Annotated in this window: 39 protein-coding genes (2 of these 39 only partly in view); 8 read left to right on the plus strand and 31 right to left on the minus strand. The window is 42.6% G+C overall.

The window, feature by feature from the left end; genetic code table 11:
* Together ACLCDV_RS18115 and ACLCDV_RS18120 are read right to left on the minus strand one after the other, a co-directional pair.
* On the minus strand, window positions 1-1,184 hold the 5' portion of the coding sequence (locus tag ACLCDV_RS18115) for a hypothetical protein (protein ID WP_411971845.1). The gene continues 1,264 nt to the left of window position 1, outside the view; 1,184 of the gene's 2,448 nt are visible here — the first part of the coding sequence; it begins with the start codon at window positions 1,182-1,184; its stop codon lies off the left edge, out of view.
* A gap of 10 nt (window positions 1,185-1,194) precedes the next feature.
* Window positions 1,195-3,240 (minus strand): DUF5054 domain-containing protein, encoded by a 2,046-nt coding sequence (locus ACLCDV_RS18120; RefSeq protein ID WP_411971846.1) that lies wholly within the window; start codon window positions 3,238-3,240, stop codon window positions 1,195-1,197.
* Between the two features lie 628 nt (window positions 3,241-3,868).
* Here ACLCDV_RS18120 and ACLCDV_RS18125 point away from each other — a divergent pair.
* Both ACLCDV_RS18125 and ACLCDV_RS18130 read left to right on the plus strand, forming a co-directional pair.
* On the plus strand, window positions 3,869-4,444 hold the full coding sequence (locus ACLCDV_RS18125) for a Crp/Fnr family transcriptional regulator (protein ID WP_411971847.1): 576 nt from the start codon (window positions 3,869-3,871) through the stop codon (window positions 4,442-4,444).
* A gap of 132 nt (window positions 4,445-4,576) precedes the next feature.
* Window positions 4,577-5,275 carry a type 1 glutamine amidotransferase domain-containing protein gene (locus tag ACLCDV_RS18130; protein WP_411971848.1) on the plus strand — a complete coding sequence of 233 codons (699 nt, stop codon included), beginning with the start codon at window positions 4,577-4,579 and terminating at the stop codon, window positions 5,273-5,275.
* A 145-nt stretch (window positions 5,276-5,420) separates the two neighbouring features.
* Here the strand turns inward: ACLCDV_RS18130 and ACLCDV_RS18135 are convergent, their stop codons facing one another.
* The 7 genes from ACLCDV_RS18135 to ACLCDV_RS18165 all read right to left on the minus strand — a co-directional run bounded on the left by ACLCDV_RS18135 (window position 5,421) and on the right by ACLCDV_RS18165 (window position 15,053).
* Window positions 5,421-5,621, minus strand: coding sequence for a helix-turn-helix transcriptional regulator (locus ACLCDV_RS18135; protein ID WP_046675319.1), 201 nt, complete (start codon window positions 5,619-5,621; stop codon window positions 5,421-5,423).
* On the minus strand, window positions 5,611-6,090 hold the full coding sequence (locus ACLCDV_RS18140) for a hypothetical protein (RefSeq protein ID WP_120332486.1): 480 nt from the start codon (window positions 6,088-6,090) through the stop codon (window positions 5,611-5,613). Before ACLCDV_RS18140 ends, ACLCDV_RS18135 begins: the two co-directional genes overlap by 11 nt.
* A gap of 203 nt (window positions 6,091-6,293) precedes the next feature.
* Window positions 6,294-7,169, minus strand: a complete 876-nt coding sequence (locus tag ACLCDV_RS18145; RefSeq protein WP_411971849.1) for a hypothetical protein — start codon at window positions 7,167-7,169, stop codon at window positions 6,294-6,296.
* Window positions 7,169-8,359, minus strand: coding sequence for a copper amine oxidase (locus ACLCDV_RS18150; protein WP_411971850.1), 1,191 nt, complete (start codon window positions 8,357-8,359; stop codon window positions 7,169-7,171). Before ACLCDV_RS18150 ends, ACLCDV_RS18145 begins: the two co-directional genes overlap by 1 nt.
* Before the next feature lie 71 nt (window positions 8,360-8,430).
* Complete coding sequence (locus ACLCDV_RS18155) at window positions 8,431-10,098, minus strand: DUF5018 domain-containing protein (RefSeq protein WP_411971851.1); 1,668 nt, start codon at window positions 10,096-10,098, stop codon at window positions 8,431-8,433.
* Between the two features lie 18 nt (window positions 10,099-10,116).
* Complete coding sequence (locus ACLCDV_RS18160) at window positions 10,117-11,820, minus strand: RagB/SusD family nutrient uptake outer membrane protein (RefSeq protein ID WP_411971852.1); 1,704 nt, start codon at window positions 11,818-11,820, stop codon at window positions 10,117-10,119.
* Between the two features lie 23 nt (window positions 11,821-11,843).
* Window positions 11,844-15,053, minus strand: coding sequence for a SusC/RagA family TonB-linked outer membrane protein (locus tag ACLCDV_RS18165; protein WP_411971853.1), 3,210 nt, complete (start codon window positions 15,051-15,053; stop codon window positions 11,844-11,846).
* A gap of 25 nt (window positions 15,054-15,078) precedes the next feature.
* Between ACLCDV_RS18165 and ACLCDV_RS18170 the strand changes: the two genes are divergently transcribed.
* Window positions 15,079-15,201, plus strand: a complete 123-nt coding sequence (locus tag ACLCDV_RS18170; RefSeq protein ID WP_262896106.1) for a hypothetical protein — start codon at window positions 15,079-15,081, stop codon at window positions 15,199-15,201.
* Window positions 15,202-15,365: 164 nt separating this feature from the next.
* Window positions 15,366-16,595 (plus strand): ROK family protein, encoded by a 1,230-nt coding sequence (locus ACLCDV_RS18175; RefSeq protein WP_182331128.1) that lies wholly within the window; start codon window positions 15,366-15,368, stop codon window positions 16,593-16,595.
* Between the two features lie 37 nt (window positions 16,596-16,632).
* On the opposite strand, the gene ACLCDV_RS18180 is transcribed toward ACLCDV_RS18175, so the two are convergent.
* From ACLCDV_RS18180 to ACLCDV_RS18250, 15 genes are all read right to left on the minus strand, one after another.
* Window positions 16,633-18,474 carry a carbon starvation protein A gene (locus tag ACLCDV_RS18180; RefSeq protein ID WP_411971854.1) on the minus strand — a complete coding sequence of 614 codons (1,842 nt, stop codon included), beginning with the start codon at window positions 18,472-18,474 and terminating at the stop codon, window positions 16,633-16,635.
* Window positions 18,475-18,484: 10 nt separating this feature from the next.
* Window positions 18,485-19,651 carry an AGE family epimerase/isomerase gene (locus ACLCDV_RS18185; RefSeq protein WP_411971855.1) on the minus strand — a complete coding sequence of 389 codons (1,167 nt, stop codon included), beginning with the start codon at window positions 19,649-19,651 and terminating at the stop codon, window positions 18,485-18,487.
* A gap of 135 nt (window positions 19,652-19,786) precedes the next feature.
* Entirely contained in the window at window positions 19,787-20,725 is a 939-nt protein-coding gene (locus ACLCDV_RS18190) for a DUF4434 domain-containing protein (RefSeq protein WP_286771158.1), read from the minus strand.
* Window positions 20,722-21,441 (minus strand): GDSL-type esterase/lipase family protein, encoded by a 720-nt coding sequence (locus ACLCDV_RS18195; protein ID WP_411971856.1) that lies wholly within the window; start codon window positions 21,439-21,441, stop codon window positions 20,722-20,724. The genes ACLCDV_RS18190 and ACLCDV_RS18195 overlap by 4 nt, the downstream gene beginning before the upstream one ends.
* Window positions 21,438-22,127 (minus strand): GDSL-type esterase/lipase family protein, encoded by a 690-nt coding sequence (locus tag ACLCDV_RS18200; RefSeq protein WP_294182870.1) that lies wholly within the window; start codon window positions 22,125-22,127, stop codon window positions 21,438-21,440. Before ACLCDV_RS18200 ends, ACLCDV_RS18195 begins: the two co-directional genes overlap by 4 nt.
* A gap of 5 nt (window positions 22,128-22,132) precedes the next feature.
* A complete protein-coding gene (locus tag ACLCDV_RS18205) occupies window positions 22,133-23,449 on the minus strand; it encodes an MFS transporter (RefSeq protein ID WP_201667666.1) in 1,317 nt (438 codons plus the stop codon).
* A gap of 1 nt (window position 23,450) precedes the next feature.
* Window positions 23,451-24,878 carry a DUF5009 domain-containing protein gene (locus ACLCDV_RS18210; RefSeq protein ID WP_411971857.1) on the minus strand — a complete coding sequence of 476 codons (1,428 nt, stop codon included), beginning with the start codon at window positions 24,876-24,878 and terminating at the stop codon, window positions 23,451-23,453.
* A gap of 24 nt (window positions 24,879-24,902) precedes the next feature.
* Window positions 24,903-26,753, minus strand: a complete 1,851-nt coding sequence (locus tag ACLCDV_RS18215) for an FAD-dependent oxidoreductase (protein ID WP_411971858.1) — start codon at window positions 26,751-26,753, stop codon at window positions 24,903-24,905.
* Window positions 26,754-26,880: 127 nt separating this feature from the next.
* Window positions 26,881-27,672, minus strand: a complete 792-nt coding sequence (locus ACLCDV_RS18220; protein WP_411971859.1) for an alpha/beta hydrolase — start codon at window positions 27,670-27,672, stop codon at window positions 26,881-26,883.
* 248 nt (window positions 27,673-27,920) lie between these two features.
* Window positions 27,921-30,419, minus strand: a complete 2,499-nt coding sequence (locus ACLCDV_RS18225; RefSeq protein ID WP_411971860.1) for a sugar-binding domain-containing protein — start codon at window positions 30,417-30,419, stop codon at window positions 27,921-27,923.
* A gap of 27 nt (window positions 30,420-30,446) precedes the next feature.
* On the minus strand, window positions 30,447-32,360 hold the full coding sequence (locus ACLCDV_RS18230) for a family 43 glycosylhydrolase (RefSeq protein ID WP_411971861.1): 1,914 nt from the start codon (window positions 32,358-32,360) through the stop codon (window positions 30,447-30,449).
* Window positions 32,361-32,468: 108 nt separating this feature from the next.
* On the minus strand, window positions 32,469-33,146 hold the full coding sequence (locus ACLCDV_RS18235; protein WP_205400835.1) for a DUF3823 domain-containing protein: 678 nt from the start codon (window positions 33,144-33,146) through the stop codon (window positions 32,469-32,471).
* Window positions 33,147-33,158: 12 nt separating this feature from the next.
* Entirely contained in the window at window positions 33,159-35,009 is a 1,851-nt protein-coding gene (locus ACLCDV_RS18240) for a RagB/SusD family nutrient uptake outer membrane protein (protein WP_411971862.1), read from the minus strand.
* A 1-nt stretch (window position 35,010) separates the two neighbouring features.
* On the minus strand, window positions 35,011-38,133 hold the full coding sequence (locus tag ACLCDV_RS18245; RefSeq protein WP_411971863.1) for a SusC/RagA family TonB-linked outer membrane protein: 3,123 nt from the start codon (window positions 38,131-38,133) through the stop codon (window positions 35,011-35,013).
* Between the two features lie 362 nt (window positions 38,134-38,495).
* Window positions 38,496-42,572, minus strand: coding sequence for a two-component regulator propeller domain-containing protein (locus tag ACLCDV_RS18250; protein WP_411971864.1), 4,077 nt, complete (start codon window positions 42,570-42,572; stop codon window positions 38,496-38,498).
* A 293-nt stretch (window positions 42,573-42,865) separates the two neighbouring features.
* Here ACLCDV_RS18250 and ACLCDV_RS18255 point away from each other — a divergent pair, with 293 nt between their 5' ends.
* The gene (locus tag ACLCDV_RS18255; RefSeq protein WP_411971865.1) at window positions 42,866-45,157 is read left to right on the plus strand and encodes a family 20 glycosylhydrolase; all 2,292 of its coding nucleotides are present in this window, start codon (window positions 42,866-42,868) and stop codon (window positions 45,155-45,157) included.
* 85 nt (window positions 45,158-45,242) lie between these two features.
* Here ACLCDV_RS18255 and ACLCDV_RS18260 read toward each other — a convergent pair whose 3' ends face one another.
* Window positions 45,243-47,687 carry a PIG-L family deacetylase gene (locus tag ACLCDV_RS18260; protein WP_411971866.1) on the minus strand — a complete coding sequence of 815 codons (2,445 nt, stop codon included), beginning with the start codon at window positions 47,685-47,687 and terminating at the stop codon, window positions 45,243-45,245.
* A 180-nt stretch (window positions 47,688-47,867) separates the two neighbouring features.
* Here ACLCDV_RS18260 and ACLCDV_RS18265 point away from each other — a divergent pair, with 180 nt between their 5' ends.
* Together ACLCDV_RS18265 and ACLCDV_RS18270 are read left to right on the plus strand one after the other, a co-directional pair.
* Window positions 47,868-48,065, plus strand: coding sequence for a hypothetical protein (locus tag ACLCDV_RS18265; protein ID WP_411971867.1), 198 nt, complete (start codon window positions 47,868-47,870; stop codon window positions 48,063-48,065).
* Between the two features lie 161 nt (window positions 48,066-48,226).
* Window positions 48,227-48,466, plus strand: coding sequence for a hypothetical protein (locus ACLCDV_RS18270; RefSeq protein WP_411971868.1), 240 nt, complete (start codon window positions 48,227-48,229; stop codon window positions 48,464-48,466).
* Between the two features lie 13 nt (window positions 48,467-48,479).
* Here the strand turns inward: ACLCDV_RS18270 and ACLCDV_RS18275 are convergent, their stop codons facing one another.
* Together ACLCDV_RS18275 and ACLCDV_RS18280 are read right to left on the minus strand one after the other, a co-directional pair.
* Window positions 48,480-49,193, minus strand: coding sequence for a LytTR family DNA-binding domain-containing protein (locus ACLCDV_RS18275; protein WP_317665113.1), 714 nt, complete (start codon window positions 49,191-49,193; stop codon window positions 48,480-48,482).
* The gene (locus ACLCDV_RS18280) at window positions 49,190-50,251 is read right to left on the minus strand and encodes a sensor histidine kinase (RefSeq protein WP_070568077.1); all 1,062 of its coding nucleotides are present in this window, start codon (window positions 50,249-50,251) and stop codon (window positions 49,190-49,192) included. The genes ACLCDV_RS18275 and ACLCDV_RS18280 overlap by 4 nt, the downstream gene beginning before the upstream one ends.
* A gap of 233 nt (window positions 50,252-50,484) precedes the next feature.
* Here ACLCDV_RS18280 and ACLCDV_RS18285 point away from each other — a divergent pair, with 233 nt between their 5' ends.
* Window positions 50,485-51,462: a hypothetical protein gene (locus ACLCDV_RS18285; protein ID WP_411971869.1), complete on the plus strand. Its 978-nt coding sequence runs from the start codon at window positions 50,485-50,487 to the stop codon at window positions 51,460-51,462.
* On the opposite strand, the gene ACLCDV_RS18290 is transcribed toward ACLCDV_RS18285, so the two are convergent.
* From ACLCDV_RS18290 to ACLCDV_RS18305, 4 genes are all read right to left on the minus strand, one after another.
* The gene (locus ACLCDV_RS18290; protein ID WP_411971870.1) at window positions 51,446-52,132 is read right to left on the minus strand and encodes a class I SAM-dependent methyltransferase; all 687 of its coding nucleotides are present in this window, start codon (window positions 52,130-52,132) and stop codon (window positions 51,446-51,448) included. The two genes, ACLCDV_RS18285 and ACLCDV_RS18290, sit on opposite strands and share 17 nt — an antisense overlap.
* A 706-nt stretch (window positions 52,133-52,838) precedes the next feature.
* Window positions 52,839-54,050 (minus strand): GTP-binding protein, encoded by a 1,212-nt coding sequence (locus tag ACLCDV_RS18295; protein ID WP_411971871.1) that lies wholly within the window; start codon window positions 54,048-54,050, stop codon window positions 52,839-52,841.
* Window positions 54,051-54,397: 347 nt separating this feature from the next.
* On the minus strand, window positions 54,398-57,112 hold the full coding sequence (locus tag ACLCDV_RS18300) for a GH116 family glycosyl hydrolase (RefSeq protein ID WP_411971872.1): 2,715 nt from the start codon (window positions 57,110-57,112) through the stop codon (window positions 54,398-54,400).
* A 217-nt stretch (window positions 57,113-57,329) separates the two neighbouring features.
* Window positions 57,330-57,671: the 3' portion of an outer membrane beta-barrel protein gene (locus ACLCDV_RS18305; protein WP_411971873.1), read on the minus strand. It continues 264 nt past the right edge of the window; 342 of the gene's 606 nt are visible here — the last part of the coding sequence; its start codon lies beyond the right edge, outside the window; it ends in the stop codon at window positions 57,330-57,332.

Below are 57,671 nucleotides of genomic sequence, written 5' to 3' on the forward strand. Positions count from 1 at the left end.
TGTTGGCTATCGTCCAGTGCGGTAGTAAGTTTCAATTCACCTTGTTTTAACAAATGCTTACTTGGGACTGGTGTCACATAAGGATCGTTTGTTGTCGTAAAATTGGAAAGCGTATGTATGCCAATATTGATCCCCTGTTGCGCAGCCCTATCGACTAACTTCTTCATACCCGCATCGGATTCTGTACTCAATTCCTTCCGCCATTCAAAATGCCCCCAGTTCAGGAAGGGATCGGGATGGTAGAGATATTTAAATCCCGCACGTTTTGTTTTTTCCAGTGCAAAATCCAGATTGGCCGCAGAGAAATTGGTGATCAGATAGGAGCCCATCGCATTACGAGATACCTTAGCCCATTCCCCCGCAATCATTGGATGGGGTAAGCCCTGTTCTACTTCAACTTTTCCTATCCGTGACAATATCTGACTTTTTTTATCTCCGAAAAGTGCAACTTTGGCCCCTGTGATTAAACCATCGGCACCTTCAACAGGCAAAGTCACCATATGATTTAGCCCCTTGACACTTTGCAGTTCTTTGGTACTTCTATTCTTGGCCGACAGCTGAAACACGGCTCCATTCCCGGCATCTACTGCTGCAAAATGACCAAAGGAAATACTGGCCACCGAAAGATTGCTACTCTGTCCTTGGTAGCCAAATTTTGTACTGTATGCCGCAACATAATCTTCGGGAATACCTGCCACAGTTTTAACATGCAATGCTTGCATACCAAATGCGAGATCCTCCCCTTGGGCCACACCAACCACTTCCCCCACGACGTCATGAAGCTTGATCTTAACCGGCCCAAAAACCAATAACTTATAGGCAGGTGACAACTTGAGGACTTCATATGTTATTGCTTCCTTTTGTTGGCCCACCTTCAGTTCCACAGCTTGTCCATCTTCCATCGTGAGCGAAAAACGATCGCCATTAACCTTTAGCGCTTTCGGTTGTATAATTTTTTTGTCTTTATAGACAGATACGATCGGATATTTACCCGCCTCCAAAAGCTCTTTACCATCTACCTTAATGGACGTATAGAAACCCTGCTGGTCAAAATGTATCTGTGTCAGAGTCGTTTTTATTTCTTGTGCCACTACAGGATTTCCAAATCCAGCAATCAACAGGCCAGCGATCAGTGTAATATTTTTCAGCGTATCTAATTTATTCATGTATAAATAATCATTCATGGTGTTTATTTCAATTGGATGATAACTGTACTGTAGTCGATTTGCTCTTATTCGGGATCAGTTCAACATCGAACCTATAATTTACTGTTCCACCAAACCACATGCTAAAGTTTGTTCCCCAAACATTGTTATAGAGACAAAAGTGCAGCCCTCCACGTAAATCAGGTTGATCTGTAGAATAGTTCAACAAATCCCGTTTGCCGATTGCTACCAGCAAGGCATCTTTGCTACGGATACGAATTTTACCGGCATCCGTTACAATATCTACATAATGGTCTAGTCCATGCATCTGTCTATTCCCACCTTCAATAACATCCAATACACGAACAGGCTGACCTACTTTCTCCACGAGCATGTCCACAACACCTTCTGGATAGAAGCTTAACCAATAAGCTTCCGGGAGACGATTGGCCGGCTTATCCACCAAAGTATAACGCAGTTCGATATGTTTTGTATTCTCATCGAAACGGTAACTGCTAAAGATCTGTTTGGGTAAAACCTGCTGTTCAACTTTCCCAGCCCCAGTTAAACTCAATTGGCTGTAGCGCTCATTTTTAGCTTTATTATAGACTGATTTTTGAAGAGTAGCCAATAAGGTTCGGCTTTCCGCCATGTCCGGAGTCAGGCCAGGTTTTCCAAAATCCTGGATTGCCCAGTCTACTTTTTGGGTGATATAGGAATCCCTGAAACGTTCAAAATCAGCTGTCGAAAAACTCTGATAGCTGAGCTCTCCCATTTTCATCCGAAAGCCCCCTTTACTTAGCTGGAACGATCCATCTTTTGAAAATTGTTGCGATGCGTCCACTCCTTCAAAAATAGGTTTAGGGACTAATGCCAATTGCCGTAAAACATTTTCGGCCTCGGTACGCAGGTCTTTTGGCAGATATTGCAACGATTGATTGATATGGGCTTCCTTTTCGGCCCATGATGCTTGCATCTTTTTAAACGCCGGTAAATTCAAGGCGGCTTGAAAATCAGTAAAACGATAAGTGTCCCAATGTTGGAGGTGAGTTTTCACGTCCAATCCCCAGGTATGTTCTGCGACCAGGCCCAATTTGATGGCGAATCGAATAGCTGCATCACTATTTGGATTGATACGACCATCTTTCACCCAGGTTTCATAACATCTCGCCAATGCCCTAAACCGGGCCATCATCAGAGGAGAACTGCCGAAACCATGTATCCAAGTATCGCCAATCTCCTGTGTCACCAATGGAAGTTTATCCTTCATGGGACGCAAAACCGCCGCTACATCACTCAATGTCGAAGCCTGTAATGCAGCATTAGGGTAACGCTTCTGAATAGACGCATAGCTATCTTTGACCTGCTTCACGGTATGTGGTCCGTGGTTATCCCCGGTGAAAACAATGACCATAGCGGTCTTTCCATCAGGCAATATTATATCACTACCATAATCCTTTTGGTACATCAAGGTTACTTCACTTCCGTCTGGACTTTTCCAGCGGCACAACGCCGGGACGTTGGGGACCTTACTTGCAGGATTCACACCGATCTGCAAAAAATCTATGCCACTCTTTTGAAGCAAGGGAACAATTCCTCTGGTATGCCCCGGAACATCGGTCATCTTTGCGGCTCTTGTTTGTTTACCATATTTCTGATCCAGCTTCCTGGATAATTGCAACATTGTCCCAAACAGGGCTTTGTTGAGGGATTCGGATTCTACGGTATAGGGAATTGCATTCCACACAATATCTCCGCGACGAATTGCAGCCTCTAATTTTGCTTTATTTTCCGGACTCGCCTGTTCCAGGTAAGTCGCAATCAACCAAGAGCCCGTGGTCCAGACATACCGCTCTTTGGCTCCGGAATTCCGAAGTTCTTCAGCCACAGCAATAGCTTTGGGAATAAATTCGTTCATATAACGCTGCTCTACAACAGAACTAAGTTCGGTAAATCCGATATCGAGATGTGTTTTGAAGATCAGGTGTACCTTTTGTACAGCATCATTTTTTACAGCATCATTCGGTGTCTGTCCAACGGCAAAAAAGGTCGTGAGCACAAGGAGACAAGAACAATAAAATTTTCTGCGTTTCATGGATAATAGTAGGTTTATCTTATATCAAATATCGATCATTTTTCATTAAGACGATTTTGCAAAGGTAATCCCTAGTATTAAAATAAAAAGGCTCGAAAAAATAGCCGTTCCTTAAGCGCATTTAAATTTATAGGACATATCCAAGGAACAAGGCAAGGGTAAAAAAAACAATAAAAAAAACACCCGAAAGCATGGGGTACTCCGGGTGTTTTAGCCATATTATTAACCTATTTTATGAAAAGTGCCCTTGAATGGGCAACACTAAAATAGAAAATAACTTTGTATAAACAAAATAAAATCAAAAAAAAATCATTTTTTCTAAATCACTAAACCGGTTAAACATGGAAATTTAGCAGCGCGGCTAAAGTATTTCAAGTTCCCTTTTTGTTTAGGCACAAGTTAAGATCAAATTGATATTATCTTAATATATTGCAGGGAGATTACAGGGGGTTAACAGGGGTATAACAGGGGGTTAGCAGGGGTATATCCCCTACTAACCCCTTGTTACTCCCTTGTAAAAGTAGTGTTATTCCCTTCTTAATTTTGAATCTGAGGAGAACTTGATGCAGCCCTTCGCTATCATTGTGAGATTTTGTTTAATTTTAAATCGATCAAGTAACTATTAGCTATGACCGAGCGTGAAATTCTGAGACAACATATCGACAAGACCGTCCAGTTAAACGACGAACAATTCGACTACTTCTTTTCTTTTTTTAAACCGATCTCCTTTAAAAAGAAACAAATGATTATCCGTCAAGGAGACTTTGTGGAACAAGAGTATTTTGTGCTCAATGGCTGTCTAAAGACCTATTTCACCAACGATGAACAAAAGATGCATATCTTACAGTTCGCCACAAAAACCTGGTGGGCTTCCGATTATAATGCATTGCATAACCAAGGCCCAGCTACAGTCAATTTAGATTGTGTCAGCGATGCAGACACTCTTTGCTTATCGAACGAGGACCGTGAAAAAGTATGTAAGGAAATTCACGAAGTTGAAACCTTTTTTAGATGGCGTTCCAATAAAGGATACATTGGGCTACAAAAAAGAATCATGTCACTGCTGAACAATGATGCTCGAAGCCGCTACGAGGAACTCATGCAGCAATATCCCGAACTCTATAATCTCGTTCCCAAACATTTGATTGCAGCATATCTGGGTGTTTCGCGCGAAACACTGAGCAGGCTATACCAAGCCAAATAATGTGATCTATATCACAAAAGCAAAACCATTCGCTAAATTGTGATGTATATCACATAGGGCTCTGGCAATTTATCCCCTACTTTGTACTATCGTTTTAAACATATAATTTTTTAACAGACTTGGTTATTTAATATGAAAAAAGACAAATTAAAAGTATTGGTTGTATTGACATCACATGACCAATTGGGAGATACAGGAGAAAAAACAGGTTTTTGGATTGAGGAATTTGCAGCGCCTTACTATGTTTTACAAGATGCAGGAGTGGACGTCACAATCGCATCTCCAAAAGGAGGACAGCCACCGATAGACCCTAAAAGTGCGCTTCCGGATTTTCAAACCGAAGCAACCAAACGTTTTGATGCCGATAAGGAGCTTCAAATAAAATTGGCAAATAGCATTCCTTTGGATCATATCAATGAGCAGGATTATGATGCCGTTTTCTATCCTGGGGGCCATGGTCCATTGTGGGATCTGACCAACGACAAGACATCCATTGCATTGATCGAATCGTTTTGGGCCCACAACAAACCTGTCGCTGCCGTATGCCATGCCCCAGCTGTATTTCGCTATGTCAAGGATAGTAATGCTCAGCCACTGGTCAAAGGCAAAAAAGTTACCGGATTTTCAAATAGCGAGGAAGAAGCGGTTCAACTAACGGATGTTGTTCCCTTTTTAGTGGAAGATGAACTCGTAAAATTGGGAGGTCAGTACAGCAAAGGGGAAGATTGGCATAGTTATGTAGTCAAAGATGGTCATCTCATTACCGGGCAAAACCCTGGGTCTTCGGAAGAAACCGCTAAAGCTTTGTTTGCGCTATTGCGCAATTCCTAACAATAAACTAATCAAAAAATAAGTAAGGACTGTTGTCATCGAAACTGTCCTTACTTATTTTTTGATAAAACATCAGCATCCCCTTCCAATTGAAATCTAACTTCCTTGCAACTTCTTCATGACAAGAACCATTTGCAAAATGACTTTAATCTTTGTCTTCAAGTTCAAACAATTCTTCCACACTACGCTCAAGTACATGGGAGATTTTTAACGAAAGTACAGTGGAAGGAATATATTTTTCGGCTTCCAGCGCATTGATGGTTTGCCTGCTTACACCCACCAAATTTGCGAGCTGTTCCTGCGAGTAGTTTTTTATTAATCGATGGATTCTTATCTTATTCTTCATGTTCCGATCTCCTATTCATCTTCCAAATATTTACCTTAAAAATCGTAATATAGGCAAGCAATAATAAATGTGCAAATAGAAACGAAAAACTAACAAACGTTTTTCCATAAACAAATATCATAACAAGCGTACTCAACACAATCATGACGATTACTGCCCATGACCAACTATACAAGCGTATTGAATTGATCATTTCATCTTCCACTTTACGTCGTGTAAAAGCAAAACATGATAATCCGAGCAGCATTGTCAACATGATCAGGGTCAACAAAACATCAACTTCCATAATCTCAAAGAATCCGATTGGAGTCAGTGGCGTATCATTGATGAAAACAAAGGTTTTAATAAATATTCCACCCGGATCAGATCGATCCCGAAACGAATCCAAAAAGTACAGTCCTAGACTGATTGCAACAAACAAGAAGCCAATCCAGCGAAAATAACGGGGCAATAAAGGGATTTTTTTCATAATACAATAAGTTTATCAGTTTATTCAAATGTAAAAAATATCATACATTATGACAAATATATTTTACATAAAGACAAATTTATTTTACATTAAATTTGCGATAACGCTAATGATAACTGTCCTTTTTAAAAAATTAGGCTTTTCAAAAAAAAGCCAGCTGCATGCAGCTGGCTTTGACCGTTTATATTTTTTGTGAGCAATATTTAAAAACCAGCTCCATTTATCTGTACATTCTCCCCTCCTTTTTTGAGGTTAGCTGCATCCTGTTGGATTTTAAAATATTGTGCCGCTGGGCAGGCCATCTGCGTCATCCGTCCCGCATGCATAGGCACTTCGATCACTTGCTTTGCATCATAGCGGAGTAAAGTGGTGTAGGACCAAATCGCTTCCAATACTTTCGTTTTTGTTGCCTGTACAGGTTTGCCTTCATTGGCCACCTGATCGATAGCGTTCACCCGCTTAAACTCACCCAATCCACCCAGGGTATATCCAGCACTTTCAAACGTAGCTTCATATTTCTTGCCGTTACCCTGTATAGCAAATTTTAACATACCCGGACCAACAATTTCCAATGTCATCAGCACCTTTTCTCCAGGATACCAATAATATTCGTCCTGTGCGGGTGCATTTTGGTAAAGATTTGCCTGGCCAGAGCTATGTGCAGCTCTTCGTAAAAATGGTCTGAAAGCTCGCCTGTCTTCGGTCACATTTCCTTTTTCATCCTTAATAACTTCCCAGGTAAGACCAATATCCGTTTCCTGTCCCCCCATGTTACCACCCATATAAACAGAGGGATTATCCAGGTATTGCTTGGGTTTACTCGGGTTCAACCGCGCTGGATCAAATTCCATCTTTGGTAAGGTAACTTCGGCCTGAATGCCGACCCAAACATCTGTACTGGAAACGACTTTTCGATAGTAGGCTCCTTGAAAACAAGCTTTTGAAGAAGCCGGACGCACCTCATTTTTGAGATACTCATTTCCATCAACACCTACAACCGGAAATTCTGGTTTAACAAATTCATTTTTTGCACTACAGGCGGTCAAGCCTAGTAAAAAAAGTAAGAGTATGTGTTTCATTATTTCTTCGGATCAATGGGTACAAAAATTAATGGGGTCGGTAGGCAGGAAGCTCCCGGAGGAGAATAGGTAAATTCAATTTCCTGTATTTCCTTCTTCGGGTCGGGCCAATAAGTTTCGATGAGAATTGCCTCTGGATAACCTTTTGTAATCAGCGCATTTCTGGGATATTGCATCACCGTCTTTTGACCGTCTTGCCCCACAAGTTCCATTGTCAGCCCCATACCACCACACCATTGGTTGTCACCAGATCGGCTGTTCCAGCTGACCAAAGCCAATCCTTTTCCGTCTGTACTCTTCCATTTGATCTTTGTTTTATACAGCACACCGTAGTTTCCGGCATTCTTGGCAAATTCCTTTTTCGCGCCAATCGTTCCCGTGATCCATGGATCGTCCTGCCCGTCGGCAACAATCAGCTGCACTGCTCCTTTTTTGGTGTCAAGCGTATCTTTCGGATTAATCTGATAATTGGAAATTGGAAAAATACCACGCCCAGCGTTTGCGTGACTATGTGGAATCAGGGTCTTTATCCTCGGAAACACTTTTGGTCCAGACTCATTTGGGGCAAATTGTATGACAGCGATCTGCGCCGGCTGGTCTACCACAAATTCATAGAATCCATGGACAAGTTCATCGTATTGTACCAGCTGTTTTTCCAGTTTTTCATCGATAGCCATCACTTCCCCCGGTTTAAGCACTTTCACCTGATTGTCTACAGCAGATAAAAAGTAGTCCTCAAGCCCTTTCTTTCCAATTTCAAAATAGTTTGAACTCGGTTTTTGTGAAGCGTACTTCAACATGCGAAAATGCATATTTTCATGCCCCAGGTTTTTTATGACCGCCGAAATCTTACGGGGCATTTTTTGAGGTTCTTTGACACCATTGACGTTATAGACATACAACCTAACTGCTCCGGGATCAACCGTCTCCTGTAGTGCAATGGCTTCCGGAACACGGATATACTCGGGATCATCAGATATGATATACTGCGGCCCCGGTAATACGGTCTTTGTGTAAGGCAACTTGGGAAAGTCCGTTTTTAGAAAATCCTCCAATAAGACGATATCGCCTTTATTTGCGCTTACAATCTTTTTGGACACGCTACTTAAATTATTTTTTTGTGCAAATCCAACTTTACACGAAACTAAACCTAACATCAACAATAAGCTTGTTTTGATGTGCTTGTTCATAATTTTATTTTTTTACGAATGAATACAATGTTCCTCCACTGCAACACAAGCTGCGTGAAGGAACGATTATTTTAATTTGAATCGGCATAAATTGTAAACTCCTGCGCAACGAGATAACCAAAGGTCGTCAACATATACACCTGAAGCCTTTGTCCATTTTCTGAAGTTCCCATACAGATGTCGCTGGTTGCATTACCATTGGTACCGCCAGTAAACTGTTCGGACTCATAAACACGTAATTGGTTATAGGTCGGTGAACTCAGTGTGGTACCAATGCGGGCTCGATCGCTAATATCATAAACATACATCTGACCAATCTCATTGCTTCCAAACAATTTGACCTGAGCCAAAATATCTGCGTTGTTAAAACGCTGAAAGGCGATACCACCATTCATAGCAGTACCGGTAATTGCCGGGAATGCTGCTAGCCGCCCCCAGGTACTTCCCGAAACATAAGCAAGTTCGGCGTTAGCGCTCGCGATCAGTTCGGCGTTAGCGCCGACCCCTAAAGGAAGATATTCCGGAAGGAAGCCCAATGATGTCGCACCATCCTTATATTCCAGGACATCGGCCGCGGTAGATTTTATCTGGCCATTTTCGACTGTCCAACGCAGGAGGTAACGACTGGTTGCAACCGAAGCGAGTAACTGACCGTTTCCGTCCATATCCCCTACCCAGTTAAGTTTACGACCGATATTGCCGTCGCCGGCAGCTACCGCAGCAGGTTTGCTATAAGGTAGATCCAATAGCTTGGCAGGACTGGTATCAAAAACATCTCTGTATTTGTATAGCACAAAGCTCTGTCCATTCGGCGTATAAGTTCCTAGCATAAATCGTCCTTTTTCATCGCTCACGCCTTGGAAGATCAAGCGGCCTGCCGGGAAAGGATTTGTTAGATTATGGGAATAAGCTCCTGTGAAACGGTTGTACACCTTAAATACAGATGGTGAAGTCCGGCTCACAATCACCAAGTAATCGCCACTCACAAAACAGGACGTTTCACTATTTGCAGTGAAGCCCAGGTCTGCCGCTTTTTTCAGGAACAAGCGCCGGTTAATGCCCACCCCTTTTTCAAGTTTGACAGGTTCTTTGACAACCAATTTGAGCTGCCGCTTGATATTTCCGGCTCCAGAAATCGTCAGGGGTACTTCTGCACCGTTGGCTAAATTGACCTGAGCTCCGCTTGCTATAGAACCACTGGAATGTTTATTAATAACGTAACTCAGTGTAGATTGTGAAAGATCCGTACCCGGCACCACATAAAACGTCACCGTATTCCCATTTAAGATCCCCTCAACCTCATTTTCCTTTTGTTCGCTGTCTTTAAATGTAATTTTGATTCCCGAAATATCTGTATTGCCTTTCTTCTCGGCAATAACCACATAATCCTTTGAGTCACCATTTCCCGCGGTGACAGTAATTTTCTTGGGTGCCGTCAAGTCTGTAAATCCATTTAATCCCGGCGTCACCTGGGCATCAGCCGGAACGGAAGCACGCAACATCAGTCGCGAAAGATCTACTTCATTGTCCGAATCGATCGGATAATAATAATCTACGTGCAAATACACCGTATCATTGCTGATCGTGCTCAAGAAGAGCCGATCTTGCCCTTTCCCATCAATCGTAGCGTAAAAATCCATCAATTGATTTTTCACATTCCGCTCCAGATAATTAGGTTTTTGACATCCTCCCAAAAGGATCGCACAGGCCCATAAACTGTAAAATTTTATTTTGTCCATTGCTAGTCTTTCATGTTTTTACCAACCTTTAATTTGAGTCAAAGCGCCGTTCAACTGCACTTCATTTTCAGGTATGGGCAGATAATATAATTTTGTACTGAAACTTCTGTTGGTTGCGTCTGCTGAGACAACTTCATACGTTAATCCTGTTGCGTTCGGACTGATCTTATGCCCTGTAAACTTCACATTATCTAACAGGAGGTGAGCTTTTCTCCAACGGCGCAAGTCCCAGAAACGATGTCCCTCGAAAGCCAGTTCAACTTTGCGCTCATGCTCCACTGCGGCCATTGCCTGATTATTGTTGGCAAGGCTAAGGGCATTAAGTCCACGCTTCTGACGAAGCTGATTGATGTAGGTAGTTGCAGTCGCAAAATCGCCCAATTGCGCTTTCGCTTCCGCCATAATCAACAAGACCTCGGCATAGCGCATTTCGATCCAGCTTTGTGTACTCTTATTTTGAACGAATGTGGTATTTGTAGGATCAAGCATTTTGCGTACATAGTATCCCGTAACGGTACGTTTGGGGTCACCACTCGCGCCAAATGTTGTAAATCCTTCTATCGCATCGGTCGTCGACGTATTCAGTGTTCTTCCTTTCCAGGTTGCACCATTGTATAAGATCGTCGCATAGAAACGAGGTTCACGATTTGTATAGGGAGCCGCTGCCTGCGCAGCATTCTGCCAAGAGAATTTGGATCCGTCAGCCATTTCAAATTCATTGACCAATTCAGCCGTTGGCACACCATAAACCAATGTATTACCCGGAGCATCTCGAGGTGGGGCATAGCCCAGGTCGTATTGATGCGTGACATCAGGTGCTGCAAAATCTACCCGAAAGATTGCTTCCTTTGTAGTTTTATTGGTAAAAATGCTTGCAAAATTATCGTCCAAGGCATAGAGTCCCCCATTAGCCATATCGATGACTTTTTGCGCTGCATCGGCTGATTTTTTAAAATACTCCGCGCTCCTCGCCTGTGAAATGCCCGTCAAAGGATCCTGATTGAACTGCTTGAGATCATATTTAGCAATAGAGCCTGCATACAGTCCTACACGTGCCATCAAGGTATAGGCCGCGCCCTGGGTAGCCCGGCCAGCAAGATTGTTGAGCGGAAGATGATCCACCGCATATTGGAGATCCTCCAGGATAAAATCATAAACGGCTTCCTCACTCGAGCGTTCGTGATCTTTTTCAGTATACTGATCCATACTCTTGAATAGAATCACGCTTCCATGGATCTTTACCAGCCAGAAATAAGCATATGCTCTCACGAACCTGCCCTCAGCCTCATAAACCTGTTTTTGAGCATCGGAAAGGCTGGACTTGGTGTTAATCCCATTGATCATTTCATTGATACGACGGATACGTTCATATCCGCTCGCCCAATAATTCAGGCCCACACTTGCGGAAGAAAACTGGTTTGAGTTGGATACAAGAATATTGACGGTACCATTCCCAGCCGTATTTGAGGTAAATTTCATTCCATCGGCTAAGGCATCCATTGCATTGTCATAGCCTAAATTGGGAAATTGACCAAACTGGAATTTTTTAAATTCAGCATAGATACCCGACACATATAGTTCGGCCGAATTGGGGTCAGCCCATACTTTCTCTTCTGCGATCCGGTCCTGTGGAATTAGATCGACAGAACAACCTTGCAACGCCATAAACAACAGGCCTAAAAATGAAAGCTGCCGACAGCTGGTATATAGAGTTGATTTCATCTGTAATAATAATTTTTAGGAGATTAAAAAGTAACGCTTAAACCAAATTCAAAAATCCGTTGCTGCGGATAAAATCCATTATTGACATTTGGCATTTCGGGATCGAGGTATTTCAAGTAATCCCATGTGAAAAGGTTTGAGCCCGAAGCAAACACGCGTACATGTTCAATCTTCGCTGCATTCAGCAATCCTTTCGGGAAAGTGTAGCCCAACTGCACGGATTTAAGCCGCAGATAATCTCCTTTTCTGATCCATCCTGAATTGGCATTTGCATTGTTCGTCGACATGCCTGTTGCTTTATAGGCACTCATACGTGGAAATTCGGCATTCGGATTGTCTTCGCGCCATGAGTTTTCAACCAAGAAATAAGGGGAGTTTCCATAGTTATAAAAAGGTCGCGTAAAAGGTGTATTATCCTCTACCCCCGAAGTTCCTGACGATCCTTCGTAAGCTCCTGCTAGGGCAACATCAACACGTGCAGCACCTTGCAACAATGCTGAAAAGTCGAAGCCTTTATAAGCCATATCGAAATTCAAACCGAATGTTAATTCAGGTACATTGGAGCGTCCAATATAGGTCATATCATCTGTTCGGGTAATCCGGCCGTCACCATTCAAATCTTTAAATTTGAAAAAACCGGGCGCCATAAATCCCGAACTTGGTGAAGGTGTATTGCGTGCTTCCTCCCAGGTCTGTACCATCCCCTCTTTGACAAATCCAATTTTTGTTCCGATAGGTTTGCCAATGAGACTCTGCCAAGAAGGGATACCGTTCGCTTCATCCAGTTTCAGATACCTGTTTTTCGCCCAGTTGATATTGCCGGTTATGCCCAGTTTGAATTCACCAAAACGGTCGTTATAACGCAATTGGGCATCGAAACCGCGGTTATCAACTTCGCCGATATTGGCCAAGCCCGGAAAATATCTACCCATCGACGCTGGATAAAGGTTTCCTACCTCTCCCAGAATACCGGAAGTATAACGGGAGAACCATTCGAAATCAAAACCAAATTTTCCATTTAAAAACCGTGATTCAAATCCAACATTGGATGTGGTGGATTCTTCCCATTTCAATAGTGGGTTTTGAGGTGCATTGGTATATAAAGCTTTGACCGGTTTGCCGTCTATGACAATAACTGGTGTTGTATATTGCGAAAGGGTATTAATGTAAGGGAAACTACCCACTTGTGCACGATCGTTTCCTGTACGCCCAATAGACCCTTTTAATTTAAGGAAATCTGCAAAAGGGACAGCTTCCTTAAAGAAGGACTCATTTGAGACAACCCAGCCCAATCCAATGGCCGGGAAAGATTTCCAGCGGTTTTCCTTGGCAAAGTTAGCGGAGGCATCCCAACGCGACACCAACTCCACCAAATAACGATCGCGGAAAGCATAATTCAGCCGCGTCACAAATCCCGCCCGTGCAGATTCTGGATCGCTGGAGCCTGTAGACTTGATAATGTCTTCTTGGGAAGCCGAACCATAGTTTATTTCCTGAATAATACTGATCGGAAAATTACTTGCGCCGGCACCAAATTGATTACCATGAGTTTTTGCATATTCATATAAACCTAACACACCGATGCTATGATCACCAAAAGTGCGGTTGTAATTTAAACTGGCCTGCCAGGTGCTGCGATAGCTTGCAGCAAAGCTCTGACGAAGAGAAGTCTTCGTGATTCCAGGCAAAGTGGTCATGGCCACGAAATCGCCTGCAACCTGGTCCCGCTGTCTTCCCATCGTCGGATAGGGTGTTAGCCAAGATTTGGATTCATCCGAATTATAGTCGTATGCGCCCTGAACTTTTGCCAGCAAACCTGTTACTCCCGGAACTTTAAAATCGATGTTTGCTGTTCCCTGAAAGATATTGCTTTTAAGCTTCTGGTATCCCGAATTTGCTACGGAAGCAATTGGGTTGACCCATCCTGCTCCTGCCTGATATGCTACCGGAAGTCCATTTGGGGCATACATAGGTAGATTCGGGAGCATCCGAACAGCCTGGTAAAATGGATTCATATAGGCCGAGTTATCGGGTGAAATACCGGGTAAATTGGTATTCTGATTACGCAAACCAATGTTCAAACCAACCGTCAGGTATTCGTTAAGCTCACTTTTAAGGTTTGTACGGATATTGTAGCGTTTAAAATTGGTATTGTCGATCACCCCGTCCTGGTTCATATGGCTGACCGAAGCAAAATACTGCGTTTTGCTCGCTCCACCAGAAATTGTTGCGGCATGATGTTGCGAATAGCTATTATTATCTGCCAATAGGCCAATCCAGTCTGTATTCCCAAATAACGGATTGGTATTGGTTCCATTTGCCACAGCATCGATGAGTTCCTGCGTGTAGATGTAAGGTGCTTCAGTCTGCTTCGTATTTCGGAGAAAATCATTGTCCAGTTCTGTTCCTTTGTTATACCAGTTCATATAATCCGGTCCATTGAGGAATTTTGGAAAGCGGGTATTTTGGCCAATGCTGTATCCAAAGTCATAGGTTACTTTGGTCTGTTCCTTTCGTCCATTTTTTGTTTTAACCAATATAATACCATTGGCGGCCTGTACACCATAAGCGGCCGTGGAAACTGCATCCTTTAAAAAGGAAATCGTTTCTATCTCACTTGGGTCCAGATAAGCCAAGGTAGAAAGCGGTCTTTCGATATCATCGACAATCACCAAAGGACTTCGATTACCGCCGTAAGTTCCAACTCCGCGCAGATACAAGGTCGCATTATCTGCCCCCGGGCGTCCTGATTGTTGTAATGCTGTCAATCCGGGAACACGTCCGACAAGTGCATTGGTCAAATTCATCGACGGGGCTTTCTTGAGCTGATCACCTCCGATCTGTACGACAGAACCAACAACGTTGTTCTTCTTTTGCGTACCATAAGCCACAACAACGACCTCGTCAATCTGACGTTCATCGGACTGCAAAACAAAACTTTGTGTACCGGCAACTGTGATCTTCCGCGACTGCGACAAATAGCCGATATAACTAACCTGAAGTTCAGCCGGAAGTCGGTCTACCTGCACGGTAAAACTCCCTTTTTGATCCGTACGTGTTGTTACAGAAGTCCCCACTACTTTAACCGTCGCCCCAGCAATAGGCTGTTCATCGCGATTTCGTATGGTACCATTTACAATGGATTGAGCAAAGCTTATTGCGGATTGCATAAAAACAATAAGTAATCCCAATGCCTTAAAAAGATACCTGCGTTTTACATGTGTTGGTTTCATAATTTAGGAATGAAAAAATAGTGTTATGTTAAAAAATAGTATTTATGGTCACTCGGTTACCTACACCATGATCAGACGTTTTCCATTGGATAAAACACGCAACGTTTTGACACGGACAAGGCAACGTATTTTGGTTTACAATTATTAGGTATATTATTTATACAACACTAAATAAGAAATAAAATTTTAAATATTCAAATTATTTCTAATTTTTTTTATTAATTCAAACAGACTAAAGAAGAAAAAACATAAACTTAATTTGCGATGATGAGATATTTACTATATTTACCCAGAAGTTAACGTAACAAAGTTATGGGTATAAAATTTTTGAGTGACTTACATGATGCGAGCTATAGCGGTGTAGCGTATAAAAACATTTTACTTAAAAAGGAAATTTTAACCTTTTTTGCGACCAAAGGTCCTTCGACAATTCCTGAATTAAGCAAGGAATTCAACATTAGCATTCCCAAGATTAACGAATGTATCAATGAACTCATCGAAGACGCATTGGTTCAGGACAATGGAAAATCGACTTCGGGAATTGGCAGAAAACCGAATTCCTACGGTCTACTTCCAAATGCAGCATTTTTTGTCGGTGTTCAGGTAAGCCATGATCATCTCAGTATCGTGGTCATGAATATGAAAAAAGACATTATTGCCAGCCAGGAGGAAATTCCACATCGTTTGGAGAATAATCAGGAATCACTCCAGAATATATGCCGGGAGATCAATCAGTTTATTGCCACACATCAGATTCAAAAGGATAAAATATTGGGTGTAGGTATCAATCTTTCTGGCCGCATCAACTATCGAACAGGTTATTCCTACAGTTATTTTAATTTTTATGAAGATCCTTTATCGAAATATTTCGAACAGGAGCTGCAATTGCGCACCTATCTTGAAAACGATAGTAAGGCGCTTGCTTATGGCGAATTTTCCAGCGGAATTTTAAAAGACGAGAAAGATGCACTCTTTGTCAATGTAGACAACGGTATCGGATTGGGTATTTTAATCAACGGAAAGATCTATTATGGGAAATCGGGTTTCTCGGGTGAATTTGGACATATTCCCATTTTTGACAACGATATCATCTGTCGCTGCGGAAAAAAGGGTTGCCTCGAAACGGAAGCATCTGGTTTTGCACTTAGAAACCGTGTAATAGCAGCACTGCAAAATGGCGCAACGAGCATCCTAACAAAAAAATTCAATGATCTGGAAGATATCCGGCTCAGCGATATTATCACTGCTGCAAAAAAAGATGACAATCTCGCTATTGAGTTGATCAATGAACTTGGGGAAAAATTAGGTCGTGGGCTTGCTACATTGATCAATATTTTCAATCCAGAAATCATCATCGTAGGTGGTATTTTAGCCAAGAGTGAGGAATACCTGATGTTACCGCTGAAAAATGCAGTCAATAAGTTTTCATTATCCATTGTCAACAAGGACACCAAACTTGCTTATTCAAATAATGGAGAAAAACTTGCGGCCTTTGGAGCTTGCCTTCTCATTCGGGACCGTCTGCTTTCTATTATCGATTAAGACATAAGGCGTGGATTTCAGCGAAATCCACGCTACTTTATCTTTCTACAATGTCCTTCACAACCTCTCCATATTGATCTTTCACCTGCTCTTTCCTTTGTGCAAGGTATATCCACTTCTTAAACGTTCCGATAAATACAATCGCCATCAATGACATCGCTGCTACGGCCAAGCCCGCCAGTAGGTACTGTCCTTTAGGCACATATCCTTGTACCACCTGAAGATAGCCGGCCCAAAATGTAATCACGGCCATAAAGACACCGGGAACGGCTGCAAACAAGACATATTTTCGTCTATTCATCCGGATGAGCATCGTTGTACATACAATCAGACCACAGGCTGCCAAGAGCTGATTGCTAATACCAAATAATGGCCAAATGCTACTTACGTTACCGGTATAAACCAAATATCCCCAGGAAAACGTAAACAGGGCACTGCAAATCCATACACCTGGTTTCCAGTTTTTATCGCTAAATTTAGGGAAAACAGTTCCAAGCATTTCCTGTAGAAAAAAACGTCCCACCCTGGTACCTGCATCAATCGCTGTAAGAATAAAAACAGCTTCAAACATGATAGCAAAATTATACCAATAGGCCATTATATCGTTCATAAAAGGAACCTTATCGAAGATATGAGCCATCCCTACAGCCAACGACACTGCCCCGCCCGTCCTACCGTGCAGATCTACACCTATTCTGTCTATAAAATGTGGTAAATCCACAGCTGAAAGATGGGGGTGCTGCGTTAGAAACTGTGCATAATCGGCTACCGGCGTATTGATCGCAAAATAATCACCAGGCATCAACGTACAAGCTGCAATCAAGGCCATCAAGGCAACAAAGCCCTCAACAAGCATGGCGCCATACCCCACAAACAAGATCTCACGTTCATTACCGATCATTTTGGGCGTCGTCCCGGTTGCGATAATAGCGTGAAACCCTGATATGGCTCCACAGGCAATCACAATAAAGATAAAGGGCAAGACAGGTCCTGAAATTACAGGTCCGCCACCATGGATAAATGAGGTCAAGGCGGGCATCTGAATTGTTGGTGCAACAAAAAATATTCCTACCGTCAGCATAATAATTGTACCTATTTTGAGATAGGTCGACAGGTAATCTCTCGGAACCAATAATAGCCAGATGGGCAATACTGAAGCGAAGAAACCGTATACAGCAATACCGATAGAGATCGTTTTCACATCCCAGTTGAAAAGTGCGTGAAAAGTTGGAACCTGCATCAGGTGATGACCGGCTATAATACCTGCAATAAGCAAGATACCACCAATGATACTCGCCAAGGTCACCGAGCCCTCCCGATAACGCATCATCAAGCCCATTAAAATAGCAATGGGCATTGTCAGTATAATCGTAAATAAAGACCATGGTGCCTCGTGCATTGCACTGATACAGGCCAGCGATAGTCCGGCCAGCGTTAGGATCAGAATGAAAAGTACGGCAATACCAGCAATAGTGCCAATAGGTTTACTGACCTCCTTGGAGGCAATGGTTGCCAAACTTTCTCCTTTATGTCGTACAGAAGCGAAAAGCACGACCATATCGTGCACACCGCCACCTAATACACAACCAATTAATATCCACAGAGCGCCCGGCAGATAACCAAACTGTGCCGCGAGAACTGGACCAACTAGTGGTCCTGCCGCAGCTATCGCTGCGAAATGATGGCCAAACAACACTTTTTTATCGGTTTTCACATAATCATGGCCATCAGCAAACTCCACCGCCGGTGTCTGGCGACTTCCATTCAACCTGAGCAGCTTATTTGCTAAAAACAAGCCATAAAAACGATACGCGATCGCAAAGATCAATATCGCTGCGAAAACTAAGGTCAACGCATTTATTCCATTGAGAGCATCCATACCAGTTAAGTTACACGATTATTTTTGCTTTTTCAAACACCTCATATATCTTCCATAAGGCACGAGGTACATGAAAGCATCCCTTCCATTTTCCGCCTTTGAGATCGAGCAATACCTCACCTCTTCGATTGAGGTAGCCAAACCATTCGCCATGTTCGGGGTCCCTAAAATGCGTCCAGGTATATTCATGAACCCGTTCGAACCAACGTTTAGCCTCTTCATTTCCCGTTAGTACCCAAGCTTTCGCCATACATACCAGTGTTTCACAGTGCACCCACCATAACTTCTGGTCCCATTCCAACTGCTGGGTCGGTTTACCCTGCGCATCCATAAAGTAGAATATACCTCCATATTTCTCATCCCATCCATGCTCCAACATACGAAGACCAATACGCATGGCTTTTTCAATCAACGCTGGTCGCTGCAATCTTTCTCCCAGATCCATCATAAACCACATGGCCTCTATCGCATGTCCCGGATTGAGCAATCTTCCTTCAAAACTATCCAGCAATGAACCATTGGGACTTACATTTTCAAAGACAAGCCCCTGCTCCTCTTTATAAAATACATCCATTACCTCCACCACGATATCCTCGATCAATTCCTGCACCAGGTTAGGTTCCAATAAATGCTCCAGTTCGATGGAGAGGTTGCTCAAGATCATAGGCAAAGCAAAATTCTTTGATGGACGTGTCCCTGGAACAGCCTTATCGTATATGCCCTTGGTATGTGTTCGACGTTTCAATATATTATGAAAGGTATCTTGCGCAATTTCCGCGTAACGCTGCTCCTGGGTTGCTGTATACAGGGCACCAAATCCCATGGCAGCAAAGCAATCGGAAAAAATATTATAGGGCCGCACAAGTGCCTTCCCTTGTCGATCAAGCGAAAAATACCAGTTTCCCTCTTCGTCACGTCCATGTTTTTCCATAAAGCTGGCACCATGAACTGCAATATCCAACCAGGATGACCGTGTTTCAATTTTGTTGTAAATACTCGAAAAGAGCCAAACTTGCCGCCCCTGCAGCCACATAAACTTATCCGTATCAAAAACTCCACCTCTTCTATCCAGACAGGTAAAATAGCCCCCATACTCCCTATCGAGCGAATGCTCCGTCCAGAAAGGAAGAATATGATTAAATAATTCGTCTTTATAAATTGTACTATAATGATTCATGTATAAATGAATTTGCTCTTTAAAGGCCATTTAAAATCTCTGGCCTACTCTTATCAATAATGCTATTTCTTGTTCTCTGACTTCTTCGAGATTGCTTTTGTCGTCATTTCGCGTGCTGTAAACACGCGATCCCTATCACCAATTGTGGTTCAAGGCATATTCCCGATACCGATTGTAAAGGTGTCCTGCCTGTAAATAAGCGGACTGTGGACTCATAAAGTGAGCAAATTCGAAAGTAATAGCCTTATCATAACCCGCCTTTGCTGCAGCCTCAAGTTTTAGCCTTAGTTTATCAAACTTGATCGGCAAAAATTTGATCGGCATATCCCGGTCAAAAGATTCGGCATTCGTCCAACAGGCCATACCATATTTATCAGCCAATTTCTTATTGACCTCAAAGAAATCGGGAAGCTCATCGTAATCAATGTGTCCATCCTGAAAGGCTACTGCATCGACAGCTCCTTGTATACCTTCAAAAATTTCGCCCCATTCCCGTTCGTGTTCCAATACCGAAACTGCATCGGCTTTACTAAGCTCGGGAGAAGCGGCAAGCACAGCTTTTTTCCCATCAATCCAGGGCGATATAAATGTCGGCAAGCCCCCACTGACGGCCTTGCACTGTAACCCAAGTGTACGAAAAGCATGAACAGCCCCTTTCGTTTTACGGCTGATTTCCGTACTGATATACCATCCACCGAAGCTTTTATAATGCCCATATTTAGCCCAAACCTCTTCAATTACATATTGATTGGCATCGATTTCGTGACTCAGATCTCCTGTCTCCCAATAAATACCGCTGTCATAAAGTCCAAAATAGAATTTCATGTCGTACTTGTCTGCAAGCTGCAGATAAAGCTCTACAAGATCCAACGATGGTTTAAAACAGCCATATTTGTCCATCAGATAAGCCGATGGATAGGTTATAAATTTACGATAGCCACTGCGAATCATAATAACAGTGTCTATACCAATTGCCTTCATATATGCAAAATCCCGATCCCACTCTTCCGGGCCCCAATTCTGGTGCGGAATATCGTGGGAAATCTCGTCAATAAATGTCCCTGTAATTCTCATAAATATTTCTTTTCTTTTAATAATTGTACCCATTTTATATAGGCACTGGGTATCAGATGCACACCATCAGCTGAGTAAATTGCGTTAAGTCTTCCCTCATTGTCCTGAAAAAGTGGGCAGAGGTCAACAAATGGGATATTTTCATCTGCTGCAAGCTGTCTTAGTTTTTCATTTAAGATCGGAACCAACACATTTCTACCTTTTGTATAAGGCTCTTTTGTTCGTTCTTCATTGATCGGTAAAGCACTCTGAAGATAGATAAGGGTCTTTGGTGAGATCTTTTTTATTCGTTTAATGATACGCTTGTAGTTATTGACCGACACTTCCTGCGGAAGCTTTCGGAATTGGTCATTAATGCCATCCATCAGAAAAATTGCCCGTGGACGTCCGCGCAACACCTCATCTATACGCGCAAGAATCCCAAACGAATTATCTCCGCCTATCCCCCTGTTCAGTACAGGATATCTTGAATCTGCAAGCAATTCCTGCCATTCTGCCCGTTCAGTAATACTATTTCCCAAAAACACGATTGCTCCTTTAATTGTTGGACTTTGTTCGAAATAGGCCATTCGTTGTTGATAATACCAGTTGGCGTAACTGCTATCTATTTTAGTCTCCTGAGCTGAGAGGGACTGGGAAAATACCAATAGACATATTCCAATGAGGAAGCAACCTTGGAAAACACGATACCGCTTAAAAAATTCCAATGATCTCATAATAGTTTTTGCTGTTTTAAATAATTGGCCCAAATTAAATAGGTGGCTTGCTTCAGATGTAAGCCATCAATTGTTAGCTCAGCTTTTAGTTCCCCTTTACCATCTACCAATATCGGCTGTAAGTCTACAAAACGAACTTGATGTGCCGTACACAATTCTTTCAAAGCTTTGTTCAATAGCACGATCTTGTCATTCCGAACCTCTTCATAGATTTTTGGCAGTAAAGATTCATTCACAGGTAGAAGTCCCTGCACAAAAAGCGCTGTATTTGGCGACTGCTTTTTAACCTGCTTTATTATCCGCTCTATATTCGTTGAAATAATGGAAAGTGGTATTCCTCTTTTCATGTCGTTCACCCCACAGAGCAGAAATATTTTTCGTGGTCTGGACGCTAATATCTCGTCTAGTCGTGCTAAAATACCGTAAGTCACATCGCCGCTAATCCCACGATTGATCACATGCTTCCGCTGGAGGATTTCTTGCCATTTTCCACCTTCGGTAATGCTATTGCCAAGGAAAACGATTTCGTCCTTCTGATTGGGCATCGCTTTAAAAAACTCAAGCCTTGCGCGATAATGCTGATTATCAAACGTAGAATCAATACCCTTTGATTGCGCTAAAGTCAATGCCGGTAAAAAAAAAGGCAACAATAGGGCCTTCCAGTTCCTATAAGAAAGTCTGTTCATATGCATTAATTATTTTCGTCGGTATGCTCTTTTTCGGGTTTTCGCAATGGCACCCACCAGGAAACCAAAAAGGCTGGAATAGTAGAAATCAACACCCAGATAAAAAATTCTTTATAGCCCAAATGATCACTCAGCCAGCCGCTGATCATCGAAGGAATCATAAACCCCAGATTAACAAGTCCACTTCCGAAAGCGTAGTGTGCCATCTTATATTTGCCTGGGGCAATATTTTGCATGATAAAAAGAATAATTCCGATAAAGCCAAAACCATATCCAAAGTACTCGATGGCGACAGCAGCAGCTATGAGATAAAGGTTCGTCGGCAATGTGATGGCAAGAAATGCATAAGCTACAAATGGAACATTAAAGAAGGCACAAAGGATCATAAGTGTCCTCCGGTCTAAGCCCTTTTTGGATACAAAGTGCCCTGCGACAATCGACCCCAACACAAAAGCTATGGCACCAAATACACCATAAAGCAATCCAATTTCCGAAGTACTCAGGCCAAGGCCACCTTCGGTACGTTGCGCTTTAAAAAATAAGGGGGTGATCTTAATGGCCTGCCCTTCAGCAAAACGATAAAAGACAATAAAAAGCAAACTAAACCAAATATTCTTTTTCTGAAAAAAAGTTATGATAACGTCTTTAAGCGTATCCATTCCCTCCTTTAAAGAAGTGGATTTGGGAGCTTCATCGTGAGCAGGTAAAGCACGTATGCTGTACAGTCCTATCCCCAACATAATAAATCCATAAGCAAACATCACCACCATCCACGCGGATTTAATGCCGATTTCCTGCTCCAATTGCCCCGCCAAATAAACGAGTACGCCGCCAGAAAAAACTTTGGCCACATTATAGAAGGCACCTTGCCAGCCGACATATTTTGCCTGTTGTTTTGCATTCAGTTCATTCAAATATACCCCGTCGGCTGCGGTATCATGTGTGGAGCCACTGAATGCGATCAGTGTCAATAAGGCAATGGAGAAGCTAAAGAAATGATCCAACTGTAGCGTAAGACCAAGCAGACCAAAGAGTAGCCCCGTGAGTATCTGCGTGGTATAGACAAAAAATTTCTTGGTCTTATACAGCTCCAAAAAAGGCCCCCATAAAGGTTTTATTGTCCAGGGCAGCATAATCAATGAGGTCCAAAAAGCAATCTGTGCGTCCGATACCCCCAAATTTTTATACATAATGGAGCTCGCACCCGAAAGGGCAACAAAAGGTAGCCCCATGGCAAACCACGTTGTGGAGATCCAAAAAATAGGCGGAAGTGCCTTACGCCCTTTGCGAAGCTCCACCGTTTGTTCTAATAATTCATTCATTTTATGACTTCCAATAAAGTTTTAACCGGCTGCTCACGATCGTCAACAGCGCCACGATTCCAGTGAATAATACACCGCGCATCACTCCCCCAAAAACACCCTGTGCCCCCATCTGATCAAGAGCGCTCTGTAGTCCCGTAAGCGCCAATAGTGGGATCAACAATAGATTTCCTGCGGTATAGGCGACCATCGGATTTTTACCAACCAGTGCTATACCTCGAAACAGCGATTTTCCAAAAGCAAGTTTCTCGATACAACACAGCATTGTTAGCGCATAACAGGCTAAGCCCGTACAGACAAAATAATAGCTGTATGTGGAATAATCCTTTTTTATCCCCCCCTCATACGCTTCGAAGATCAGTCCTAAAAAAAGCAGATAGCTTCCGAGCACAGCCATTTTTGCCTGCAGTGCCAGTACTTCGCCCTTCCGAAAAACACCTGAACAGAAGCATAGCGAAAAGATCAACATCAGGGTAACTCCCATATTGATATCGAGATAGCGCATGTATAGATTGAAGACATTCAGCCCAATTAGAAGTGCACAGAGCAAGCCTTGTAATGCCAGTTGAGACCGCTGCATCCTGGATTTGTCGGCCAACGACGTATCAGCAATAATCCACTCGCCGACAACTGTAGCCGGAAGGATAATAAAGAGGTATTTGAGGTAATAAAATTGATAAAGCCAAGTCGCAGGGCTGAGTTTGTAGATAAATTCGTTGATACTACCAACTTCTTTGGATCCCAAAAAAACGCCCATAATAAATGGTAAAATCGCCATACGTAACCAGATGGATTTTGCCGTCAGCCACCACCACAGCGTTCCAAACAAAGCCATATTGGCCAGTACCAGAATAATAATATCTGTCTTCTGGAGGGTAAATCTATCCGTTTGTGCATACAACAGATATAGCATCCCTACAGATAGCAACAGGGCCACTATGTGAACAAGTCTCGCGGTCCGCACCGGTAAATACGACTTTAAATCGGCATAGAGTGCAAAGAGCAGGACAAACCCCACGATTGACAAGATATACTGTGACGCAGCAGGCTCTCCACTCATAACCCAAGCGCGCATATAAAAAGAAAATAAGGCGAAAAAGAATAAAGCAACAAAACGCTTAAAAATTGTACCCACGATAGGCAAAGCGTTTAGGTTAGCCACTTTTTTCCGCATAGCCAATGGGATGGCCGCCCCCATCGTAAAAAGGAAAATCGGAAAAACCAGATCTACCCAGGTTATACCTGCTATACTGGGATCAAATACATGTTTGGGCGGGGGCACCTGTGCATGGTACATCCAAGCAGGAAGGTTTCCAAATGAAATGCTCGATGAAAGCACCATTAAAAGGATGGCAATTCCCCGCAGAACATCCAAACTATCGTTTCGCTGCTGTGGAGTCGCTGTTGAATTTGGTAAAATTGGTATCATCTCGTTTTTCTATGCGTTCGGAAATCATTTTTTTGTTGCTATAAATTGGCCGGTAAAATCTACCGGCCGTTCAAACGGCTTTAGGATATGATCCAACACAACCGCCACTTGAGCCCTTGTTAACACTTGATTTTCTTTTGCTGCAATGACGGACCAGACTTTATTTTTATTCAAAGTGGGGTCGACCTGGAGCAATAGAGCCGCAAAAAATTCTGCTGTGACATCGGCACCCGAGCCAGCGACTTTATCGGCCGATGGATAATAACTACGCATACCGTCGATCAGGTCTACTTCGCTTATGCGGTGTTCGGGATAGAACCAAGTCTGATTGGCCCATTTGTAGGGCACCCCTTTTCCTTTAAGAATCCCGGTTGCTCCAACACGTTGGATTGCCTGAAAACGACTATCTTTTGGATCAACATCGATAAAGGGCATGAGATAGGCATGATGGTCCAAAAGTACTTGCTGGACCTCCCTTAATGAAAGATCTTTGGGCGTAACACCTTGTTTTGCAGACAGCGCCGCCAGCACTCCAGCAGCTTGACCAATACCCAATACAACTGGCTGAAGGCGGGTGGCCCCAGCCACAATATTGCTCACACTGATGCTTTTTTCAGCAACAATAAAATCCGCTATTTTCTCAGGAATCAAACTTCCAAGGGGTACATTGTAGGATGGTACCCGAATCTTAACAAAATCAATTTTGGGTGCATCCGGGTTCTTCAGGTGATGATGATCGATGGTATAATCGCCTACTATCCCACCTGTGCGGTACAAAGGCAGCTCCTGCTGATAAGGACTCTGCACATAAGGCAATGTAAGCTGCACCAAGCCTTTAGCACGTCTAGACTCGCGATGATAAGCAATAAAGGGAAGTTTATCGGCCGTATCATATTCATCATCGGCAAGCCCCAAGTTTTTAAAACCCAGCTGACTTTGAAGATGATATACAAAACGTAAGGTATGATCTTTCGCCTTTTGCAATTCCACCGCCCTCGCCTTTGGCGACATCTCGATAATATTCAGGTAGATATCATTTCCGTCTTTAGGCCAGTTTATCATGTATTTTCCATTCGGCAATTTGCCATAGGTAATCATTTGATCACAATTGATGATAGGCGTATTGCTGTGTGAAGCAGGATCTTTAACATCACAGGCATGTTCAAACTCTTTAGGATCATAACCTTGAGGTTTCTTTAGCAATCTCTTTGGATCGGCACCATAATCTTTCAGGATAGCGACATAAGTAAGGTCTTGAATTATTGAATTGGCCTTTTCGGGAGCAAATTCTTCTTTCGTATCGTAGCGGCTATCCATACCGATGCTGTAAGCAACACCCGCACGCGGCAAGAGATCCCCCAATTCCGTCGCATCGACTAGAATACAAGCGTTTACGGTTTTCTTTTTCCCTTCCTGTTCAATGGCAACGGTCCAGCCTTTAGGCTGTTTTTTCAGGTCTAAAAGGGTACTTTTATACCAAACGGCAATATTTTTTTCGGCTCCAACCATCTTTTTTAGCAAGCGATTACCGACCGAAGGCTCAAATAGCGTATTGCTTACCCAGCCTGTTTCCACTGCCTTTGGACCACCATAATAAGCATAAAGTTCTGCCCTAAATTCGCCCCATATTCCCGAAGGCATACGATGGTTACCATCAATAGCGGAGACCCCAGCGGCAGTGAGCATACCACCCAACCAGCTTGTCTCTTCCACCATAAGGACCTTACTTCCCAAACGGGCAGCTTGCAAAGCCGCAGAAACACCACTTGCTCCCCCTCCCACAATCAAGACATCGTATGAAGCAACAGCCTGCCCCTGCGAGGAGAGTGTGACAGAAATCAATAAAATAGAAAAAAAAGATTTAAACCAATTCATATGAAGTTAATTGCAGTAAATAATTTAAAAAATACGCACCAAATACCGGTTTAAGGACCAGAGATACATTATTTTGTTGTCGGACTAAAGGATCAGTATAAGGTGAATGAAACATATAGGTTATCGATTAATGGATCAGACGATTAAAATAAGCGAAATGAAACGGAATGGTTTTGGCCCAGTAGCCAGAGGTATGAGCGCCGGGTTGCGCAATATAAGTCGCTTTGATCTTGAGTACATCACAACTATCCCGAAGGGACTTATTGGCCCCATATAGATAATCTTCAGTACCACAATCAAAAATAAATGTCTTGTCACTCCCAGCGATCTTATGGACATTATGGATGACACTAAAACGATCGAATAATGGATTTTGATCGCTGTATTGACCTAAATGTTGGGCTAGACTTGTCTTCTTGAAAGCCGAATGTCTCAGATTGACAACTCCCGAACTGCTACCAGCACTTTTAAAAAATGATGGATAGTTAAAAAAGAGCCAAAGTGCACCATGCCCCCCCATACTCACACCCGTAATAAATGAGTTGTCCCGATCCGTATGATATTTGCCCTGTATGTAAGGCATTAATTCCCCTGTCAGGAACCGACCAAATTGTGCTCCGCCTTTTTGTGGACTGTCTAAAAACCAGCTCGTCCGAAGACCGTCAGGGCATACCACCACAAAGCCATATTGATCGCTCAATGCCTGAAAATCGACAAATTTTGAAAGACTTTTATAATTTGCTCCATGACTGTGCAGCACATATACAACAGGTAAGGCACGGTTGTCCGGCTTCATCTTTGGTATATAGACGTAGCCGGAATCTACTCCAGAAAGATGAGCAGACTGTAACGTATAAAGCTCTTGTCCTTTGGCCAACATTGTACCAACGGCACATAAAAGGCATATGATTAAACGCATGGATATAATTGAGTCAGTCTTTAGATTTATAGTGAAGCTAAATTAATAATAAAATTTATAATAAAAAAAGTATTTAATAATTTTTTTTATTTAATAAGGTTGGATTACGTTATTTTATAAAGAACTATATAAAACCGTAATTTTTCCAATAGTGGAATGAACATCCGATAAGATTTTGGCATAAAAAAAGCACCGGAGTTTTCCGGTGCTTTTTTAGTTCAGAAGTTCAATAAAGACAAGTGAGTTAATTATTTTATGCTATAGGTTACGTTTGCCATTGTCAACCAGGGCGAGGTAAATCGTATATTAATTGTATCGCCCGATTTACCCAAAGCCTGAACATACACGATCATTTTCCCATGATAAACGCGCTGTTTATTGTCGGTATAGTCGCCCATATCTGCATTGTTCCCCGCTTCCATACCCAGTAAACGTGCATTTCCAGCAATATCACAGGTGATTTCATCTTCCGAAAGGACTACAGGAAGCCCCTTGTTATCCACCACTTGCAAGGCAACCTGCAAAATGCCACCGCTCTCAATCGCTTTCCCTCCTATTACCGTCGCCTGAATGGCGGCTGGACGTTCACTGGATTCAATAGTGTGCCGAACAACTTCTTTTTTATTCGTGTCCAGACCAACAACCTCTAGTTTACCCGCTGCATAGGGAATATCCCAAAAGATGATACCTGTCTTCTCATCGTAATTTTTCTCTTCGCCAACAACTTTACCATTGAGCTCCAATCGCGCCTGAGGGCTATTGGTGTAACAGACCACCCTGATTTGCTGTCCCTCCTGATAGTTCCAAATTGGCCAGGCATCCATGGAGGGCGCTTCATTTTTCCGTTGCCCCTGTTCGGATTCCAATGCAGACCAGACATCAGTAGTCGTTGCTCCACCCTTCAATGGATAGGTTCCCAAATAAGCCATTGGTTTATCGGACCACAGCGATTGACGATAATAACCCCTCGGTTTAATAAAACCTGCGAAATCCAGCAGTCCTGAATAAAATCCACGTGAAGGCCAACGCCCCGACTCTCCGAGGTAGTCAATACCTGTCCACAAGAACTGGCCAAATATATGCTTGTTGTCACGCACTGCAAGCCATGCTGGAAGGTCATGTCGATTTTCACTTCCAAAAATTACGCGCGCTGGATAACGCTGATGATCCAGTTGATAACGACTTTCGGTATAATTGTACCCTGCAATATCAAGTGCTCCCGGATAGGCTGTTTCATTAGACATAGCCACACCTGCGAGGCCTGCAGTAACGGCTCGGCTTTTATCGTATCTTTTTACTGTAGCAACCAGTCTTTTGGCGATATCCCCAAGGCGCATCGCATCTGGCGCATCCTTTTTGTATCCGCCATACGAAGCCTGCGTAAATCCGCCTTCCTTCTTCTCTCCATCAAGAATAGGATGAGAATAAGGGTCATTCGGGTAATCAACCTCATTGCCTATACTCCAAGCGAAAATCGAGAGGTGATTGCGATCCCGTTTGACCATATCTGCAAGATCCTGCTCGCCCCAGCTTTCAAAAAAGTCATACGATCCCTCAAAACCGGGGGTTCCGACATTCCAGCCCTGCAGCCATTTCCGTTTTGGAAATTCCCATTCATCAAATGCCTCATCCATAACCAACAGCCCCAACTCGTCACATAAGGTGTAAAGCGAGGATGCTTGCGGATTATGACTGGTTCGAATGGCATTGACACCCAAAGATTTCAATGTCTGCAGCCGCCGACGCCATACCTCGGTATACATTTCAGCACCCAGCACACCGGCATCGTGATGTAGGCATACGCCTTTGACTTTCATCCATTCGCCGTTTAAAGCAAAGCCCTTGTTTGGGTCAAATGTAAAAGTTCGGAAGCCCGTTTTGATTGCCGACTGATCAATTTGCTTTCCATTTTGCAATACGCTTGTCCGCAAGGTATATTGATTCGGTTGATCCAAGCTCCACAATTTAGGGTTTGCAACCGTCAATTGCTGCTGTATCGTCGCTTTAGCTGCAGCATCAACCTTCACTTTCTCCGATTGATTAGCGACAACCTTCCCTGCGGCATCAATCAACTCCTGCACAATGGTAACCGCACTGCCGTTGGACGTACTATTGACAACAGTCACTTCGGTATTTAACATTCCTTTCCCTTGCTTTAGCTCGGGATAGGCATATACTCCCCATTGATCGATATGCAACGCATTGGCCTTTACAAGCCAAACGTCACGGTAGATGCCCGATCCGGTATACCATCTTGAATCGGCACTTTTACTGTGGTCGACCTTAACAGCGATGGTATTTTCTTTTCCAAACTCAATATAGGGTGTGATATCATAAGAAAAGGATATATAACCATTGGGACGTTTTCCAACAGATTTACCATTGATAAATACCTCGCTTCGGTTGTATACGCCCTCAAAATAGATAAATATTTTTTTGCCCTGATCTTCCATTGGTACCTGGAGCTGTTTTTGATACCAGCCAATACCGCCCGGTAAATAGCCTGTGGCGCTGGCTAAACTTGGACTGAGCGGGTATTTTACACCCCAATCATGGGGCAAACGGACCTGCTGCCAGGCTCCATGCTTCATTTCTGCGCTGGCCTGCCCCTCGATATCACCCAAATGGAAACGCCAGTCTGAATTGATCGCCTGGGCCTCACCAAATCCAGCCTGTGCGTATAGGCCACTGATGCCCATACCCATAGAAACAGCTAAGACGGATAGTTTTTTTATGAGATTCTTCATTTTACTTTTTGCATTAGGTTCAAGTGATTAAAGCGTTGGAACAACAGGCAAGACATGGCCCTGATCATCAAAATACAAACGATCCATGCATACCTCCCGGTTAAATCCTGCTGCGTCGCCAATATCAATACCTTTGGGATAATTGAATCGATGGTAAACAATATACCATTCGTCTTTACCGGGAATCTGCAAAATCGAATTATGCCCAGTGCCATAGATCCCTTTCGCAGGATCTTTTTGTAAGACTAAATTATTAGCCGGAACTGTGATCGGTCCATCTGGGGAAGTTGCAGTTCCATAGCGCACCCGATAATTTTCACTCCGGGTATCGTCTTCTGACCAAAAGAAATAATAGCGTCCTTTACGGTAGACAACATAAGCACCTTCGCGGAATGTCTTATCGGGAGTGAGTACCTTGACTGTATTTTTTTTGATGGAAACCATATCTTTGTTGAGTTCGGCAACAGCCAGATAGCCATTTCCCCAATACAGATAGCTTTTTCCCGATTTTGGATCGTTAAACACAGCCGGATCAATCTCCTGCCCGCCGTTGACACCCTCAGGCTTAAAATCGATCAGCGGTTTTCCCGCGTCCTTAAAAGGCCCGGTAGGTAAATCAGCCACCGCAACACCGATCTTTTGCGCTGCTGTAAAATAATAATAGTACTTATAATCGTTCTTGACTTTCTTTTCCGTAATTGTAGGTGCCCATGCATTTCGAGGTCCCCAGGCAACATCTTTTTTCAGGTCCAAAATCACCCCTTCATCTTTCCACTGAACGAGATCGGAAGACGAGAAGGTCTTGAAATAATAGCCCCCCCAGCCGTCAAAACCATCACTCGTTGGATAGATATAGTATTTTTTTGTTTTATTGGAATAGAGTACATCGGGATCAGCATAAAAGCCATCCAAAACGGGGTTCTTTCTGAATGCGAATTCCATATCTTTGGGTTTCCCCCATTTGGAGGTCAAGTCCAAAAGTTCTTGTCTTGAAATAGGAATAATGGTCCCATGACGTGGATGGAAATCCATGTCAATTTGATGATCGATTACTTTAAAACGATCAAGATCTTCGGAGGTGCAGAATTGGTACTTCCCTTTACCATAGACATCATACATCAGGACATATTTATCCGATTGATTGAGTTTAAAGACACTGGATCCTTCCACAGCATCATTGGTCTGCTGTTTATAGCCTGGCTGTTCAATCCATTTCCCCGAAGTCAGTGAATCGGTTATCGCCAGCTTAATGCCATTGCCATGTCCTTCAGTTTTGTAGAAAAGGTAGAACAAGCCATTCTTTGCAATAATATCGCCATCGATACAGGATTTACCATTTTTTGGAAGAAACAGCACTTTAGGTTCGTTTTCAAAATCTGTAAACTCCTTATTAGCATAAGCATAGTAGATGATATCCGGACCATTTCCGTGCTGCATGGACCAGTACACCATATATTTGTCGACCGAAGGGTCATATATAGTCTGTGGTGCCCATACTCTCTTCAACGCTTCCTGGCCTTTGAAGCGCTGCTGGATATCGATTGCCTGATGAGACCAATGCAATAGGTCTTCGGATTTTAGCAGGATCAAACCCCGATTGGAATCCCAGCCTTTGGAGGAGGTCATGTCGGTGAGCACCATATAAAATGTTTTCCCATCTTCGCCACGGAGAATATGGGGATCCCGTACACCACCAGTCTTGCTGATCACCTTCGAATCCAGGATAGGCTGGTTTTCATTCAAGGCTCTGTAGGTATAGCCATCTGTGCTGATCGCAAAACAAACAGCCTCATCTGCGACAGCATTACCTTTGAAATAGGCAAATAAATAACCTGCAAAATCTTTGTCCGTAGGTCCGCTGCGATAAGCCTGAGCAAAAACACCGCATGTAGCATGTATTAAAAATAAGGTAACTAAGATTGAAATTTTGTTTTTTTTCATGAAGGTTTAGTAGAATAAATAAGCATTAGACCATTTTTTGCATCTTTAAAAGCCACGGAATATAATCCCGTGGCTTCGTAATCTGGCAATTTTACTTGCCATAAGCACCTATTTTAAAGCTATTTTTTGAACTGCTGTATAGTAGTACTCTCCGGATACCGTAGCTTTCACCCCAATTCGGGCAAACACATAATCGAGGTTTTTCAGGTTGTCCGGCAATTCACCGACGATACTTGTCGGTTGACCAAAAGCAACATTAGCCAAATTGGCATCCACACGTAGCTCGCGTTGTACCTGATCTGTTAAAACAGATTTACCGAGGTAAAGACGCACAAACTCCAAATTTGCCGTACCTACTACTCTATTAACCGTAAAGTTAGCAGTAATACTGTTATTATTTTTTTGAAAAGACTCATTTGTCACCGTGAAATAGGGTGTTACAGGCACATCAATGGTCGTATTGCCTTTCACTTGCACCAATACCGTATCGGTTGCCTGTTGTAGCCATGGTGAATCTCCTTTCCGCACCAATTTGTATTCGCCATCAAAAAGACTAACAGAAAAAGAGCCGTCCTGATCAAAATATACGGGTATTGCTGAGCGAAGCGGATACCCATCCTGCCATAATTCCAATTGAGGCCCATTATTTCGAACGCCAATCGCCTTTCCTTCATAAACAACGCGTCCCGAAAGCGTTGATTTTGGGGCTTCAAAATTATCATATTTACAACCTACAACGAGTAGGCTTGCAAAAGCTACCAATAAGCTTAAAAATTTTATTTTCATGGTACAACTAGATTAATGGAATGGATTTCTAACTATTTTAGGGTTTTTATTAATGACATCCTGACTAATGGACGCATAATAATTGGCCATACGGAAAAAGCGTGCCTTTCTGAAACGCGCAGGTCTTACCCGTTCATAGATATACTTACCGTCATCGGCATGCCCTGGACGCACGACACGATAAGCATATAGTCCATATACAACAGCGTTGGGATCATTTTCCGATCCGTCCCACACCAAATGTGCAATACGCCATCTTTTAAGATCATAGTAACGATGATCTTCGAAAGCAAGTTCGACACGGCGTTCGTTCCGGATAATATCCATCGTTAGGTTACTAACGCTATTGGCGGGAAATCCTGCTCTTTCGCGCAATTTATTGACGTAAGTTCTTGCCTCCACAGTCTGTCCCAACTCAAATGCAGCTTCTGACGCGTTGAGATAAATTTCACCAAGACGAAACCACGGCCACCAGTTAGCAGCTGATGTACCGCGTGTACTGGCTGCTGGCGCATCGCTGACAAATTTACGGATATAGAAGCCGGTGTTGCTGACGTCCTGTGCATCATAAAGCGGCCCATCAAAACCGGTCCACAAACCACCACTCGCATAATTCTGTCCCAGTTGTGGGGCTGCAGTAAACTGGTAAGCTCCATTCGTCCCCCAAGTTGCCACTCCAGCTTGAATACTCACAGCACGTCCGCGAAAAGAAGTTCCCGGATAAATCACCGTCCCAAACAAACGAGCATCTTTATTCGCAAAAATATCGTTGATATTTTGGTAGGCTACGTAATTTCCTGCGCCGTTTTTATCATGTAGTGTGCCTTTGCTACCGTCTAGATAATCAAAACTTTCTACAAGACTCAATGAAGGAGAAATCGTCGATGACGACTCATTGTCTTCGGTCAGACTTCTGACGATATTGTCATAAGCAAAGCGGTGAACTTTTAAACTCGTGACAAAATCCTTGGCAAAGATGACTTCAGCACCAGTTTTCTTATTGAGCATATCATAAAAATTGGCACCTTTATCGGCATTCTCATTATAAAGCGCATAGGGGCCATTCATAATTTCCTTGGAAGCAGCCAGTGACTTGGTATAATACCCCGTCGCCATATTGGCTGGAATCCCCACTTCTCCTCCGGCAGTCGTTATCGGTGAGGCCATTAGATTATTATATTTCGCGATGGACGCCGCATAAAGCATTGCCCGACTTTCCAAAGCTAATGCCGTATACTTATTGGCTCTGGTCTTACTGGCATTATAGACGGCAAGATCTTCCTTGATCTCTTCCAATTCTTTGTAAATAAAATCGTAGACTTCATACTCCTTGGCACGTGCCACCTGCAATGGTGTTGGATCACCGCTAAAGTCATAGATGAGCTGGGTTGTAACGATCGGAACGCCGCCCATGCGTTTGACGAGCTCGAAGTAAACAAAGGCCCGGATGAAGCGTATTTCGGCTTTATACTGCTTGCGTTGTGCATCAGACAATTGTGTACTGAATTGATCGATATTTTCGAGGGAAAGATTCAGATCCCGAATCAGTCCATAATCCCAATAGCGACCGTAATCGTCACCAAACTGATAATCATTACGCCAGTTTTGATCGCGATGTCCCGACCACATGGCATCATCCAATTCGGTCATTCCTCCAGTATTGAAAACACCATGTAGCGTTGGCATTCTGTCGTAATAATTGGCAACGAGTGAAGTCAACAGTTTCGGGTCATTCCAAAGCTGTGCATCGGTAATCAATGATTTTGAATCCCGGTCAAACCAATCGTCGTGATTGCAGCTGCTCAACGAGGACAAGGTCAATAAAGCAACTCCTATATATGTAAGTTTAAATCGTAGTTTCATGTTAAAAAGTCATATTAAATCCAACCATAAATACCCTTTGCTGTGGATATACTACTGCTGCTCTCGCTTCGATCTCAGGATCAATCTGGTAGTCTTTGACATTGTCAAAAGAAATCAAGTTTGAGGCATTGATATAGAACCGTATTTTTTCGGCCTTTATCTTTTGAATCCACGCTTTTGGCAGATTGTATCCAACCTCCAGGTTGCGGACACGCAGATAACGTACATTGGTCAACCAAAAATCACTATTTCGACTATTGGGACCTGAGTTGCCGTTACGAATCGCAGGGTAGCGTCCCGGAATCCATTCACTGTTTGGATCATAAGGGTCTTTGCGATGCCATCTATCTTCAAGTAGATAAGCTGGGGAATTACCCCCACCATGGAAGGCATTACGTAACTCATAATCCTGAAACCAGGATTGCACCGCACCACCGGCCAGATCAATATTTAAGTTGATGCCTTTCCAGTCAAGTCCTATCCGACCACCGAAGCTCATCATCGGTGCCCAACCCGTCGGATAACCGATCGGACGCTGATCCATATCATTGATAACCCCATCGCCGTTTACATCTTTATAAATCAGATCACCAGGAAGTTGCGTCCTATTGTTCTGACCATCATTATTGATCGGATGGTTGCGGATCTCTTCTTCCGACTGAAATCGTCCAACGACTTGGTATCCCCACCATACTCCACCCCAGCGGTCTTCAATCGAGTTACGGTATTCATTCCACGAATTACTGAAACGAGGCTTATAGGTTTCTAAGTCACGATAACGTGAAAAAGTCATATTCCCACTGACAACATAGTTAAGCTCACCGACCTTATCGGTATAGGTAATGATACCTTCGGCTCCATAATAGCCGTTCTTACCGAGGTTTTCATTGGGAAGGTCATAACCGATTTCGGCTGGTAATAGGACATCGTACCGTTTGCCAGGATATCCAGTACGGATAATTTTAAAGATATCGGCCGTCAATGTCAGCTTATTTTTCAGCAGTGTCGCATCGATACCCATGTTATAATTGGTGTTTTTAACCCAGGAGAGGTTGCGAACTGGTAAACCTCTAGGCTGTACCCCGGGCACATAGGCTCCGTCTAAGACAGCACTTCCAGCCGCCCAATTATATCCGGCAAGGTAATCGTGCATTCCCACACCCTCTTCAAGTCCTGTTTGTCCGATCGAACCACGGATTTTAAGGTCACTCACCACAGATTTTAAGGGTTTAAAGAACCCTTCATCCGAAATACGCCAACCTACCGATGCTCCCGGAAACAATCCCCAGCGTTTACCTTCATAATATTTAAAGGAACCATCATAACGGCCCAGTACCTCCAGAAGATACTTGCCCTTGTAGTTGTAATTGACACGGCCAATATATCCAGCCCGAGCCTCGTAAGCCCATTCATCGGCCAAACTATTGAGCTCCGACAGTCTTAACAACGGAATATAATTGTTTGAAGGATTTGCGCCCAATGCCTTATACGTCCGGTCCCAATCTGAACGCTCATAGCCCAACATTCCCGCAAAAGTGTGATCGCCGATCTGCTTATTATAATCGATCTGAAACTGTGCAAAGCGGGAAACAATCTCCCTAGTGGTATCGTAACGCCAGCCAGCATCACTTCCGCCAGTTCGCTTATAAGCATTATTTTCGTATCGATATACATCATAGGTATATTGGAAACCTTCAAATTTATTGTTGGTATAATTGTAAGAAACAGTTCCTTTTGCCGACAAACCAAAATTTGTCTTATAGGCCGCAAAGAGATTCACATTTCCAGCAAGGTATTTATTGTCTTTATAGCCGGCAATATCGCGGCTAAAGAGAGCCGGATTATAGGGAAAATCATTGGTATGATTGATATACTCCGGATTGTCATTTGCATAGGGACCTACAGTCGGCCTATTTTTCATAATAGCCAAAATAGACGAGAAGTATCCATCCCCACCTGGTAAGCCAACATCCTGTGTTCCTTCATGTCTTCCTGAAATCTGTGTCCCGACAGTAAGACCTTTGAGTACCTCAGCTTCCATATTGGCCTGGAAATTGGTTCGCTTATAATTGAAATCCTTGATCATTGCATCCTGATTGAGGTGGCCCAATGACAGGAAGTAATTGGACTTTTCATTTCCACCGGTGACATTAGCATTGATGTATCGCTGTGGAATATTCTTACGGATCACCATGTCATAATAATCATAGCCTTGGTAGCCGGGCTCTGTCCCTGCCTGCCATTTCGCCAACTCCTCGGGTGTATAAACCGTCTTCGGGTCGCGGTTTTCATTCTGTGCGGCCTCAACCAATCCGCGTGTGTATTGCTTAGCGTTTGCCATGGTCGGAAAACGTGTCAAATTTTGCCAGCCTTGGTAGCCATTAATATTGATTTTTGCACTTTCTCCTTTTGCGCCCTTTTTGGTGGTAATCAGTACAACACCTCTGGAAGCACGGAATCCATATACTGCTGCTGCGGCATCTTTCAAAATAGAGATACTCTCAATATCTTCGAGATTCAGCGAGTTGAAGATATCTGCTCCGGAGCCATTCTGTGTACCAACCCAGTCAGTACCTTCCTGACCTCCATAAGCAACACCATCAATTACATATAAAGGCGAGCCCATATTCCGGATTTCGATCGCTGCACCACGACCGGGACGTGCGTCTTTGGCACGCACTGAGATCCCCTGCACCTTTCCTGCCAAAGCCCCAGCAGTTGTCGTCGATGATGACCGTACAATATCCTCTGATTTAATATTGCTTACCGCCCCTGTAATATTACGTTTGGACTGTTTACCATAACCAACAACGACGACATCCTCCAATACATTTTCATCTGCCTCGAGCTGGATTTTTAAATTTGTTGTTCCATCCAATGGAACTCGACGAGTCTTATACCCAACAAATGACACGACAAGCGTTCCTTTGTTAGCATTCAGCTCAAATTTCCCCGATTTGTCTGTTGAGGTTCCCTTCCCCCCTTCAAGGAGGAGTACGCTCGCACCAACGATAGGCTCGTTTGCTTTGTTGAAAACTTGTCCCGTAACCTTCTCCTGCGCATACAGCAATGTTGGCATCACGCTCAACATGGTGTAAAAAGAAGCAATCTTTAAGTTTTTCATAAATTTCAATACGAATTAAACAGTAAATAATACAATCTAGCTGGACAAGACAATATGATGGTAAACTACGGTCTACTTTGGTTATTTCTTTTGCATCGTTGCCACCCCTACCTAGATTTATAATTGGATTAATACCTCAAACTTAGCCGATTTTGCAACATTCCATCGTACACAAATCCGTCAAAAAACATATATTTTTTAGTCAAAAACCGCTTTTTAAACATATTTAAGGCATATTTTATGTTTTTTTTCAAACTGATCTCGTTTTGATCGAAGTATATTAGAAGGCTGCTTTATGCGAAAAAACTATGCCCCTATCTATGTTGAAATAGTAGGGGCATACTTATCTGATGCGAATTGTTTTAATACACTACGCGGGCTTTATTGTCGGATCGTTGATATTCGGAAGGTAGTTGGCCAAACTCCTCTTTAAAGCACTGCCGAAAATAAATCGCACTATTGATTCCGACCATAAATGACACTTCGGTCACGTTATACTTCCCGCTCCGAAGTAGATCTGCCGCCTTATGGATACGTATCTTACGTACGAGCTGATTGATATTTTTTCCTGTGATGCCTTTCAATTTCCGATAAAGGGTAGACTGACTCATATTCATGCGATCAGCGAGGGCAGCAGCATCCAATACCTCATCCTGCATATGCTGCTCGACGATCTGCATAAAATCCTGAACAAATTCATTTTCACGCCAGAGTTCCTCCGAAGGCTTTGGCTCTAGTTCTATATTGGTCGTTGAAAAAGATGGTTTTGTATTTAAACTTTCCAAAATCAGTTCATTGATCTGTTTCTGTCGGCTCAATAGATTGTCAATACGTTTGAAAAGTAAAGCTGCTGTAACTGGCTTGATCAGGTAGGAATCTATCCCCAGATCATAACCCCGTTGTCGGTCTGCATCGGTATTTTTTGCTGTCAATAGCAACAGTGGGATATGACTTGTACTACGTTCCTGTTTCAATTGCTGTACAAGCTGAAAACCATCCATATCGGGCATCATAATATCACTGATCACCAAGTCGGGCACCCTAGCCATCGCCATTTGATAGCCTAAAGTTCCATTTTCGGCGAGCACCACGTCATATTGTCTTTGCAAGGTACTTCCCAGATATTCACGAAGTTCCAGATCATCCTCAACCAATAGCACTAGCGGACGTTGCGAAGAAACAGGCAGCTCGCCATCCTCAACAGGTAATCGATCGGTTTTCAATTTTACCGTAAAGGTGGTACCAAGGCCAAATGTACTATTCACATCAATCTTTCCATGATGGATCGCCACAAGTTCTTTCACCAAGGCCAGACCAATACCCGTACCCTGAGTACCTGTACCCGCAACCTGATAATACTTTTCAAAAATCCTACCGATATCTTCTTTGTCAATACCTACTCCAGTATCTTCTACGGACAACACCGCCCAATGATCCAAATCCGATTCTTCGTAATGCAAGCTTAGTTTAATATAACCTGACTCGGTATATTTATAGGCATTCGACAATAAATTATCTACGATCAATTGTACGATTTCGGCATCAAATAGCGTACGTGAATCCTTCACAGGGAGTTCAGACAACACCCGAAGACCAGGTTTGTGATTCAATGTTTTATATTTATGGGCAAGATCTGCGAGCATTTCTCCCAAAGACCCGGCTTCGGGTACAAAGGGTTTAAACTGCGATTCTACCTTCCTAAATTCCAACAACTGGTTGACCAATGTGAAGAGTCTATTAGCGCTTTTCTGTACCGTCTGAACCAGTTCGCGATGTTTTTCAGTAAGCTGCTGCTCTTGAGACAGGTCGTCAAGGGGGCCTAGAATCAACGTCAAAGGTGTCCGTAGCTCGTGCGTTATATGCGTATAGAAATTCAGGCGTTCTGCATGTAACTGTTCGTCCTGCACATGTTGCCGCTCTTTCAGTTTTAGTTCGGATTCAGCTTTCATTTTTTTGAAATAGAAAGAAATGATAACATATCCAATTAGCAGCACAAGGAGCAGATACACGATCTTGGCGGATAAACTGAGATAAAAAGGTGGCGCAATTTTGATCAATAGATGCTGGTAGTCCTGCGACCATTGCCCATTTTTCATCCGGGTGCGAATCAGCAGCTCATGTTCACCATAGGGTATATTACGAAAATCGAGGTTGGTCTCGTTTCCCAGAAAAATCCAGTCATTATTAAGCCCTTGCAATTTATAACCAAACTCGACCAAACCGTCTAGAGCAAAGTCCATAACAGCAAGTTCGATGCGAAAGCTATTTTCATCATAATTGAGTTCAATTGCCTTTGTCGGCGAGGGATATTTATCGACCTGTGTACCGGACTCTCCGGATCCAAAAACAATAAATCGGCTAATACTTAGGGGTGAGGTTGGTAAATTGGTCGGGATTGTGGCTGGGTTGAAATAACACATTCCTTCCTGCATCCCAAAATACAGTCGACCTTCACTGTCTTTTCCTACACTTGCATTGATAAAACCTCCCAAAGGCAAACCGAAAGACTGGTCATATTGTAGAAAACGTCTTTCTTTCGGGACATAGCGTAACATCCCCGATTTGGTCGAACACCAAATATTTCCAGTCTGATCTTCTTCGAGTCCATTGACAAAAAGCCACGCATTCCCTCCCGGAGGCATCAATAGAGACAGATCACCAATCTTCTTACCCGCTTCCTGCACGGCCAGTCCTTGATTTGTAGCCACCCAGATATTGTTATTTCTGTCCCGCAACAAATGATTAATCGTGTTATTTTGCAAGCCATTACCCTTGTCCATTTTTCGAAGCAGTTTATGCTGGGGATCGTAAACATAAAGTCCTTGCCCATAAGTTCCGACCCACATGTTGTGTTGGCCATCTTCCATCAACGTTCGGGGCGCATAATCGCCAAGCATTGGTTTGTTGATCAAAAGCTTCTGGACATGCCCCTTTCCTTCATCATATATAAATACCCCTTGATGTGCTGCAAACCAGATCTGTCCTAAATGGTCCTCATAAATCGCCCGTACCTCCGTCACAGGCTCACCTAAATCAATGGTTTTCCAAACGGACGATCCAGCATATTGAACGGCAATTCCACCTTTACGTAAACCGAGCCAAACATGTTGATGCTGATCCTTAAAAGCTGTTAGAAGGAAATCGTCTGCCCCACCATTCTTTTTGGTAATCTGCTTCAATAAACGCCCTTCCGCATTCATTTCGACTAGACCTGAACCTTCAGTCGCCAAATGTATTGTCCGATTTTCCCCCACCAATACATTGCTCACTGTTGCCAGTCGATCCGGCAACATATTGTCTGATGGGAAGACACTAAAGAAGGGGGCAATATGACTCACAACTCCCAAGCCACCACCATATAACGCTAGCCAAACGTTTCCAAACCGATCGGGAGTAATATGCTGGACCATCGTATTATTGCCTTTCCCCAGATCAAAATGCTCTACATGCTGTATGGCTTCAATACGCTTATCATAACCATAGCTCGGCTGCAGTAAAAAGAGTTGCGACGATTCGGCCCCTATCCACAATGTATGACCAATTTCCTTAATCGCATACACAAAAGGTTCATTTCCATTTTTTGCCAATCTTGCCAAAGAAACCTGCTGTAGTTTACCTGAAGCTGGATGATACACTGCCAGCCCCTTTCGGGTCCCTATCCACATATTGCCGGCTTGATCACAAAACAAAACTTTAATTTCATTATCCGGTAATTGTCCGGAGGTATTGTGATTAGTTAGTCGTTTCAAAGAATGCCTAATGGGATCCATTATTGTTAAACCTTCGTTAACATGCCCGATGTAAAGCATTCTTTTTTGATCTTCGGCCAGAGACCAAATGCTATTTTCGGGAAGACCCGGAAAATTCTTTTTATTGAAATGACTAAATTCCCCCGTTACCGGATCAAAATGCTGCACCCCTTGATGGTAGGTCGCTAACCACAATTTCCCATCCTTGCCTTCAATCATATCCGTAATATCATTCGTGGCTATGGATTTTGGATTAGCTGCATCATGTGTATAATAACTGAATCTATTTGTGCCTAGGTCAAGTACATTCAGCCCATTGGATCTTGTTCCGATATACACTTTCCTATCTGCATACAGCAACGTATTAATTTCATTGCTATTGATCGATTGACCGTCCTGCTTATCGGCGGCATAATATGATTTAAAAGACTTTCCCGCATAACGGTTCAGCCCCAGCTCTGTGGCTACCCACATAAATCCTTCATCGTCATGCACGATATCCAGTACCTGCTGATTGCTTAAGCCATCTTGAAGGGAAAAAAAATGGGCATTGTTGGGCTGTCCATAAACATAGGCCAACTGCCAAAGAAAAACAATAATAATGAGAAAATTTTTCATAGCTCCGCCACCACCAAATAAATTAACAACACCAACCTGTTCTCTTGGATGAGATCCTTTGCCGACTATCATTCGCCCCAATCCATTTGCAACTTTTTACAAAATTGTTGAGCACCGCAACAACTATACAATGAAAATATTCAGGATATAAACACAACATAGGCCCATTCAAATAAAGGTTATTTTCAAGTTAAAGATAAGAATAAATACATAAATGTCAAACAAACATTTATAATAGTACCAAGAGGAATATTACGCATAATCTCACGGAATATTTGATCAACTAAAATTACCTGCCAATACCTGAAATATTGGTATATTGCAACAAAATCTAATAACACTTGTGAATCACAAAAAACACGTTCATGAATAAAATCTTCTCTACCTTACTCCTATCCTGTGCCCTGTACCTGCCGACACTAAATTTTGCGCAACAAAAAAATGCACTTCCTCAACTCATTCCATTTCCGCAGCAGTTGGAGGCTAAGCCAGGCCTTTTTCAGCTAAAGGGTCAAGAATTGGGTTACTATATTGATCCAGCCCTATCTTCTAAATCATTATCGGGATGGATCGACCATTCCCTATTCGGGAAACTAAACAAAAAAAACGTGAAGCAAGCCAGCGCCACGTTGCGATTGATTAAAAATCAAGGGCTCTCAAATGAGGGCTATGAATTGATAATAGATCAAAAAGGTATCCAGATTATCGCCGCATCTGAAAAGGGTGCATTTTATGGATTACAGACAATCCAGCAATTATATTTACTCTCAGGAACAACAGCTAAGCTTGCTCTCCCCTATGTAACGGTCAAAGACGAGCCTGCTTTCCAATGGCGAGGTGTCGAACTCGATGTAGCCCGTCATTTTTTTCCAAAAGATTATATTTATAAATTTATCGATCTACTTGCAACATACAAGTTCAACAAATTTCACATGCACCTGACAGACGATCAAGGTTGGCGCATAGAAATCAAAAAATACCCCAAACTAACCGAACAGGGGGCTTGGCGGACGTATAACAATCAAGATTCAGCCTGCTTTGTGAAAGCCAAAGAAAATCCCGACTTTAATCTGCCCAAGGAACTGATCCGCACAACAAACGGAAAGGAAGAATATGGCGGTTTTTATACACAACAGGATATCAGGGACATTGTTGCCTATGCGAGCAGCCGACAAATAGAAATCATTCCGGAAATAGATATGCCAGGGCATATGATGGTGGCTACAAAGGCCTATCCCGAACTCCTATTGGACAGTCAGTCCGCGGGCTGGGGAAAACAATTTTCTGTACCGATCAGCCCCTGGAAAGAAAGCAGTTATACTTTTGTTGAGAATGTACTAAGCGAAATCATTGAGCTATTCCCATCACACTATATTCATATTGGTGCCGACGAGGTAGAAAAAGATTCCTGGTCAAAATCAGCAGCGGCCCAAGCTTTTATGAAAGAAAAGCAAATACCTAACTTACATGATCTGCAAAGTTACTTCGTCAAAAGAGTGAACAATTTTATCCGTTCAAAAAATAAACAGAGTATCGGCTGGGATGAAATATTGGACGGCAGTTCCGATACCAGCATGATGGTCATGTACTGGCGTGGTTGGGTAAAAAATGCACCTATGGAAGCCGTTAACCGTGGTCACCGCGTCGTGATGACACCTACAAATCCGCTTTATTTTGATTACCTCCCCAATAGCAGCAGCCTAGATGCCGTGTATAATATGAGTGTGGTCCCTTCGGATATATCCAGCCAAAAAGCACATTTGATCCAAGGTGCACAAGCCAATATCTGGACAGAAATGATCCCCTCCACTGCGCGGTTAGAGTTTATGATCCTCCCACGTTTAAGTGCTTTATCGGAACGTGTGTGGACCAACAAATCCCTGTATGATAGCTATAGAAATCGAGTAATTGCACACTTTGGACTCTGGAACAAAATGGGTTTACGGTATCGTATGCCAGACCTCAACGGTTTCGCCGAAACACAGGTAATTGTCGACGGACAATCTACACTAAAAGTCTCGAATGAACTTCCCCAAAATCCAATACACTATACTACCGATGGTAGTCTTCCAACAAAGCAAAGCCCAGTGCTTAACGGTTCTCTTGTCGTTAAAAAAGAAGGTCCTATCCGTTTTGCGACAATCTCGCCTTCGGGCGCAAAAAGTGAGCTCTATCAGGTTGATTTTAAAAATGATACGTGGAAAAAGGGTATAAAAGTTGATGAAAGTACCGTCGCTCCGGGCCTTAGAGCGACATTTTTCAATGGAACTTTTACCAATACTTCTGCCATTTCGGGTCCCGAAGTGCGTCAGGAAGTGATAAGCAATGTAGCGCTAAGCGATACCATCAAAATGCCTTCTTTTGGTGCAAAAATAAGAGGATACCTCTACGTCAAAGAAAAAGGAATCTATAATTTCTATTTTACTTGTGATGATGGTGGTGTCCTGCGGATACATGATCAGCTTGTCGTTGATAATGATGGACAGCATGCACCAATTATGAAAAGTGGACAGATTGCGTTAGAAGCAGGCTACCACCCAATTGCTGTAGATTTCCTTGAAGCTGGCGGAGGTTTCACCTTAAAACTTCAATACAATGTCAATGATTCAAAAGTGATCGATATTCCCAAAGCGTCTTTTTTCCATAAAAAGGATTAGAAAAAATCGACATAAAATAGCAGTGATACCATCCCCAGTGCAGTCAATGCTCACTGGGGATTTTTTTACCCCACAAGATTCTGGTCTAACGCGAAGCTAGAGATAACATATTCGCAAAAAGACGATATGCCCCTGCTACTCCTGCTGGCAGTTGTCTAAACAGCGACAGGCTGTTATAGATATAATAACCTTTTCCTTTTTTGTGCAGTAGCAATAACCCATCTTCCGTACGATTATCTCCATTTTGCCCACGCAGTATCGGTTCAAAATCCGAAGCCCATTTTTGAGGTAAAAAAAGTGCCCGGTCCTGCACCCAATTTTGAAAATCATGCTGTCCGATTACATTAGGGTAGTTCAATATGCGATGGGAAGGGTTCAAAAATGATATCTGACTTTCCGTATCTGTAATTCTTTCCGGAGAAACTGCTAAAGGATAAGCTCCAACCTCCGTCAAATGCAAATCATACGGTGTATTATACTGCCCTATCAATACACCGCCCTGCTCAACATAGTCACGAAAAAGCTGATGAAATCCCGCAATTAGGGGATGGCTATTGTATATTCGTATTCCCAAAACCACTGCATCAAAGCCGGAGAGATCAATTCCCCCAATTGACTCAAATGGAATAATCTCCAAATGACCAACAAGCTGGCGTAAGCTACCTGCTAGTTCATCGTTCATCCCCGAAATATAAGCAACCTTCTGGGCCGTAATATTCACGGGTAAATTTAGCACCCGCAATATGCCTTTGGGAAAGTAAGTTACTTGATTAACATGTGGATAAACAATACTTCTGGATGTGAACGGATACCGCCCTGTAGCCGTCTCAATCTCAAAGCCGATCTCCTGAATATAATCCTGCTGCGCAGGCGAACTCAACTCAAAGCTAAGCTTCTCGGTTGCATTCCCCGCGATATTGAGCTCAATTTCCTTCGGAAATACATCGAGCCCATCCGGTAGCGTAAGCTTAACCTTTATAGATAAGGATTCGGAGACATTAGATTGTAGCTCTAAAGCAATTAAACGTCTGGTCGCATTGGAGAGCACCACGATATCCGAATCAAAAGTTGCTGTCACCGGAGGGGCCACTGTAACAGGACTACCGGCATGTTTCACAGGCAACTTAACCGCGATCGGCAAGCCGGCAAACTGCAGTTCCAAATGAACAGACAATTCAGTTCCAATTTGTGTCAATACAACATCAGCAGGCGACGCCGGCGCATAGTTATGTGCATCGCCTTCAGCACTAAGCCAAGTTGGAAAAGAAGGTAAAATCGTATCCAGAAGCTCACCATTTAAAAGGATCGTCTTCGAAGGTGACAAAGTGGATTCTATTTGCTCTCCGTTACGGATAAATGGAACTTTCACCGCAGTCAGCTGTAGATTGGATTCTGTTGGAATGTGTACCTGCAAAACCATATTCACCTCGTTCCCCGGCACCCACAGTGCCTCGCTTGCCTGTACTTCCAAAGATACACCAGCAAAGTCGAGCAGAAGACGCTCTACCTCAGCCCGTTTTTCATGGATAACATGGCCATCGGGAACAATTCTCATCCAAAATAAAATCGTTCCAAGCTCCAAGACAAGTTCTGCTGTATCTGACTCACATTTTGCAATGAGGTCGTCCACCAAGCGATTAAATACGAGTGAATAAGAATCTTGAGCAGTATATTGTTTAAAAATAGCGTGCTGTTTCTCCGAACTGATCGGTGTACCTTTTAATAATTCAAAATATTCGGTACTAGGCTGATGCCGAACCAGACTTCCCATGGCCTGAGAACGATGTCTATTACGGCTTTCCGCAGCAATCTCACCATAATGAAAGTCCAGATAGCCGTGTCTCACTGGAATATCCAGCGAAAAATACGCTGGCAAAGGCCTTACTTCTCCACCGATATCCTTCACACCACTGTCCTGATACACATTCCACAACAGCTGCCGAGCCTGCCAAGGGCCCAATTCGGATAGCTGTTCTATATAAGCTGATGGATCAGCGGCCAGATCAAAAGCCTTTGCCGCCAGAATTGCTGAGGCCTGATGATGCCCATGTGCGTCTGGGACATCCGGTGAAAAACGTGTTACAATTACAGTAGGGCGAAAATAACGGATGGTCCAGACCATATCGGCAAGAACACCGTTTTCATCCCATCGTGCCAGCGTTTCATCGACAGATTTAGCAAATCCAAAATCCTTAGCACGTGTAAAAAACTGTTTTGTTCCCTCAATTGCACGGGCTGCAAGTGATTCCTGCACCCGAAGTACACCCAGATCCAGTCCCTTTTCTGTGCCTATAAAATTCTGTCCCCCCTCACCACGCGTCACGGAAAGATAGGCCGTATCGACCAACTGATGCTGAGCCAAAAAGGTCAACAATTTATTGTTCTCGTCGTCCGGATGAGCACCGATATATAAAACACGATCGGACATTTTAAGCCTACATAACGCACGCATCATCATTTGATCTTTACGCGAAAAAACCTGATCTAAATGTTGTTCGTGTGCCTGTTGTGCTAAATATTCCAATGCCATATCCTTCTTACTAAATATTTCTACGGCTCAAATATAGGAATATTTTTCAATAAACTACTAAATAGGTAGATTATATATTTTAATCAAGAATTAGTATTAATTATAATGGAAGATTAGCGTTAAAAACAAACATGTTGCTTGTAAAAGACACTAATCCAATCGTATCAATACACCCTCTTTATGGGCGTAAAATTCATAGCTGGTTCCTTTTCTAAACTGCATAACCTTTTCGATATGGATACTACTATGGTTTTTGATGAGGGTAAAGTATTTTTGCCGGAGCTGAAAACTAAAAGCTACTTAACTGTAACACCTGACAAAGATGCCTCCCCTTTCTGTAGAAATTTAGAATTGAAAGCCGCTGGTATTTATTTTTGATCTACATCATGCGTACACTGTCTGCTCAATCTTGTTTTGTATAAAAATTAAATGCTTTCGTATAATATCGATTTCCCGGTGTCACCAGGAACATAGATTTGTAAGGATAACTCAGGTGATTGGGGAATCAAATGATTTTGAACGCAAATAAATTAGTAGCGATGAAAGTTAGGCAAGTGATGATTTTTAAAAGTTCAGTGAAGACCAAAGACAAGAAAAATCTTTTAATGCAATTGGTCAAGACCCATCTTCCACAAGTACAGGATGCCACGGTTGATCTTGATGATGAGGATGCTATTTTCCGGTTCGAAACAGAAGAGTGTTGTGTCGACCATCTGACAAATTTCCTACGTAGTTATGGTATCCAAGTCGATTTCCTGGAACGCTTTGTGATGGCCTAAATTAGCCATCAGATCAAAGGAGTCCTCCTGTATATTGTTTAAAGAAAGATTCTCGATAGATCTCACCAATCGGGATTTCAAACTTATCGATGTAAATAGTATGGTTATCAAAAGAATCAATAAACGATAAATTAATCAGATAGGATTTGCTGGTACGCGCAAACAGGCTCACCGGAAGTTTCTGGTGAATTGTCTTCAAATTCATTGCAGTAATCAGTTTATTGTTCCGGGTATAGATAACCACATAATCTTTGAGTGCTTCTATAAAGCGAATATCAGTAAATGCAATTTTATAGTATTTCCTATCCGATTTAATAAAAAGTGCATCCTCACTGGCCTTCTCAACCGTACTTTGGTTTTCTTTTAACGCCAGTAAATTTTTATAGGCCATTGCTTTATCGATCGCTTTAGCTAAGCGGTCTTTATTGATCGGCTTCAACAGATAATCTATTGCATCCAATTCGTAACTTTTCAGTGCATATTGCGCATAGGCTGTCGTCAGGATCACCAGCTTATCGTTGGGAAGAGACTGTGCAAAATCGAGTCCATTGACCGTTGGCATCTCGATATCCAAAAAAAGTAAGTCCACCGGGTTTGTCTTAATACATTCCAATGCCGATATCGCATTGGAAAATGTACCGACTATCTGAATAGACGAAATTTCTTCGATTAAATTTTTCATTTCCTCCCTAGCCAGGGGCTCATCGTCTACAATAATGCAATTCATAAGGGAATAGTAAGTTTAACGCTATATAATGTCTCAGTTGTTGACACCGACAGTTCATAATCATTTCTATACAGCAGATCCAGTCGTCTTTTAGCATTAGCCAACCCCAGTCCGCTATATTTGCTTCGGACAAATGAGTTGTCGGGATCTTTCGAATTTTCACATTCAAAACAAAGCTGCTGATCCGTCTCAGAAAAATGGATTGTGATGAAAGTATCAGCATCACCGGCGCTGAGACTATGTTTAATCGCGTTTTCAACAAAGGCCGTAAATAGATGCGGCGGCAGAAATACGCCTTTTTTTTCCAATTCTATTGGGCAAGATATACGCGTTTTTAAGTTATCGCGGCGTATTTCCTCCAATTTCAGGAAATTGCTTATAAAATTGATTTCGGACTTGAGAAGTGTCTTATCATCGTTATTTTCATACAGCTGATATCTTAGAAAATCTGATAACTTCATGATGACCTCGGTAGCCATATTCGGATCTTTTCGAATTAAAGCTTTAACGTTGTTCAGCATGTTGAATAAAAAATGTGGCTGAATCTGATTTTTTAAGGAAACAAGCTCTGTGGTCAAAGCCAGGTTTTTCAGTTCAGAAATACGCTTATTGTCTTCCAACCAACGTTTAAAAAGCTTAAATGTCGTGGTGGTTAGAATAATCGGAATACAGATAAATAATGCGGCGATTAGCCCCATAGAGTCCGACTCCGGTTTTTTTATAGCGGGAATATGAATGGAATAGATGTAATTTGCAATGTACATGACTACCAGCAAACTGGCCGTTACCAGCAGTATCAATGCTAAGACATATAACTCATATTTGGCCTTAAAGAAAAACTTTGGGATCAGTACATACATATTGGCGTAAAACATGCAGACGAATACAAACCATAGGATAATAGAAAAATAAAACCGATAACTCCCTTGAAAATGAGAACTCGAATTTGCATTTGCAAAGAGCAACAGTAAACCGATCAGAAAAAACACATGTCGCAGTGGCCTGAATTTATTTTCTGTAAAATACCTTAAAACAATGCTATTATTGAAGTCTTGCATGCATTAGAATGATTTTAACCTAAATAACAAAAATAAAGCTTTTCTTGGCAAGAATCCGATCTCTTATACGAAGACCTATTTTTTTTATACCAAAACTGGGAGATGATTTTTAACGTTCCTTTTCACTGTTCCCCTAAATTGGACTTTTGTATAAAAACAAGACCTGTTGGTCTAAAAAAAAAATCCCACCTACAATTTTCGGCTATCCTTACCATGATTTTAATCATACATTTATGCAAAAAATACTTTTAGTGTTTGTACTATTGTTTCGTATATCCACTTCAATCGCACAGACTAAAGATAGCGTACAGCAAAAAGTGAGGGCTGTTGTTACCGACAAATTTCCCATAACACGGGTACTCAATTTGACCTATGAATCCAATACAGGATACCGTTATTCATCAAAACTCCAAGGTCAGGATTTACCTAAATCAAAAGTAGAATCGATGTACCAAGCCGGAGGTAGTATCAACATTAATTTTTTAAAGAGCAGAACCTGGAACTTGGGTACCAACATTGGCTATCAGTTCACTTCTGTCAACTCCAATCGCCTAGACCCCATCGCACAATCCACCATACAGTCAACCCATCAATATCATTATCATTACGAATCACTTAATCTTACCCGTTATTCACGTTTATGGGGCAAAGTAGCATTTTATACCGCAACGGTTGCTGCCAATGGGAGTGAAAAAGCAATAGAACGCATGAATGGGGTATTATCTGCTACTGTAATACTAAAAGCTACGCGGGAGATTCAAATGGCGGTAGGCCTCATCGGCTTTATAGATCCGGCAGCCATTGTTCCGGTTTTCCCAACCTTTGCCTACAAGCAGCAATTTGCCAATGGGATGATACTTGATGTCATCTTACCTAAAGGAGCCTACCTTAGAAAAGAGGTCTTGCGGAATGGCCGCGTTTCAATAGGTTCCGATTTAAATAGTACGATCTTTTACCTCTATAACTTTCAGGGCGCTGAAAAAGTATATACCTTCAGTCAGATGGAAATCAATTCGGGTCTGACTTATGAACATAACCTGGGCCGATCTTTTATTGCTACCCTTAAATCAGGACTAAAAACCATACCTCGCGCACGCGTATTTGAAAAAAACAAAACCCAACGCGATTATGTATGGGAAGCAAGCCCCGATCCTTCGTTTTATATTAATGCGGGGCTTTCCTTCAATCCCTTTGCTAAGAAAAGGAAATAATATCTTTTTTTCGGGTTATCCACCCCATATAAATCGATGATTGAAAGAATCGAACAGGAGGTTCAAATCCGGCTTCTTCACAGAGCTCGGCTAACCGTTCTTCCGAGACATGCAACAATTCATGCTCGATTCTTCGCAATCTTTGAGCGACCTGTGTTTCATCTATCCCATCGGGCAGAAGAAGTTTCAACAACTGCAAGTTTTGTTGAATCTGCTCCTTATTGCCCGTAATATCTAATAATAACAAGGGTGCTTGCGACATCATTCTCTTGGAAATATCTTGGAGCATAGCCAATTTTTGGCCATTGTCTTCTAAAAAGTGTAATACAAGTAAAAGTGTCGCAGCACCATATTGCTTCTCTTCGTCCAAATCACTTACCACACCTTCGACAAGATGAACATTTTCGTCCGCTTCAAATTTTTCCAGGGCCTGACTAATCATCTCAGGCGACGGATCTACCCCGGTTATTGTCCAAGATTCTGCTGTGTCAACAAAACGTTCTATTTCATTTCCTGTGCCACATCCGACCACCAATAAATCCTTATTTTCGATTTCTCGGAGGAGCTTAGGCAGCTGATCTAAAAAATAATGGTAATTGGGAATCCAGGTCTCAACAAATTGGTCATAGCCACTTGCGCGTTCATTTTCAAACAGTTCTACTTTATTCATCTAGCTAACAATAATCGTTCAATATAAAATCAGTATGCAGTTAAATGGTATACCTTTTCTGCATTCCAAATATACATCCAAAGTCATCTATTTAAAACTATTCTAAATAACTAATGGTTATTCTGACAATCTCGTTACTTATATTTCACCGAATAGATCGGTCAAAGAGTTTCTATATTCAGGTTATATCAATACTATTTTTTTGAGCGCGTGTTAATTACTTTTTTCAGATCGATTCCTTTCGCCAATCAAGGCCTAAAGATATTACCCAACGTGTACATGTATTCAATAGCATTAAAATAAACCTCCACTTTCTTATAATACTTTTTTAGTATAGACATTAATACAAATTAAAACCTTAAAGGTATTATTTTAGACATTACATTCTGCTCTTAGTTAATTTTATCATGCATGGTGACGATAATTGTCCCACAACTATGCTGTCCTTTTACTATACAATTTCAAAATTGCTATAACACTTTGAAATTTTGGGAATCATAAGGATGATTTTCAACCATCATGATCAAGCGTTTTAGGAAGAGACCCCTATTTTTTATGGGGGATTGATGAAGGTTCAGAACCGTAACTTAATAACATCTGACAAATCAGCATAAAAAAGGCCAGGAAATCAACCCCTGACCTTCGAAAAATACAATATCTAACCTACATTACTTACTTTTTTAACCGATGCAGATCGCAAATAGTTTTAAATATTTTTAGGAAATTCGTCTTTCCACCAGGTAAAACGCCAGTCATCGCCTTCTTCTTCGGTCAACAGGCATTCTTCCAGCTCCGCCAGATATTTTTCTTTATCCAGATCCTGACCTATGAATACCAATTCATTTTTTCGATCTTCCCACTCCGGATGCCAACGTTTAAGAAGTTCAGGTCTGATTTCGGCATAACCGGGATACTGATAGCGCTGCTCTTCGGGCATGCTACTCCACCATGAGCCTGCACTTTCCAACCTTACGCTACCACCTGCCTGACTAAAACTGATGGCCAAATGCGGTCGGGAGGCCAACCACAGTAGACCTTTGGCTCGTATGATATTGTGCGGGTAACGCTCGTTGAGGTAACGGTGCAGCCGTTGTGGATGGAAGGGCCGTTGCGATCGAAAAACAAAAGATGAAATACCGTACTCTTCTGTTTCGGGTGTATGTTCATTTTCAAGTTCCCTGATCCACCCTGCCGAAGATGAAGCTTCATCAAAATTAAAAGAGCCCGTACCCATAATTTCCCGGGGATCAACGCGTCCAAATTGTGTACGGATACGCTTTGCACCTGGATTGATCCGCCCAATTGCAGCCTCCAGCGTACCCAAAGTTTCTTCAGATACCAGATCGGCCTTATTCAGGAGGATAACATTCGCAAACTCGATCTGATCAGTCAACAGATTTACGATCGCCCTATTATCATAGTCATCATCCGTCAATTTCCGATCTAATAAGGTGTCGGCGCTTCCAAAATCTTTCGCAAAGTTGAAACAGTCCACAACTGTTACCATGGTGTCAATATAACTGAATGTAGACAGGTCAATCGCATTATCATTACCAACATAACTGAATGTCTGGGCAATAGGGATAGGCTCCGAAATACCAGTACTTTCGATAAGAAGATAATCAAAACGGTTTTCTTTCGCTAGTCGCTCCACCTCCACCATCAAATCCTCTCTTAATGTACAACAAATACATCCGTTGCTCATCTCTACTAATTTTTCTTCCGTTCGTGAAAGTACATTTTCGCGCTCAACAGCCTGTGCATCGATGTTCACTTCGCTCATATCATTGACAATGACGGCTACCTTCTTACCCTCCTTATTGTGTAAAATATGATTCAATAGTGTTGTTTTTCCTGCGCCTAAAAATCCACTTAAAACGGTGACAGGCAATTTAGTTTTTTTGGAAATGCTGCTCATAGTAATTTCGTTTTAACAAATGTAAAAACAATAACATTTAAATGCAACACTGTTGCTTTATTATTATACACACGAAACCAAAAGTCTTCCAAATGCCCTTAACACTTATCAATGATTAAGATAAGTTTCATTTAACCTGATCAGCAAGACGTTGCCTTGATACGTTCACGATCAGCATCCCAATACTTGCAGTCCAGTTCGATAAATAGGGAACTGTAAGACAGAGTTGACTCTGTCTTCAGCCGACAAACCCAAAAGCTGTACTGCTTTATCCATTTTCGCGAATACTTCTTCGTGCATCAGCGGGATTGATTTTGTGTTAAGAAGCAAATTATTTATCCATTTTTTCATAGCCATTGTATTGTTAGTGTATCTCCATTTTTTAGCATGACTTGCTCCTTAAAACTAAGGATCAGACGCCCATCGGTGCGTTTCAGCTCAACCAGTTCAATCGACCTTTCATTTTGCTTTACAATGAGTTGTTTTTTATTGAGCGACAGGTCATCCGCATCACCTAGATGAAATTCATGAAGCATCAATTGACCATATTTCAAGGTCAGTGTACACTGACATAGCCCTTTAGTTTTTCGCTTCTGGGCATAGGTCCCCCATCCTTTTGCTGTTGTGAAAGGCGCCTTGAAATCTGCTTTTCCTAACTTAGGGGCAAATCCAATCTGTCCTTTCGGCCCATGATAACTAAAACCGCAGGCGCTGATAAAGGTTCCATAACTTGCCATGGCACGTGCATAATGATCGCTGCATTCAATCTCATTAAAAGGATTTCTCTTGGCAGCATGATGGCGATCGTGGATCACCCTTGTCAATGTTAAACTTTCGTCAACCATGCCTTCAGCCATCATATGTGCTGCGACCTGATGTTCAAAGCCACTCATGCATTCATGGAAATAACCTAATTGCCAGGTCGTATTGTCCCCATAAGCCTTGTCTTCATTCTTTGGATTAGTGTTCATAACCATGCCCCCCTCCCCAGCCAAGGCATAAGGCCTTCCCCCAAGATGTGTTTTTATATAGGGGCCAACATCCATGGTAAAGTTATATTTCCAGAGTGCTTTCAATGCAGACACTACGTTCTCCTGACGATTGACCCCCGGCATGTCCAATTGTCTGCACCAGGCCTGACCATAAACCTGGTCAATATGACAGGTATTATAAGAGCCTAGCATTTTTCGCCCCTGCAGCATATCGGGACGATGAATATAATACTCTCCATTAAAGAGTTTGCTATCCATATTTTCAGATCCCTTACTAACATATTCCAAACACAATTTTTGAAACGTTTTATCACCTACTTCCTTCGCCATCAATGCAGCAGCCTGTATTGCTGCGAGACATAACCCGACAATCCAGGCAATTTCACCTTCCCAGACCGCATCGAGTGTATTTTCCATTGGCGTATCGGTCATACCATCCTTGTTTTTATCCTGATCAAGAACAAATTGAACTGCCTTCTTAAGTTTAGGCCAGTTTCGCTTAAGGAATTCGCTATCGCTGCTCATCTGATGATCGCGATAGAAGCGTAGAATAACACCAGCCTGCCCATCAATCGCTGGTCTTTTTTCATATTCAGCACGAAAGATGATGGCACCGGTATCAGACTGAAAGCCAACACCTAAATCCGTCACTTCACGTAAATTACGTTCAAGATCCGGAAATATCCTGCCCATGGACTGCCCATATTGCCAAACGTGCGTACAGGTACCGGCACATGCCCCTACTCCTTCCCAGCCCCAAAATCTTCCCGAAGCAAAACGCATGGTATTTGCTGTGGCCAGTGTGCCTATATTGACAAAAGTACGATCCATAAACCAGTACGGCAGTGTTGTATCATTCCAGGTCTGCTGCCATGCCATGGTTTCGCTCTCGAGTTTTTCACGATTGTTCAAATAATAATTGATTACTTCGGCCGCATTACTAAACCTGGCACCATACCAATAGCCCGATTGCGCATCCTTGAGGTGAAGTTTCAGTTTAGGGTGCGGATTGTTAAAATACCAGGATATTGCATAAGAAATTTGGCTTGTCGCCCTCGCTTTTATTGTCCGTTTTACCGTAAAGGCACCTACTTGCAAATCCGAAAAATCGACGGTCGAATCCACCCTATCCGCCTTTACCTCCTGCGGTTTTACAGGCCATTCCTCTAACCTCGTCGTGGGTTGCGCATCGAAATCAATACAGGTAAAAGCCATTGATCCATGGTCGCCAGCTTCCATGGCTTGAGTAGGAACCTGATCGCAACTAAAAAGCAACACTTGAGTATCGGCATGTCCCGCTAGGAAAGAGCGTTTGTGTACAGTATCAAAATCTTTCCGCCCTTTATGTACACCATTTTCCATCCAGCCCGTAACCGTTACATCGACTGGCGCGTCGCCTTTGTTCTGCAATTCGATATGTATAGTGGTAAGCGGCAAAGAAGAATTATCCTGATCCAATGGAATAAATGGCGAATAGGCAACCAACACCACATCCAATGGGAAATCTGCACTGCTATAGGTAATTTTACAGGTAGGATATGTTGCTTCAAATGCAACCTCATCCCAGTGGTTTTCTCGGAGCTCTTTGATCAACTGCTTTCCATTAACCGCAGTTGAAATCGCAAAGCCCTGTTCCATACTCCGCAGGTTGTCTGCTATAGCAGGCTCAATATAAGCAGATCCATCCCTCGGCCGTACAGTGACCAAGTCTTTTCCATTGTTCCATTGCACATTTTTGGGTTCTATCCCCTCGCACTCACCATCATAAGCCGTATTAAATATCTGCCACAACCATAGCCGACCATCACCTCCTATATAGACCGTACCCGAATGTAAACCACCTACAGGCATTCCAATGTACCGAAGCTCGTTTTTACTTTTTCGATAGGTGATTTTTTCTCCCTTTTCATACAGCGAATCAAACCATTGCCTGCTGAGACCTTTTTCCGCTGGAATGTTGTGAACAGGTTTATCCCAGGCAAATACGGTATTTGACCATACAGGAAATTTGCTGGCCAATACGCCCAGGCCAACTAAACTGGCTTTCTTAAAAAAACTTCTTCTGTCCATTCGTTTATAATTTATTGCCGTCCCGAATTTAGCGGAAGGAACTATTGGTTTGTCTGCACAAGATATTGAAATATCCTTGATATCCAGCAATAAACATCCCCACAACAAATGGTAAATTATTAAAAAAGTTAAAGCCGCCTGATGTAGCAAAATCAGAGCGGCTCAGCTTACAGCACAGGAAAGTCTGTAAAGGTTACCTACCAGTGGATCTATTCGCTTAAAACAAACGTACTTTAAATCCCAGTTGATACTGGTCAATATGTGCATCCCAGTTGTCTACGATTTTATTATTCTTTTTAAACTGTCGATATCTAAAATACAAAGCTCCAAGATCTAGCCCCAAAGCGTATCCTATTCGTGTACGACTGTTGAATGCTGGTTTTCCATCATTGAGCTTATAAGCGTCGTCATTGAGCAGCATATTAAAATCCAGACCGCCCTGGATCGAAAATTTTCTCGTAAAATTAACTTTAAGGTACACCGGAGTGTTGAGGTATTTCAGCGAACGGGTCCCTTTGGACAAACCTCCGGAAAGAGAAGCTGTGTTGTCATTAACACG

This window comes from Sphingobacterium sp. Lzh-3 (genome assembly GCF_046764375.1).
Taxonomy (GTDB): Bacteria; Bacteroidota; Bacteroidia; order Sphingobacteriales; family Sphingobacteriaceae; genus Sphingobacterium.

What these genes read in the sequence shown, in the direction of transcription:
- ACLCDV_RS18120 (WP_411971846.1), bottom strand. Translation starts at nt 3,240, where the DNA reads ATGAAACGCAGAAAATTTTATTGTTCTTGTCTCCTTGTGCTCACGACC.
- ACLCDV_RS18125 (WP_411971847.1), top strand. Translation starts at nt 3,869, where the DNA reads ATGACCGAGCGTGAAATTCTGAGACAACATATCGACAAGACCGTCCAG.
- ACLCDV_RS18130 (WP_411971848.1), top strand. Translation starts at nt 4,577, where the DNA reads ATGAAAAAAGACAAATTAAAAGTATTGGTTGTATTGACATCACATGAC.
- ACLCDV_RS18135 (WP_046675319.1), bottom strand. Translation starts at nt 5,621, where the DNA reads ATGAAGAATAAGATAAGAATCCATCGATTAATAAAAAACTACTCGCAG.
- ACLCDV_RS18140 (WP_120332486.1), bottom strand. Translation starts at nt 6,090, where the DNA reads ATGAAAAAAATCCCTTTATTGCCCCGTTATTTTCGCTGGATTGGCTTC.
- ACLCDV_RS18145 (WP_411971849.1), bottom strand. Translation starts at nt 7,169, where the DNA reads ATGAAACACATACTCTTACTTTTTTTACTAGGCTTGACCGCCTGTAGT.
- ACLCDV_RS18150 (WP_411971850.1), bottom strand. Translation starts at nt 8,359, where the DNA reads ATGAACAAGCACATCAAAACAAGCTTATTGTTGATGTTAGGTTTAGTT.
- ACLCDV_RS18155 (WP_411971851.1), bottom strand. Translation starts at nt 10,098, where the DNA reads ATGGACAAAATAAAATTTTACAGTTTATGGGCCTGTGCGATCCTTTTG.
- ACLCDV_RS18160 (WP_411971852.1), bottom strand. Translation starts at nt 11,820, where the DNA reads ATGAAATCAACTCTATATACCAGCTGTCGGCAGCTTTCATTTTTAGGC.
- ACLCDV_RS18165 (WP_411971853.1), bottom strand. Translation starts at nt 15,053, where the DNA reads ATGAAACCAACACATGTAAAACGCAGGTATCTTTTTAAGGCATTGGGA.
- ACLCDV_RS18170 (WP_262896106.1), top strand. Translation starts at nt 15,079, where the DNA reads ATGTTAAAAAATAGTATTTATGGTCACTCGGTTACCTACACCATGATC.
- ACLCDV_RS18175 (WP_182331128.1), top strand. Translation starts at nt 15,366, where the DNA reads ATGGGTATAAAATTTTTGAGTGACTTACATGATGCGAGCTATAGCGGT.
- ACLCDV_RS18180 (WP_411971854.1), bottom strand. Translation starts at nt 18,474, where the DNA reads ATGGATGCTCTCAATGGAATAAATGCGTTGACCTTAGTTTTCGCAGCG.
- ACLCDV_RS18185 (WP_411971855.1), bottom strand. Translation starts at nt 19,651, where the DNA reads ATGAATCATTATAGTACAATTTATAAAGACGAATTATTTAATCATATT.
- ACLCDV_RS18190 (WP_286771158.1), bottom strand. Translation starts at nt 20,725, where the DNA reads ATGAGAATTACAGGGACATTTATTGACGAGATTTCCCACGATATTCCG.
- ACLCDV_RS18195 (WP_411971856.1), bottom strand. Translation starts at nt 21,441, where the DNA reads ATGAGATCATTGGAATTTTTTAAGCGGTATCGTGTTTTCCAAGGTTGC.
- ACLCDV_RS18200 (WP_294182870.1), bottom strand. Translation starts at nt 22,127, where the DNA reads ATGAACAGACTTTCTTATAGGAACTGGAAGGCCCTATTGTTGCCTTTT.
- ACLCDV_RS18205 (WP_201667666.1), bottom strand. Translation starts at nt 23,449, where the DNA reads ATGAATGAATTATTAGAACAAACGGTGGAGCTTCGCAAAGGGCGTAAG.
- ACLCDV_RS18210 (WP_411971857.1), bottom strand. Translation starts at nt 24,878, where the DNA reads ATGATACCAATTTTACCAAATTCAACAGCGACTCCACAGCAGCGAAAC.
- ACLCDV_RS18215 (WP_411971858.1), bottom strand. Translation starts at nt 26,753, where the DNA reads ATGAATTGGTTTAAATCTTTTTTTTCTATTTTATTGATTTCTGTCACA.
- ACLCDV_RS18220 (WP_411971859.1), bottom strand. Translation starts at nt 27,672, where the DNA reads ATGCGTTTAATCATATGCCTTTTATGTGCCGTTGGTACAATGTTGGCC.
- ACLCDV_RS18225 (WP_411971860.1), bottom strand. Translation starts at nt 30,419, where the DNA reads ATGAAGAATCTCATAAAAAAACTATCCGTCTTAGCTGTTTCTATGGGT.
- ACLCDV_RS18230 (WP_411971861.1), bottom strand. Translation starts at nt 32,360, where the DNA reads ATGAAAAAAAACAAAATTTCAATCTTAGTTACCTTATTTTTAATACAT.
- ACLCDV_RS18235 (WP_205400835.1), bottom strand. Translation starts at nt 33,146, where the DNA reads ATGAAAATAAAATTTTTAAGCTTATTGGTAGCTTTTGCAAGCCTACTC.
- ACLCDV_RS18240 (WP_411971862.1), bottom strand. Translation starts at nt 35,009, where the DNA reads ATGAAACTACGATTTAAACTTACATATATAGGAGTTGCTTTATTGACC.
- ACLCDV_RS18245 (WP_411971863.1), bottom strand. Translation starts at nt 38,133, where the DNA reads ATGAAAAACTTAAAGATTGCTTCTTTTTACACCATGTTGAGCGTGATG.
- ACLCDV_RS18250 (WP_411971864.1), bottom strand. Translation starts at nt 42,572, where the DNA reads ATGATAGTCGGCAAAGGATCTCATCCAAGAGAACAGGTTGGTGTTGTT.
- ACLCDV_RS18255 (WP_411971865.1), top strand. Translation starts at nt 42,866, where the DNA reads ATGAATAAAATCTTCTCTACCTTACTCCTATCCTGTGCCCTGTACCTG.
- ACLCDV_RS18260 (WP_411971866.1), bottom strand. Translation starts at nt 47,687, where the DNA reads ATGGCATTGGAATATTTAGCACAACAGGCACACGAACAACATTTAGAT.
- ACLCDV_RS18265 (WP_411971867.1), top strand. Translation starts at nt 47,868, where the DNA reads ATGGGCGTAAAATTCATAGCTGGTTCCTTTTCTAAACTGCATAACCTT.
- ACLCDV_RS18270 (WP_411971868.1), top strand. Translation starts at nt 48,227, where the DNA reads ATGAAAGTTAGGCAAGTGATGATTTTTAAAAGTTCAGTGAAGACCAAA.
- ACLCDV_RS18275 (WP_317665113.1), bottom strand. Translation starts at nt 49,193, where the DNA reads ATGAATTGCATTATTGTAGACGATGAGCCCCTGGCTAGGGAGGAAATG.
- ACLCDV_RS18280 (WP_070568077.1), bottom strand. Translation starts at nt 50,251, where the DNA reads ATGCAAGACTTCAATAATAGCATTGTTTTAAGGTATTTTACAGAAAAT.
- ACLCDV_RS18285 (WP_411971869.1), top strand. Translation starts at nt 50,485, where the DNA reads ATGCAAAAAATACTTTTAGTGTTTGTACTATTGTTTCGTATATCCACT.
- ACLCDV_RS18290 (WP_411971870.1), bottom strand. Translation starts at nt 52,132, where the DNA reads ATGAATAAAGTAGAACTGTTTGAAAATGAACGCGCAAGTGGCTATGAC.
- ACLCDV_RS18295 (WP_411971871.1), bottom strand. Translation starts at nt 54,050, where the DNA reads ATGAGCAGCATTTCCAAAAAAACTAAATTGCCTGTCACCGTTTTAAGT.
- ACLCDV_RS18300 (WP_411971872.1), bottom strand. Translation starts at nt 57,112, where the DNA reads ATGGACAGAAGAAGTTTTTTTAAGAAAGCCAGTTTAGTTGGCCTGGGC.